Consider the following 56,200-nt stretch of genomic DNA (forward strand, 5'->3'; position numbering starts at 1 on the left):
AAGGGAGTACGCACACATCAAGGCAAAGGAAGTCACATGAAGATCGGACGCAAGGTAACGGCCGCCATGGCCGGCGTTCTCGCTGCACCGTTGATCGTCGTGGCACTCCCCAGCGGCACGGCGATGGCACACGGCTACATCAACTCGCCGCCGAGCCGTCAGGCGCAGTGCGCCGCGCGCACCGTCACCTGCGGCAACATCACGTACGAACCGCAGTCGGTCGAGGGTCCGAAGGGCCTGCAGAGCTGCCACGCCAACCTGTCGCAGTTCTCCGAGTTGAGCAACGACAACAAGGGCTGGCGGGTCACCAACACCGGCCGTTCGGTGACGTTCAACTGGACCTTCACCGCCCGGCACCGCACCCGTGACTACGACTACTTCGTCGACGGCCGCAAGGTCGCGACCTTCAGCGGCAACAACCAGCAGCCGCCGGCCACCGTGTCGCACACGGTCAACGTCGGCTCTGCCGGCCGCCACAAGGTCCTGGCCGTGTGGAACATCGGCGACACGGCGATGGCGTTCTACTCCTGCATCGACATCAACGCGAGCTGATCACCGGCCGCGTGAGGTCCCCTTCCTCTCACGCAGCAGCTCGTCGACGTCGAACGGCATGAGGTTCACCGGCGGACCGGACAACGGTTTCCGCAGCGCGTCGAGGATCTCCGCGTTCATCTTCTCGATGATCGCGCGCGCCTCGGCGTCGGTCGTGGCCGCCAGGGCGCGCGCCCTGGCGGTCTCGGCCTGCTTGCGCAACACCAGGGAAGGGGGCAACCCTGCCGTGCCCTCTTCCTCCCGCAGCTTCTTCTTGATCCACCAGTCTTCCTCGAGCGCCTTTCCCGCGTCGGGCAACGGTTTCCCGGCACTGGGCAGGTCGTCGAACTCACCGCGTTCCTGAGCCTCGCGGATCTGCCTGTCGATCCACGACTCGAAGCCCGTCCCGGGCGGTTTCCGCTGCGTCACGGGGAGAACCTCCTGACCGCGGCCTCGATCGCCTCCCGGAACGCGGGGCTGCCCTTGTGGCCACTGTCGTCCACGAGGGTCAGCTCGGCGTCCGGCCACGCCTGCGCCAGCGCGTACGCGGTGTCCGCGGGGCAGCTCATGTCGCGCCTGCCGTGGATCAGTGCGGCGGGGATGCCGGCGAGCTTGCCGACGCCGCCCAGCAGGTCGTCCACGAAGCCGCCGTTCGCGTAGAAGTGCGCGACGATCCGCACGAGCGCCACCACGTCGGCGGACGGCCGGCCCGCGAACACGTCCGGCTGGCCGAAGTTCTCCAGCGACAGCACCGTGTCCTCCCAGCGGCACCACTCGAGCGCCGCCTGCTCCCGCACCGCCTGGTCCGGGCTCTCCATCAGGGCGGCGTACGCCTTCACGACGGCGGACGCCTCCTCGGGGCTACCCCCTCCGGCGTGCGCGCTGAACCGGGCCCAAGCCTCCGGGAAGAACCGGGAAACACCGCCGTACAACCAGTCCAGCTCGCGGCGCGACGACGCCGTGACCGCGATGAGGATCATCTCGGACACCCGCTCCGGATGCCGTCGCGCGTAGGCGAGCGCGAGGGTCGTGCCCCAGGAACCGCCGTACAGCAACCACTTCTCGACGCCGAGGTGCTCGCGGAGCTTCTCCATGTCCGCGATCAGGTGGCCCGTCGTGTTGACGCCCATGTCCGCGGCCGGGTCGCTCGCGTGCGGGGTGCTCTGGCCACACCCGCGCTGGTGGAAGATCACGATGCGGAACTTCTCCGCGTCGAGCGACCTCCGCGCGCCCTTGGACGGCGCGCCGGGGCCACCGTGGAGGAACACGGCAGGCTTCCCGCCGGGGTTGCCGACGGTCTCCCAGTAGACCTCGTTGCCGTCGCCGACGTCGAGCATGCCGTGTTCGTAGGGCTCCATGGGAACGAGCGTACCGAGCTACACCGACAAGATCTTCCAGGTCAGTCCGGCGTCGTCGGTCCGGTGCACCTCGGCGAACTCCTGGCCCGGACCACCGCGCACCGTCGTGGCGTGGCGCGGGTCCGAGAACGCCAGGTCCTCGAACGGCGGCCCGCCGAGGGTGAGCGGCGTGTCCCACTTCACGCCGGCACCGCGGTGCACGAACGACCAGTCGCGGCCGGTCGCGGCCACGAGCGCCGCCTCGGATGAGATCGCGAAGCCCGTCGTGATGCCCTCGCGCGGCGGCACGCTGACGGTCTCGAACGGCCCGCCCTCGGACCTGCGCAGCTCCTTCGTCATGTTCCCGAAGCCGGGATCGAAGCCGCACAAGGCATAGCGGTCGTTGCCGACCGTGCCCAGCCTGGTCGCCGAGAGCTCGTCGCACGGCGCCGGTTCCTCCGTCCACCCGGCCGGGGACCGCGTCCAGTAGCGGCTCTCCACGCCGATCGTCGACAGCGAGACCTGGCCGGCGGCGATCTCCCCGCGCGACCGGCCCTCGACCTCGACGCCCGGCACCGGCTGCCACGGGCCGGTCCACAGCTCGCGGTGGAAGAGCCGCGACGACGTGCCGTCGTAGACCACCGCGAGGAACCCGGAGCCGTCGAACCCCAGCGCCCCCACGGTTCCCTTGATCCCGGACGGTTCCCAGCGCGTGCCGCCGTTGCTCGTGACGAACAGCTGCTCGCCGTCGGTCACCATCCCGGCGGCGTCGTTCGCGAACAGCACCCGCAACCGGTCGGTCTCCGGCACCGACAGAGCCGGGGTCCTCACCCGCGTCCACGAGGCGCCGCCGTCGAGCGTGCGGACGAGCTGCGGGCACCTCGCGGTCTGGCACAGGGTGTCGAGCCCCAGCACGAACCCCCGGTCAGCGGACGTCCACGACGTCGACGCGGGCACGACCCCGGTGGCCGCGTGCGCGACCGAAGCGGTCGATCCGGTCAGCAACAACGAAACCACAAGCACAGCACTGCGTTTCCCCCACATCGCCCACTCCCCTCAAGAGGCTGATTCCCACTCAACACCTCTTGCCCGTGAAGCGGCAACCACCCACAACGCCACCAAAACCCCGGCGCCGCCCGCGACTACCAGGATCAGCCGCGGGCCTGCCACGTCGATGAGCAGACCGCCGACGATGTAGGACACCGCCGCCGCGACACCGATCCCGCCGTAGAAGTTGCCGAACACCCTGCCCGTCCGATCACCGGGCACGAGCCGCTGGATCAGCGTGCTGTGCGCGACGTCCATCGCCGCGATCCCCAGTCCCCGCACGGCTTGCAGCGCGAACGCCGACGCGACTCCCCACGCCAGCCCGGTGAACAGGTTGCCCGCGCTGCTGATCAGGAACCCGACGACGAGCAACGTGACCATGCTGAGCCGCGCCGATCCCCTGGCCAGCAACGCGTAGCCGAGCAGCAGGCCGACGCCGACCGCGCCGAGCACGAGACCGGCCACGCTCTCCGACTCGCCGAACACGCCCATCGTCAGCTGCAGCACCGCGACGTCGTCGATGGCGGTGCACGCGACGACACCGCAGAAACCGAGGAAGACGATCCGCAGCGCCCGGTTCCGCCAGATCTCGCTCACCCCGGCCTGCACGTCGGCGAACACGGTCTCCCCCGGCTCCGAGGGCACGACGAGCTTCGGCAGGCGCAGCAACAACAACGCGGACAGACCGAACGACACCGCGTCCACGAGCAGCACCCCGCGGGTGTCGAGGAACTGCAGCAGCAAGGCGGCGAGGAAGGGCCCGATGACGTCGGCGCTGTTCGACCCCAGGCCCAGCGCGGTGTTCGCCTGCGCGAGGTCCTTCTCGGCGACCAGGCTCGGCACCGCCGCCCGTGACGCCGGGATGAAGACCTGCCCGATCACGGCCCGCACGCCGACCAGCGCGAGCAGGACCGGCAACGGCGGCAGCGTGAACGCGATGACCGCCAGCAGCACGCCCTGCGCCACCTCGCAGACGATCATCACGGTGCGCCGGTCGAACCTGTCGCTGATCACCCCCGTCAGCGGGCTCAGCAACGACGGCGCGAAGTCCCCCACGAGCAGCAGCGCCGCCACCGCGATGGCCTTCCCCAGCACGGACTGCACGTGCACCATCAACGTGACGAGGCTGAGCGCGTCCCCCACAACAGAAACGACCCGTGCGGTGCTGAGCACGCGCAACGGGCCGTTCTCCTTCAAAAGCGTCAGCACAGGGCTACTTTGCCAACACCTGGTCCAGCTGGTCAGCCAATTTGTTCATGATCCCCGCGTACGAGGAGTAGCTCAGCGGCGCGACCGCGTTCCACTCGACGAACCGGCCGGCCTGCACCGCGGGCAGACCCTGGAAGACCGGGTGGCCCTCCTTCATCTGCTCCGGGTTCAGCACGTGCTGGCGGGTGTCCCACATGATCACGTGCTCTTTGTACGTGCCGGAGTTCTCCCACGACAGCGACTGGAAGTAGCCGCCGCCCTCGGTGTCGGGCTTCTCCGGCGTGAGCAGCGGCAGGCCCAGCTCCTTGACGTACCAGTCGAGGTCGGGGTTGCGGGCGGGCACGGCGACGTAGAAGAGCTTCGGGTCCGCGCCGATCACCTGGATCTTCTGCTTCGCGTCCGTCATCTTCTTGCCGATGGCCTTGAGCCGGTCGGCGGCCTTGGTGAACGCCTCCTCGTCGGCCTTCACCTTCGCGGAGTCGACGTCGGCGCCGAGGGACTTCGCGAGCTCCTTGAAGCGCTTGACGCCGTCCGGCAGCTGGATCTTCGACTGGCCGATGCCGACCGTCGGGGCGATCTTGGCGACCTTCTCCTCGAACTCGGCGGTGAGGTGCCAGAGCCCGGAGACCTCGGGGTAGTAGCCGGCGACGACCAGGTCGGCGTTCAGCGCGGCGAACTTCTCGAAGTCGATCTCGCCGTAGCCCGGTCCGGTGACGTCGGTGACCTTGCTCGGGTCGATGCTGCCGGCCTCGGGGTCGGTCGTGCCGTCCGCGCGCTTGAGCGGGCCGAACGTGCCGACGACGTTGATGCCGTAGTCCTTGAGGGCGCCCGCGGCGGACACCTGCGCGACGACGCGCTCGGGGCGCTTCGGTGCGGTGACCTCCTTACCGCGATCGTCCTTGAAGGACCACTGGCCACTTCCCTGTTCCGTGGGAGCGTTTCCACCGCACCCGGCCACTAGGCCGAGCAGCAGAACCGCGGCGACTGTCCTGCGCACCTGTCCACCTCCTGATTTAGGCATGCCTAACCTATCAAGAGACGTCGCGGATCAGTAATTCGCGGTACCCGGGTCACCCTGCGGAACCAGCCGGCGACCGACCGTCCACATCCGACTGGAGGAGACCCCGGCCTCACCTGCCACGTGCACGGACCAGGAGTCCGGTCGCGCGGCGATGGGGATCCACCAGTGCATGTCGTCGCCCGTGCACGTCGACCCGGTCACGCGGCACCGCTGGTGCCGCGGCTGCGACTCCCCGCTGGGCGTCGTGGTCGACGGGCTCGCCGGCGCCGTCGCGATGCGCTGTCCCCGCTGCGGGTGCGGGGGCAGCGCCCGCCTGATCGCCGCGTGCCGTGCCTCGATCGAGGCACACCGGGCAGCCCGATCGGGTTACTCAGCCCGGTTTGCCTGTTTTAGATCACTATGTTGCTCTTCGTGTCTATTTCTTCACGCATCGCGACCACTCTGGCCACGGCGGCGGGAATCGCCCTCGTCACAGCCTCGCCCGTGCTCGCCGACGAACTGGTGGACGTCGAGGTCGACGGTCCCCTGGTCGTCGTCGAGGGACCGCTCACCGAGCTCGACTGAACCTCTGCACCCGTTCGGCCGTACGCCTCCTCAGAAGCCGATTCCGACTCCTGAGGAGGCCGCGTGCCCGGCCGACGTGCAGCTAGGACGACCGCTCTTGCCGCTGTGATCGCCGCGACGGTGGTGTCGATGCCTTCGGCGCATGCGCAGCCCGCCGACGACGCGCTGAAGGTCTACAACGACCTCACGCGGGAGGCCGAGAAGCTCAGCCAGGACCACCTCAAGGCGCAGGGCGACCTGAGCAGGGCGAACGGGATCGTGGTCGCCGCCACGGAGGCGGAGAAGAAGGCGCTGGCCGACTCGGAGCAGTTCCGCGGTCAGGTCGACGTGCTGACGGAGGCGTCGTTCGAGGGCGCCCGGTTCACCAACCTGTCGGCGATGCTCACGTCGTCGTCGCAACAGGACTTCCTGGAGCGGATGCAGGCGATGAACATCATCGCCGCCGACCAGAACGAGGCCGTGTCGCGGATGAACGCCACGCTCACGGCGGCCACGAAGGCCCGCACCGACGCGACCAACGCCGCGGCCGCCGCGGAGAAGCTCGCCACCGACGTCTCCACCCGCAAGGTCGCCATGGACCAGCAGGTGTCGACCGCGCGGACGAAGTACCAGTCGCTGTCCGCGCCGCAGAAGCAGACGCTGGCGGCCCCCGGCCCCACAGTCACCGTGAACGCACCGGCGGGCGCGGCCGGCACGGCCCTCAACTTCGCGATGAGCCAGCAGGGCAAGCCCTACGTGTTCGGGTCGAACGGACCGAACTCGTGGGACTGCTCGTCGCTGATGCAGGCCTCCTACCGGGCCGCCGGCGTGAGCATTCCGCGCGTCACCTACGACCAGGCGAAGGTCGGCCGCGGCGTGGGACGAGGGGAGGTCACGGCGGGCGACCTGATCATCTACTACTCCGGTCAGTCGCACGTGGCCATGGCCATCGACGGCACGCGCGCCGTGCACGCGTCGACCGAGGGCGTACCGGTGAAGGTCGCGAACATCGACTCGATCGGACCCATTTCGGTGATTCGCCGGGTCGTCGGGTGACGCATCTCTCCCACCCCGCGACAAACCCACGTGGACGACTGTGAGAGCGTGCTGGCCGGTGAACTGATGGGACCCGGTGGTAGACGAGGGCAAGGTCATTCCGTAACCTGTCCGAGACCTTCGGCCCAGCAGTTAACCCACTCGGGGCACACGCCAAGGTTGTCGCCTCACGCGGAGTAGTTCTCGCGGGGCGGCTGCCAGGAAAAAGGAGGAACCGCGACGTGGTGTCGCAACCCTCACGCCGCATCGTGCGTGGAGCTCTCGTAGCGACGGCAGCAGTTGTCGCGGCAGCACTCCCCACGGCGCTGGCCACCGCACAGCCCAACGCCTCGGACGCGCTCAAGAAGTACAACGAGCTGTCCGAGCAGGCTTCCAAGCTCAACCAGGACCACCTCAAGGCCCAGGACGACCTGAAGGCCAAGCAGGGTGAGCTGGACAAGGCCAAGGGTGACCTGGCCAACGCCCAGAAGGCGGAAGAGGCTCTCCGCGGTCAGGTCGACCTCCTCACCGAGGCCACCAACTCCGGCGCGAACTTCAGCCAGATCTCCGCGCTGCTCGTGAGCGACTCGCAGCAGGACTTCCTCAACCGCATGTCGGCGATCAACATCCTCGCGGCCGACAACGCGGACGCGCTCCAGAAGCTGACCGACGCCGTCAACGCGGCCGACGCGGCGACGAAGTCGGCCACCGAGGCGACCGAGGCGTCGAAGAAGCTCCTCGCCGAGATGGACCAGAAGAAGGCCGATCTCGACAAGCAGCTCGCCGAGGCGCAGACCCAGTACCGGTCGCTGAGCACCACGGTGAAGAACCAGCTGGCCGCGTCCGGCGACATGTCGAACATCTCGGTTCCGGCGGGCGCCGCGGGCCAGGCCCTGCAGTTCGCGCTCAACCAGCGCGGCAAGCCCTACGTCTACGGCTCGAACGGCCCGGACACGTGGGACTGCTCGTCGCTGATCCAGAAGGCGTACGCCTCGGCGGGCGTCTCCATCGGACGCACCAGCTACGCGCAGGCCGCCGCCGGTCGGTCGGTCAGCCGCAGCGAGGTGAAGGCCGGCGACATCCTGGTCTACTACTCCAGCCAGTCCCACGTGGCGATGGCGGTGGACGGCATCCGTGCCGTGCACGCGTCGACCGAGGGCGTGCCGGTGAAGATCGCCGACATCGACTCGATCGGTCCGATCTCCGTGATCCGCCGCATCGAGGGCTGATCTCCTTCTCGTGCTGAACGCCTCCTGCCTCCGGGCGGGGGGCGTTTTTCACTCCCTCGGGTGCACGTGCGCTCTTGGACGGGCGAGCGGGTGGCGCCTTGGCTAGTTTGCGCTTCGGGCGCCGCCGGTTCGGGCGGTCGTCATCGTCCGAAGTGGAGCTTTTTGTGGACACCTTGCAAGCCGGGCAGGAACTGACCCGCGGCCAGCAGCTCACCAGCGCCAACGGGTACATGCTGACCCTGCAGTCCGACGGCAACCTCGTCCTGTCGGAGAACACCGGCACGGTGTGGGCCAGCGGCACCGACGGCAAGGGCGCGGTGCGCGCCACGCTGCAGGACGACGGCAACTTCGTGCTGTACACGAGCGACGACAACGCCGTGTGGTCCACCGGCACGCAGGGCAACGAGGGCTCGCGCCTGGTCCTGCAGGACGACAGGAACCTGGTCGTCTTCGGCAGCGACGGCGGCGCCCGCTGGGCGTCCAACACCAACACGGACTCGCCGCAGGCCACCCCCGAGGCAGCCGCACCGGCCCCGGTCGTCGAGGAGGCCCCGGCCGCCCCCGCCGCACCGGCCGTGCAGACCTACACCGTCGAGGGCGGCGACTCGCTCTGGGCGATCGCCGAGCGCTTCTACGGCGACGGCAACCGCTACATGGAGATCGCGAACGCCAACGGCATCGCGAACCCGGACCTCATCCAGCCCGGCCAGGTGCTGACCATCCCCTGATCACGGGTCTTCACACGAAACGGGCCGGACTCCTCGTGAGCCCGGCCCGTTTCGCATGTCGGGTGGGGATCGCCATTGATTCCACCCGACCAAGAATCTCTCCGCCTCAGCCGGGCTGGTCCTGGCGCGCGATCGCGAAGGCGGGGTTGCCCTCGTCGTCCTGGCGCACGTCGAGGACCTTGTCCTCCAGGTACTGAGCGGCAGCCGGCTCCATGATGACCTTGGCGCCCGCCGGGGCAGCCACCACCTCGTCGCCGTCGACGGCCTCGCTGAGCGACAGCTCCAGCGCGGCCTGGCTGTTCTGCTCGGTGGCCAGGGCGAAACGCAGGCCGGTGTCGTCGGTGGTGCCCTCTGACTGAGAGGTCAGCTCGTTGATGACCTCGGCAGCCATCGGCGTCACTTCGAGCATGTCGGCCCCTTACATCGGAAACAAGAAACTCGTTCCGTGTTCCCGGGGTGGGCGGGTTTCAACCACCGTTCGCGGAAGACGCAGGTAGAAGGCCTGGACGCGCACCTCGAGGCTGCCGCGCCGGGACGGCTGCCCCGCCCCTGCGGCTGCCGCACCTCAAGGGCTGCCGCACCTCAGGGGCTGCGTGGCCCAGCGGCTGCCGCACCGCAACGACTGCCACGCCCCAGCGACTGCCGGACCGCAACGACTGCCACGCCCCAGCGACTGCCGCAACTCAAGGGCTGCGTGGGCTCAGCGGCTGCCGCGCCCCAGCGGCTTGACGCCCTCGGCTCCACACCTCAGCGGCCCCACTCCTCAGCGGCTGCCTCATCTCAACGGCGACGAGCAGCAACACCTACTGCGGCCCGCTGTCTCTCCCCGACGCCGCTTCTCCCGCGCCGCCTCCCCCGGCCACGCCGCCTCCCCCGGCCACGCCGCCCTCTGGCCACGCCGCCCTCCGGCCACGCCGCCCTCCGGCCACGCCGCCTCCCCCAGACGCCAGCCCCTAGGCCACGCGGTGCGCCGGCCTGGACACCTCGTTCCGAACATGCCCGCAAGCCGAGCAAACCCGGGGCACCGGGATCAGCTCCGCCACCAACTTCCACGAGTCGGCGAACGAAGGCACCTCCTGCCCGGGCACGAGCAGACTGTCCAGCACCTCCTGCCGCCGACGCCCCTTCTCCCGGCTGCGCTCCACCGGATCGCGCCGGTGGGCGAGGGCACGGGTCTCCGCCCGAGCCTGCCGCCCCTCCGAGGTCAGGCCGGCGCCGCGGCGCGGAGCGTTCAGCGCGGCGTTGCGGCGGTTCACGCGGTACCACTCGCCCAGCGTCACGCCGGGCAGCGGCGGCTTGGCCAGGGCGGCGCCGTCCGCGGTCCAGGTGCGCAGGCGGGCCCGCAAGAACTCGTGCGCCACCTGCGCGCGGGAACGGGGGCGGCCCTGGCGGGTGCCGTCCGGCTTCTTGTCGATGGCCACGAGCAGGGCGTCGACGCTCCAGCCCGCCCTGAACCACGGCTCGAGCAGGCGCCGCACCCAGCGGCGGTCGGCGTCGGCCCAGGACGCGCGCACGCACAGGGACTCGACGGCGACGTCCACGTCCGAGTTGGTGGACGGCACCACGCGGCCTGGCCAGCGGTTGGGTTCGATCTGCATCGGAAACTGACCTCCTCTAGCACGCACACGAACACCTGTTCGACATGCTGCCACGGGGGTCTGACAAAAAATGAACCTCCAGCCGCTGACCAGGCAGAACTCACCCGTTCAGCAGAGCGCAGCTCGTCACCCACAAGACGCGTGCAGAGCATCCACACGACCGTTAACCTGCGGAAATGACGCACCACGAGCCCCACGACGACGTCAGCGGCGATCGGATGAACTGGCTTCGCGCTGGCGTGCTGGGGGCGAACGACGGCATCGTGTCGACCGCCAGCCTCGTCGTGGGCGTCGCCGGTGCCACCACGGACCGCGCCCAGATCCTCGTGGCGGGCCTCGCGGGGCTCTTCGCGGGGGCGATGTCCATGGCGAGCGGCGAGTACGTGTCCGTCAGCAGCCAGCGCGACGCCGAACGAGCCCTTCTCGCCCAGGAGCGCCGCGAGCTGAAGGAGATGCCCGAGGAGGAGCTGGAAGAGCTCAAGGAGATCTACGAGAACAAAGGCCTCGACGAGCAGACGGCCGAGGAGGTCGCGAAGCAGCTCACCGAGCACGACGCGTTGGGCGCGCACGCCGAGGCCGAGCTGCACATCGACCCGGACGAGCTGACGAACCCGTGGGGCGCCGCCATCGCGAGCTTCATCTCGTTCACGGTCGGCGCGCTCCTCCCCCTCGCCGCGATCGCGTTCACGCCCACGAGCCTGCGCGTGCCGGTCACGGTCCTCGCCGCCGTCCTCACCCTCGCCCTGACCGGTTTCGTCAGCGCGAGGCTCAGCGGCGCGGGCAAGCGCCGGGCGGTCGTGCGCAACGTCGCGGGCGGGCTGGTCGCGATGGGCGTCACGTACGCGATCGGCTCGCTGGTGGGTCAAGGCATCGGATAGGGCCGGACTGGGTATTGCGACAACCATGAGTGAAGAACGCGGTGCCTACATCCAGGAAGACGGCGTCGAGGGCCTCGACGAGGACAACCTCCAGCACGATCCGCTGGAGACCGAGCCGGAAGAGGGCTGGGCGGAGTCCACCAAGTACGGGATGACGGAGTACGAGCAGGCTCACCCGCGACCGCTCGATGAACGGCTCAAAGAAGAGCGCAGCGATGTCGGCGAGACGGGTGCATGATCGTCATATGAGCCTCGGCATCCCGGAGAAGATCACGGCGTTGCTCTTCGACCTCGACGGCGTGCTCACCAGCACCGCCGTGTTGCACCGCCAGGCGTGGCGGCAGACGTTCGAAGCCATGGGCCAGCCGTTCAGCGAGCAGGACTACCTCGCGTACGTGGACGGCAAACCGCGCTACGACGGCGTCCGCAGCTTCCTCACCTCACGCGGCCTCACGCCGTCCGAGGACGAGGTCCGCCGCATCGGCGACCAGAAGAACGACCTGGTCAACACCATCATCGACGAGCAGGGCATCACGCCGTACCCGGCCTCGGTCGACTACCTGAAGGCCGCGAAGGCCGCCGGCATGCCGATCGGCGTCGTCACGTCGTCGGCCAACGCCATGCGCGTGCTGCGGGCGGGCAACCTGCTGGACTACGTCGACGCCCTGGTGGACGGCAACGTCATCATCGCGTCGAACCTGAAGGGCAAACCCGCGCCGGACTCGTTCGTCGAGGGCGCGAGAAGGCTCAAGACGGCACCGGATAACGCCGCTGTCTTCGAGGACGCGCTCGCGGGCGTGAAGGCGGGTCACGACGGCGGCTTCGGGTTCGTCGTCGGCGTCGACCGCGGCCACCAGCGGGACGCGCTCGCGTCCAACGGCGCCGACGTGGTCGTCGAAGAGCTCGACGAGCTGCTGTCATGAGCTACGCCGTCGAACCGTGGCAGCTGCGCTGGCAGGGCCTGTCCGTGGACCACCTGCACCAGACCGAGTCGACGTTCGCGCTGTCCAACGGCCACATCGGGCTGCGCGGCACGCTCGACGAGGGCGAGCCGCGCGGCCTGCCCGGCACGTACCTCAACGGCTTCTACGAGGAGCACGAGCTGCCGTACGGGGAGGGCGGCTACGGCTATCCCGAGGCGGGGCAGACCGTCGTCAACGTCACCGACGGCAAGATCATCCGGTTGCTGGTCGAGGACGAGCCGCTGGACATGCGGTATGGCGAGGCGATCGAGCACGAGCGCACGCTCGACTTCCGCACCGGGACGCTGCGCCGCCGCACGGTCTGGGAGTCACCGACGGGCCGGCGTGTGACCGTGCGCAGCGAACGGCTCGTGTCGTTCTCTCAGCGCGCGGTCGCCGCGATCCGCTACGAGGTCGAGCCGGAGGACGACCTGCAGCTGGTCGTGCAGTCGGACCTGCTCGCGAACGAGCCGACCAAGAGCCGCAGCAACGACCCCCGCGTCGCCGCCGCGCTGGACTCGCCGCTGGTCAACGACTTCACGATGGCCGAGAAGACGCGGGCCGTGCTGTGCCACCGCACCAAGGTGTCCGGGCTGCGCATGGCCGCCGCGATGGACCACGAGGTCTCGGTCACCCCCTCGGACAACGAGCTGCACGACGAGCCGCGCACGGAGATCCGCGCCGAGGACGACCTGGCCCGCTTCACCGCGGCCGTCGACGTGCCCGCGGGCGGCTGCCTGAGGCTCACCAAGTACCTCGCCTACGGCTGGTCGGGGCAGCGCTCGACCCCGGCGTTGCGCGCGCAGGTCGAGGCCGCGCTGGCGGGTGCCTGCCAGACCGGCTGGGACGGGCTCCTGGCGGAGCAGAAGGCGTTCCTGGAGGACTTCTGGGAGGTCGCCGACATCGAGATCGACGGTGACGACGAGCTGCAGCAGGCGATCCGGTTCGCGTTGTTCCACATCCTGCAGGCCGGGGCCAGGGGCGAGACGCGCGCGATCCCCGGCAAGGGTCTCACCGGGCCAGGCTACGACGGGCACGCGTTCTGGGACACCGAGATGTTCGTGCTCCCGGTGCTCACCTACACGCTGCCCGACGCCGCCCGCGACGCCCTGCGCTGGCGCCACTCCACTTTGGACAAGGCCCGCGAGCGCGCGAAGGTGCTGGGGCTCGAGGGAGCCGCGTTCCCGTGGCGTTCGATCAACGGCGCCGAGTGCAGCGCGTACTGGCCGGCGGGCACGGCCGCGTTCCACGTGTCCGGCGACGTCTCGTACGCGGTGCAGCAGTACCTCAACGCCACGGGCGACGAGGACTTCGACCGCGACGAGGCCACCGAGATCCTCGTGGAGACCGCACGGTTGTGGGTGTCGCTGGGCCACCACGACCCGCACGACGGGTTCCGCATCGACGGCGTGACGGGCCCGGACGAGTACTCGGCGATCGTCGACAACAACGTCTACACCAACCTGATCGCCCAGCAGAACCTGTGGGCCGCCGCCGACGCCGCCGAGCGGAACCCTTGTGACGTCACGGAGGAGGAGATCGCGAAGTGGCGCAGGGCCGCGGACGCGATGTCGATCCCGTACGACGAGATGCTGCAGGTGCATCCGCAGGCGGACAACTTCACCAAGCACGCGGAGTGGGACTTCGAGAACACCCCGGAGGAGAAGTACCCGCTGCTGCTGCACTTCCCGTACTTCGACCTCTACCGCAAGCAGGTCATCAAGCAGGCGGACCTGGTGCTCGCGATGCACGTGCGCGGAGACGCGTTCACCGACGAGGAGAAGGCGCGCAACTTCGCCTACTACGAGGCGCGGACGGTGCGCGACTCGTCGTTGTCGGCGGGCACGCAGGCGGTGCTGGCGGCCGAGGTCGGACACCTCGGGCTGGCCTACGACTACCTCGTCGAGGCGGCGTTCACCGATCTGCACGACCTGCACGACAACGTGACGAACGGCCTGCACATGGCGTCGCTGGCGGGCGCGTGGACGGCGTTGGTGGCGGGCTTCGGCGGGATGCGCGACCACGGTGGCGAGCTCACGTTCGCACCGCGGCTGCCGGAGCAGCTGACGCGGTTCTCGTTCCGCATGTCGTTCCAGGGCACGAGGATCGCCGTGGACGTGTGTGAGGGCGAGGCCACCTATCGGATCGTGGACGGCACAGAGCTGTCCACGCGGCACCACGGGGAGCCGATCACGATCACCGCGGACGCTCCGGTGACCGTGGCGATCCCGAAGGCTCCCGACCTCGAGCGACCGAAGTCGCCCTATGGCCGGGAGCCTCGCAGGCGTTAACCGAGTCGGGAGACCTGGTAGTGCGCGATCAGGTCTCCCTTCACGAGCACGCTCAGGTTGACGGTGATCGTCGGCCGGTCGGTGAACGAGAAATCGACGTTCAAATAGCCGAGGACGAGATCGTCGGCCAGCCGCCGCGTTTCCAGCACCTTGTACTCGGCTTTCATCCCGAGCGGCTGGGATTCGTAATAGGCGGCCACGGCCGCCCTTCCCACCCCGTACGGCTTGAGCCCCTGGAAAAGGGCGTCCTCGGTGAACACGGCCGCCACGCGCTCGGGTTCGTGCGCGTCGACAGCGGCCTTCCACCGGTCCACGACGTCTTCGAGGACCATGTCAGTGCCCCGCGCTCTGGCCGCCGTCGACGTGCAGGATCTCGCCCGTCACGAAGCCGGCCTGCTCGAGGAACGTGATCGCGTCGACCACCTCGGAGATCTCGCCGATGCGGCCGACGGGGTGCAGCCCGGCGAGCGCCTCGTGGGTCTCCGGGGCGTGCATCGGCGTCTTGATGATGCCGAGCGCGACCGTGTTGAAGCGGATGTTCCGCGCCGCGTACTCGACCGCCAGCGACTTCGTGACGGCGTTCAGACCGCCCTTGGTCAGCGACGCGAGGGCGGACGGCACCGCCGACTGCGCGTGGTCGACGAGGCTGGTGGACACGTTGACGACGTGGCCGCCCTCGGCCTCCATCGCCTTGACGGCGCCGCGCGTGATGTCGAAGAACCCGACGAGGTTGGTGCCGGTGACGTCGGCGAAGTCCTCGTCGGTGTACTCGGTGAACGGCTTGGCGACGAAGATGCCCGCGTTGTTCACGAGCGCGTCGACCCGGCCGAACCGCGCCAGCGTCTCCTCGACGACCCGAGCGCCCTCACCGGGCTTCGAGAGGTCGGCGCGAACCGCGAGCACCTCGGGGTCGTCCGAGGCGCCGATGGAACGCGACACCGCGACAACCGAATAGCCGAGCTTGCGATAAGCGGGAACGAGCGCCGCGCCGATTCCCTGGGACGCACCCGTGACGATTGCCACCTTGCTGGTCATTTTCCTGCTCGCTTTCGAAGGAGGAGTAGCTGTTCTGACAGCCACAACGGCGCACTCCCGCTGCGAATTTCGCGGAATTGCGACCCCTTTCCTCCCTCGTGGGAGGCTCAGCCTCCCAGTGCCCGGTAGGGGTCGTCCGCGGGCAGCCACGCGCGGTCCAGACCGAGGTCGCCCACGCTCCGCACGATGGCCTCGGCGGCGGCGACGACGTCCTCCCGTTCCTCGTCCTCGCGCCGTACGAGCGACCACGTCCACAGCACCTCGGGGTCGACGACGGGCCGTGCGACGAGGTCTGGCGGCAACGGCGTGGTCTGCCCCTTCGGCGAGTTCAGGACCGGCGTCGTGCACACCCGCACGTGGTCGAAGAACGCCGGCCCGGTGATCGCGCCGTTGTGGATGCGCCGGACGCGGCAGCCCGTGTCCCGCGCGAACTCCTCGGCGTAGTCGTTCCAGGACTGCCACGACGTCACGTCGTCGTCCACCAGCACCGCGATGTCCTTGGCCTTCACCGGACTCGTGTCCGTGCCCACGGCCACCGCGTAGAGCCGGTCGGCGCCGAGCAGGTGCGCCTTCAGCCCGAGCTGCGCGGCCTCAGTCCTGCGAATCCAGCACACGGCGAGGTCGAGGCTGCCGTCCGCCACGCGCGCGGCCTGCTGGTGCGACGGCACGACCCACGCGTCGACGTAAAGCTGCGCGACACCGGCCGTGCGCGCGGTGAGGTCTGGCGGCAACCAGTTGACGTACCCGATCCGCACCGGCCGTGACCCGGACAACTGCCGTGCGTGCCGTTGCAGTTCATCGGCCCGTTCGAGCAACGCCCGCACCTCAGGAACCAGCGCCGCGCCAGCGGACGTGAGCGCCACCGTGCGCCGGTCGCGCGCGAACAACGGCACCCCGAGGTCCCGTTCGAGCGCTTTGATCTGCTGCGACAACGACGGTCCCGCGATCAGCAGCCTCGCCGCCGCCCGCCCGAAGTGCAACTCCTCGGCGACCGCGAGGAAGTACCGGAGTTGACGCAGTTCCACGCCTCGCATCCTAGGAGGCTCAGGCTCTCACGCAGGAGAAAGCCGGTCGTGGCGCCCATCGCGCCCCCGGTCGCACGATGGGCCCATGAGAGAGTTCATCGTCGAGATCACCACCACGGTCCCGGACGGCACACCCCAGTCCGAAGTGGACTCGCGCCGAGCCGCCGAAGCCGTGCGAGCCAAAGAACTCACCACCTCCGGCAACCTGGTCCGCCTGTGGCGCCCCATCGGCGAGATGCGCAGCATCGGCCTGTGGCGCGCGGACGACGAGGCCGACCTCCACGCCCATGTGCTCAGCACGCTCCCCCTCAGCCCGTGGATGAAGTTCGACGTCACCGCCGTGCAGCCCCACCCGAACGACCCCGGCCGGCTGTGACCGTCCGGGCCGCGGCGGCGCTGGCGGCGGCCATGGGCATCGGACGGTTCGTCTACACGCCGATCCTGCCGCTGATGACCGCGCAGGCGGGCCTGTCGGCGACCTCGGCCGCTGGGCTGGCCACCGCCAACTACCTGGGCTACTTCATCGGCGCGCTCGCCACGGTCGTGCGAGCGCCGTCGCAGCTCACGAACCGTGTCGCGCTCGTGCTGCTCGTGGCGACGCTCGCCGGGATGCCGATGGCGCACGGGATGGTGGCGTGGTTCGTGCTGCGGCTGGTGGCCGGGGTGGCGAGCGCGCTGGTGTTCGTGGCGGCGGTGAACGCGCGGCCCGGGTGGGGCATGAGCGGCATCGGGGTGGGGATCGCGCTGTCCGGGCTGCTGGCGCTGGGGTGGGGGCAGTGGCAGGCCGCCTGGTGGGCCGCGGCGGGTGCGGCGGCGGTGCTGGCGGCGGGGGCGTGGGGGCTGGCGCCGGATCCTCCGGAAGGGTCAGACCTGTCGAACCCGCCAGACCAGCCAGTCCCGGCGGAACTGTCAGACCAGCCCGCCCCGGCAGACCCACCGGAACCGTCAGGACAGGCGAACCCACCGGAACTGTCGGGGCGGACGGACCCAACGGAAGTGTCAGACCTGCCTGAGAGGATTGGAGTGGGGGCCCGAAGCCCCCTGGGGGCCGGTGAGTCGGGATCGATCCAGGATCCGCACGGCTCGCGCTCCCCCGCTGAGCCAGGGGCGAACGAAGGTGCGCCGCGGCCACCCTCCCGGCGCGCGTTCGCCGTCCTCTTCACCGCCTACACCCTCGAAGGCGTCGGCTACATCATCGCCGCGACGTTCCTCGTGGCCGCCATCAGCGGCCCGCTGGGCGGCGGCGCGTGGATCCTCGTAGGCGTCTCCGCCGCCCTCTCCCCCGTCCTGGTCAAGCCGCGCCGCCACGCCCTCCCGGCGGCCCTGGCGATCCAGGCGATCGGCATCGCCCTCCCAGCCCTCGTCGACGGCTCCGCGTTGATCGCCACCGTCCTGTTCGGCGGCACGTTCATCGGCATCGCGGCGACCGCACTCCGCCAGGGCGCGGGCTTCCCCAACTCGGCCGCCATCCTCACGGCGGGCTACTCGGCAGGCCAGATCATCGGCCCGCTCGTGGCCACCCCGCTGCTGCACGACGGCTACGACCGCGCGCTGCTGCTGGCCGCGGGAATCGTCGCGCTGGCCGCGATCACAGCTCTAGCACCACCTTCACGTCGTCGGGCCGGTGCTCGAACGCGGAGGCGAAGTCGTCGAGCGGCACCCGCCGAGTGATCATCGCGGACAGCCACGCGTCGTCCGCCCGGTCCAGCACGGCGGCCGCCTCGCGGTAGTGGCGCGGGTTCGAGTTGACCGTCCCGAACACGATCCCGTTGCGCAGCACCAGATCGCGGTTGATCTGCCCGACGTCGGCCGGCAGCACCTCGGCGGACGGCACGCCCGTCAGGCACACCAGGTCGCGCCCGAGCAGCCGTGCCACCAGGGACGGTGCCCCGGTCGCCTCGATGACGACCGGGCAGTCGGGCAGCGTCCGGTGGTAGGTGGCGCCCAGGGACTCGACCAGGCCGGGTTTCGGGCCGGACGACGCCAGGTCGAACACGTGCACGTCGAGGCCGCGCTGCACGCCGATCAACGCCGCCAGCAGCCCGATCGGTCCGGCGCCGGTCACCAGCACGCTCTCGAACGGGTACAGCGCCATCCGATCGAGGCGTTCCCAGGCCTTCACGACCACCGAGGCGGGCTCGACCAACACTCCCGCCGAGGAGCCGACCTCCACGGCGTACTCGGCGGGCACGGTCCACAAGGTCGAGCCGTAGCCGTCGAGCCCGGTGATGCCTCGCTCGGTGTACTGCCCGTTGCGGCAGTTGTCGAACTCGCCCCGAGCGCACGCCACGCACGGCACCGGGTCGGGTCTGCGGACCACCCCGGCGACCAGCGCGCCCGGCGCGAACCCCGGGCCGCTCACGACGCGGCCGAGCGACTCGTGGCCGATCACGAGGGTGCCCCCGACGCCGAACTCGCCGCGCACGATCTCGCGGTCCGTCCCGCAGATGCCGATCGCCATTCCCTCGACCAGGAGATCACCTGGTCCGGGCACCGGGTCGGGCAGGTCCACCAACGCGAGCGACCCGGCTCGGGCGAGATCAACAGTCAGTGCGCGCATGAAGACCATTCTTGACACATCAACACGATCACGCCGACCATGGGAGCGCTCTCACGACACCCTGTCTCAGTGAGGAGATAGTCGATGCGCAAGCTCCTGCTGCTCGCGACATCGGCCCTGGTAGGGCTGACAACGATGTCCGCACCTGTGCAAGCGGCTCCCCCGAGCCAGCTCCCGCTCACCGTCACGAACAACTCGGGCCGCGGCGACGCGGTCCACCTCTACATCACCGGGATCATGAACGGCCGGCTCGGCTACCTGAACGGCAACGGCCAGTTCACGCCGTGGTCGGGCGGGGCGATCCCTCCCGTGCCCGCACCGGACTTCTCGATCCCCGGCCCCGGCAACGGCGGCAGCAAGACGGTCAACATCCCCCTCAACTTCGCGGGCGGCCGGATCTACATGGCCTTCCGGGACAAGCTGAAGTTCAGCCTGGTCCCGAACGGCCTGGTGCAGCCGGCGCCGTGGGCGGGCGGCGACCCGAACCGCGACATCCTGTTCGACTGGAGCGAGTTCAGCTACGACGGCGGCGGTCTGTGGCTCAACAGCTCCCAGGTGGACATGTTCGCGGTCCCGCACGCGGTCGAGGCGACGTCGCAGGGCGGTGCCACGAAGAAGGCGGGCCAGCTGGTCGCGAACGGGCGCAACCGGATCTTCGACCAGCACCAGCAGATGGGCGGTGACTGGGCGAGGCTCGCGTACAGCCGTTCCGACGGCACCCGGCTGCGGGTGCTCAACCCGAGCAAGGGCCTCGACGCGGGCCTGTTCTCCAGCTCCTACTTCCAGAGCTACGTCAGCAGCGTCTGGTCGACGTACCAGAGCACGCCGCTGACGGTGGTCCCGTTCCAGAACGAGCCGAACCGCAAGTTCACCGGCCGCGTCAGCGGTGGGGTCATGCGGTTCACGAACACCTCGGGCCAGCAGGTCGCGGAGTTCCAGCAGCCGTCCACCCGGGACGTGCTGAACTGCGACGGCAGGCTCGCGGCGCCGAACAACGAGCTCGGCGCGATCTCGCGGTCGCTCTGCGCGGCGCTCAACCGGTCGACGCTCGGCTTCCTGCACACCCAGCCGACGTACAACGCGAGCCAGTTCTACACCCGCGCGACCACGAACCACTTCTCGAAGATCGTGCACGCGAACATGACCGACGGACGGGCCTACGGGTTCGCCTTCGACGACGTCGGTGGGTTCGAGTCACTTGTCCACGAACCGAACCCGCGTTCGGCAAAGATCACGCTAACCGGATTTTAAACCGAAACAATCTTGCTTTTGATCGACTTTCACTCCACTGTGTGAGAGCCGTCGCCGCGGCTCTCACACAGTGGAGTCTTCGTGTGCGTACGGGTCCTGCTGGTCGAAGACGACGAGCGAATCCGGCAGGCGTTGAGCCTCGCCTTGTCCGACGAGGGTTTCTCGGTGAACGAGGCGGGTTCGGGCGAAGAGGCGTTACACCGTTTGGAGACAGAATCGTTCGACGTGGTGCTGGTCGACCTCACGCTGCCCGGCGTGGACGGCCTGGAGGTCGTGCGGACCCTCCGATCCCGCGGTGACCTGCCGATAATCGTGGTCACGGCACGCGCCGACGCCCGCGACATGATCGCCGGGCTGGAGGCGGGAGCGGACGACTACGTCACGAAACCGTTGATGGCGAGCGTTCTCGCGGCACGCGTCCGCGCGTTGTTGCGCAGGCGCGGACCGGGTCGTGAAGCCGTTCGGATCGGGGAACTGGAAATCCGTCCGCAGGAAGGGCTCGTGCACCGGGCGGGTGAACGCGTTCACCTCACCAGGACGGAATTCCGGCTGTTGCTGGAACTCGCTGGTGCGGGCGGACGAATCGTCACCAGGGAACAGCTGCTGCACAAGGTTTGGGGATATGACTACTTTGGTGACACTCGGCTGCTCGACGTGCACATAAGGAGACTCCGCCGGAAGATCGAGGCCAATCCGGACGATCCGGAGGTCGTTCTCACCGTGCGCGGCACGGGTTATCGGATCCGCTCGTGAGGCTCACGCTGCGGTGCCGGGTCACCCTGTCGTTCGGCTTCGGCCTGCTGGTGGTGACGAGCGTGCTGGCGTTCGCCACCTGGAACCTCGCCTCCGGCTACATGCTGAGGCAACGGGAGGCGAGCGCGACCCGGCAGGCCGAGGTCAACGTGCGGCTGGTCGAGAGGTCGCTGTCCTCCCCCGGCCTCGACGAGCTGCTGACCGGTCTCACCACCGGGCCCGACTCGTCGATCCTGGTGATGAGCCCCGCGGGCCTCGTGAAGGCGGGCCGCGAGGTCGAGCCGTCCCAGCTGCCGGCCGGGCTCGTGGCGCATCCGCCGGGCAACGAGAGGATCACCGTCGACGGACTGCCGATGCTCGCCGTCGCGCGGCCGGTGGCGGGTGACGCCGTGTACGTCGAGCTGTTCGGGTTGCAGCAGCTCGACCGGACGTTCGCGTTCCTGAGCGCGGTGCTGGCCGCGGGCACGATCGGCTCGGCGCTGCTCGGCGCGGCGCTGGGCTCGTGGGCGTCGAAACGGGCGCTGAAACCGCTGGCGGAGCTGAACTCCGCGGCAGGACGGATCGCCGGTGGTGATCTGCACGCCAGACTGCCCGACCAGGACGACCCGGACCTCGCGGCGCTGGCCGCGAAGTTCAACTCGACGGCGCACGCGCTGGAGCAGCGAGCTCTGCGCGACGCCCGGTTCGCCTCGGACGTCTCGCACGAGCTGCGGTCGCCCCTCACGACGATGGTGAACGCGGGCGCGGTGCTGCGCCGCCGTCGTGAGCACCTGCCGGGCACCGCCGGTACCGCGCTGGAGCTGCTGACCTCGGAGGTCGACAGGTTCGCGCGGATGGTCGTCGACCTGCTGGAGATCTCGCGCGCCGACCAGACCGACGACTACGAACCGGAGGAGCTCGACCTGAGCGCCTTGGTGCGCAACGTCATCACGAGCCGCTGGCCCGCGGTCCCGGTCGAGGCGGGCCCGGTCCGGGTGCTCGGCGACCGGCGGCGGCTGGACCGGGTCCTCGCCAACCTGGTGGAGAACGCCGAACGGCACGCGGGCGGCGCGATCCTCGTGGCGGTGACGCGGGCCGGGGCCACCGCGCGGATCGAGGTCGAGGACGACGGGCCGGGCGTGCCGGAGGAGTTGCGGGACCAGGTCTTCGAACGGTTCGCGCGCGGCAGGCCGGGCAGCCGCGGCGACGACACCGGCAGCGGGCTCGGACTCGCGCTGGTGCGCGAGCACGTGCACCGCCACCACGGCCGCGTCTGGGTCGAGGACCGCTTCCCGCGCGGTGCGCGGTTCGTGGTCGAGCTGCCGGCCCTCACGAAGCCCTGACTCCACCGCTCCCTACACGAGATCGCGGCGCACCTTCAGGAGCGTCGCCGCCCCGACGAAGACCACCACGTACCCGAGCAGGAACAGCGCCGCCGTGGTGCCGCTCAGGTCCGTCAGCACCCCTGGCGCACCCGATCCGCCCACGGCTCCGGCGAGGTTGCCCGCCGAGCCGCCCGGCAGGACCTTCGTCAGCGACTCGACCGGCCCGAGCAGGGATCCCACGCCCCGCAACAGGTTCTCCGTCACGATCGCCCACATCAGCCCGAGCCCGACGGCCAGCGCGGGCCCCTTCGTGACGACGCCGAGGAACACGCCGAACCCCGTCCACATGGCCGCGATCAGCAGCGAGGCGCCCAACGCCTTGAAGACCCCGAGCCCCGGAAGGCTCCAGTCCCAGCCCTCCAGCGATGCCACCGTGATGGACGCACCGAGGTTCACGACGAACGTCAGCGCCACCAGCAGCACCACGACGATACCCAGTGCTCCCAGGGTTCCGGCCATCGCGGACACCCGCCGCGGACCGGCGGTCAGCGTCGTCTTCCAGGTGCCCCAGCCGTACCCGCTGCCGACCGCCAGCGCCGCCAGCACCAGGACGATCGCGCCGCCGAACATCGGCAGGCCGCGCACGACGGCCGCGCCCACGTTCTCCGGCTGCATGGCGCTGATCAGCTGCTGCTGCGACATCGACCGCGTGTTGGTGCCGCCGTTCAGAGCCAGGTAGTTGAACACGTAGCCGAACGTCAGCGTCATCACCAGCCAGACACCGATCAGCACCCAGGTCGCCGGCCACTTCCACAGCCGCAGCAGCTCCGCCTTCACGCTGCCCATCACGCCGCTCCCGTCATCTCGAAGAAGACCTCTTCCAACGTCCGGCGCAGCGGCCGGACCTCCCGCACGTCCACGTCCGCGGCCACCAGGGTCCGCACCAGAGCGCCCGCGTCCGTCTCCCGCACGTGCAGCACGTCGCCGTGCAGCGTGCTGTCCTCGATCAGCACGTGCGCCTTCTCGATCGGGTCGGCGCGGATCAGCAGCACGGTGTCGCCGCGCAGCTGCTCGACCGTGCTCTCGGTGACGAGCCTGCCCTGCGAGATCACGCCCACCCGGTCGCAGATCTCCTCGACCTCGCCGAGCAGGTGGCTCGACAGCAGCACCGTCTGCCCCTGCGCGGCCAGCGCACGCACCAGGTCGCGCATGTCGGCCATGCCCGCCGGGTCGAGGCCGTTGGTCGGTTCGTCGAGGATCAGCAGCTCCGGCCGGCCGAGCAGCGCCGCGGCGACGCCGAGCCGTTGCTTCATGCCGAGCGAGTACCGGCGGAACTTCTCGCCGGCGGCGCCCACCAGGTCGACCTGCTCCAGCGCGGCCTCGACGCTCGTCCTCCCGACACCCCGGCGGGCGGCGTGCACGCGCAGGTTGTCGCGGCCGGACAGGTAAGGGTAGAAACCGGGTCCCTCGATGAGCGACCCGACCTTCAGCAACGCTTTGGGGGTGCCCGGGGCCTCGCCGAGGACACTGGCCGATCCGCTGCTCGGCCTCACGAGCCCCAGCAGCATGCGGATCGTGGTCGTCTTGCCCGCGCCGTTGGGGCCGAGGAACCCGTAGACCTCGCCCCGCCGCACGGACAGACTGACCTCGTCCACCACGGCGCGGTCGCCGTAGCGCTTCGTCAGCTTCTCCGTCGTCACGATCATGCCGACAACTCTGGTCCCGCGGATGAAGCAGGACGTCAGCCCCGGAGCGTCATCGAGATACGCACATCTGCGTACGTCCCCGGTCGTATGGTCGGAGCCATGCGGATCAAGTGGCAGGACATCGCGCTGACCGTGGCGCTGCTGTTCTTCGGGCTCGGCGGGACGCGCTTCGCCGCGCGCCTGCAGGGTGCGGAGACCCTGGACGTCCTCGCCTACCTGCTGATCGCCGTGGCGGCGTCCGGTCTGCTGTTCCGCTCGGTGCGTCCGCTGTGGACGGTCGTGGTCACGACCGTGCCGATCGTCGTCTACCTGGCGTTCGGCTACCCGTTCGGCCCGATCCTGATGAGCGGCGTCGCGGCGATGTACGCGGTGGCGGTCTACGCGCGCATCGAACTGGCCGCCGCGTGCGCGCTGGCCTACGCGCTGGCGATCCTGCCGTGGTGGAACGACACGGTGACGTCGTGGATCACCTGGTCCGCGGGCTGGATCCTGCTGCCCGTCGCGGCGGGTGTGCTGATGAAGCTTCGCCAGAAGTCCGTTGTGGACGTTCGCGAGCGCGTGGTGATCTCCGAACGGCTGCGGCTCGCCCAGGAGGTCCACGACGTCGTCGGCCACGGCCTGAGCGTGATCGCGATGCAGGCCGGCGTCGCCCTGTACGTGCTGGACAAGGACCCGGCGAAGGCCCGCGCGTCACTGGAGGCCATCCGCGACACGTCGAAGGAGGCCCTCGAAGGCCTGCGGTCCGAACTGGACACTCTGCGCGGCTCGGCTCCCCTCACGCCGACGATCACGCTCGCCGACCTGCCCGCCCTCACCGCGAGGATGCGCGAGGCAGGGCTGGAGGTGTCGCTCGAGGTCGCCGAGATCGAGCTCCCGGACACCTACCAGCCGGCCGTGTACCGGATCGTGCAGGAGTCGCTGACGAACGTGCTGCGGCACTCCTCCCCCGGCGTCACGGCGGCGGTCAAGGTCTACACCGTGCGGGAGGAGCTGGTCGTCCACGTGACCGACACCGGCACCCCGGCGGCGTTCGTCGAGGGCCACGGCATCACGGGCATGCGGTCACGGGCGGAAGCGCTCGGCGGCACGCTGGAGGTCGGTGGAGCACACGGCTTCTCGGTGATGGCCCGGATACCGTTGCCCGCATGATTCGCGTGGTGGTGGCCGACGACCAGCCGCTGGTCCGGATGGGACTGCGGACGTTGATCGAGACCGAGGACGGCGTGCAGCTCGCCGGAGAGGCCGCCGACGGACGCGAGGCGCTGGCACTCATCCAGTCCGTCAAGCCGGACGTGGTGTTCCTCGACATCCGCATGCCGCTGCTGGACGGCCTGGAGGTGCTGCGGCGGATCAGCGCCGACCCCGCGTGCGCCGAGGTGAAGATCGTCATGCTCACGACGTTCGACCTCGACGAGTACGTGTTCGAGGCGCTGCGCACGGGCGCGTCAGGCTTCCTGGTCAAGGACTCCGACCCGACCGACCTGCTGCGCGCCGTGCACGTGGTGGCCGACGGCGGTTCGCTGCTCTCGCCGTCCGTCACGCGCCGGGTGATCGACCGGTTCGCGTCCGGCGCGTCGGCGAGGCCCGTGCCGCACCTCGACAAGCTGACCGAACGCGAGCGGGAGATCATGCGGCACGTGGCGTCCGGCGCGTCCAACGACGAGATCGCCGCCGTGCTGGTGATCTCGCCCGCGACGGTGCGCACCCACGTGTCGCGGGCGATGGTCAAGCTGGGCGCACGCGACCGCGCCCAGCTCGTGGTGTTCGCCGTGCAGTCGGGTCTCACCTGACGTGCGCGTTCACCGGGCCAGGACGTGGACCGCTCCCCCGCGAGCCGTCCACGTCAGCCCAGGTCAGGCCTGAGCGTTCTCGAAAGCCTGCTTGAGCCCGGCCGCGATCTCCGGCGGGATCGAGTCGTAGGCGCGCGGCGGCTGCGGGTCGTACTCGATCCCGACCTGCACCGCCTGGGCGACCATCTCGCCGAACTCGGCCTCGACGAGCCGCAACGCCATGTCGATGCCCGCCGAGACGCCCGCGCCGCTGACGACCTTGCCGTCGAACACCACCCGGTCGGTGCTGACCTCGACGCCGCGGACCTCCAGGTCCTCGCGGGCGGCCCAGTGCGTCGTGGCCTTCGAGACCAGCCCGGCCTCCGCGAGCAGCGTCGACCCCGTGCACACCGACGTCGTCCACTTCGTCGTCGGGTGCACCTCGCGCAGCCATTCGACGACGCCGCCGGAGTCCTCGAGCAGCTCCTTCCAGTGCCCGGAACCCGGCACCACGACGATGTCGGTCGACTTCAGCGAGTCGAACGTGTCGGTGGGCACGACGGTCAGCCCGTTGTCGGACCTCACCGGGTCGAGCGTCGCGGCCACGAAGCGGGCGTTCACGACGGGGACGGCGGCGATCACCTCGTACGGGCCGACGAAGTCGAGCGCGGTCATGTTCGGGTAGAGCACGAACGTGGCATCCATCAGGCAACCCCAGTGGTCCGGAAACGGGCGCGGTAGCTGCCCGGCGACACGCCGAGCACGCGCAGGAAGGCCCGCCGCAGGGTCTCGGCCGAGCCGAACCCCGACTGGCGGGCGACGAGGTCGAGCGAGTCGCCGCTGCTGGCCAGCCTGTCCGCGGCGGCCTCGACCCGGGCTCGTTCGACGTACTGCGCGGGCGAGATGCCCACGCTGCGGGAGAAGACGCGGGCGAAGTGCCGCACGCTCATCATCGCCTTGCGCGCCATGACCGGCACCGTCCACTCCCGCGTCGGGTCGGCGTGGATGTCGTCGAGCAACGCGCGCAGCGAGCCGTCCGGCACCGGTTTCGCGCGGGTGTGCACGCTGAACTGCGACTGGCCGCCCGAGCGCTGCAGGAAGACGACCAGGTACTGCGCGATCCTGCGGGCGAGCGCCGGTCCGTGGTCCTGCTCCACCATGGCTAGCGCGAGGTCGATGCCCGCCGTCACCCCTGCCGACGTGGACACCTCGCCGTCGCACACGAAGATCGCGTCCGGCTCCACCTCGACGCCCCGGTTCTCCAGTTCACCGGTGAACGCCCAGTGCGTCGTCGCCTTCTTGCCCTTCAACAACCCCGCGCTCGCCAGCACGACCGAGCCGGTGCAGACCCCCGCGACCCGGCGCGACCGCAACGCCAGCCGCCGCAGGTTCGTCGTGAGCACCGCGTCGGACGCGGCCTCGTCGTACCCCCAGCCACCGACCACGAGCAGCGTGTCGATCGGGCGGTCCAGCGTGCGCAGGTCGGCCCCCGCCTCGACGCGCACCCCCGCCGTCGCGGTGAACGGCCCGCCGCCGAGCGTGGCGACGGTGACCTGGTAGCGCTGCTCCCCGTAGTTCGCCGCCTGGAACACCTCGATCGGTCCCGCCAGGTCCAGCAACGCCGTGCGGTCGTACCCGACCACGACTACTTCCCTCGGATTCCCCACACCTCCACTTTCCCCATCGCCGCCTGAGGCGGCAACGCCATATCCCCCTCGCATTCGGACACCCCCGTAAACTGGTCCGCGATGCGCAGACTGCTCTTTCTCGCGGCGATCGGCCTGCTCACGATCGTGCTGGTCGTGAGCGACCACGTGTTCCCGCCACCCTCCGCCCCGGACCGAGAGACCAGGACCGCGGTCGTGGCGCTCGGCGACAGCACGATGTCCGGCGAGGGCGCCGGCGCCTACGAGCCCGGCACCGACGGCGAGGAGGGCGGCAACTGGTGCCACCGCTCCCGCGACGCCGAGATCATGAAGACCGAGGTCGAGGCCGACCAGAAGATCAACCTGGCGTGCTCGGGCGCGAACTCGGACAAGCTGCGCAACGAGCAGCTGCCGCGCCTGCGAGACATCGCCGGCGCGAACCAGGTCGTCGCGATCGTGGTGGCCATCGGCGCGAACGACGACCCGCGTTTCTCCGAGATCCTCAACAAGTGCTTCGAGGCGTGGGGCAAGCGCAGCGACTGCACGTCGTCCGTCGCGCCGGAGTGGACCAAGCGCGTGCGGCGCATGGTGCCCAAGGTCGAGAACACGCTGAAAGCCATCCGCCAGACCATGCGCGACTCCGGCTACCTCGACTCCTCGTACCAGCTGGTCGTGCAGTCGTACGCGGCCCCGGTGTCGCCGAAGATGCCGCAGTCGCTGCAGAACCTGTCCGGCTGCCCGCTGCGCTCCGCCGACCTGGAGTGGGTCGTCGAGGAGGCCGTGCCGGAGCTGTCGAACGGCCTGCGCACGGCCGCGGCGAAGGTCAACGCCCGCTTCCTCGACCTGGCGCGCGCCGGAGTGGGCCGCGAGGCGTGCGTGGGCGGGGACGACCCGTCGTCGGAGTGGTTCACGCGGCTGTCGGTGGACTGGGACGGGCTGAAGGACCAGCGGCGGTCGTCACACGCGCTGCAGGAGTCGTTCCACCCCAACGCCCGTGGTCACGAGCAGATCGGGCGGTGTCTCGGGGAGTTCCTGGCGTCGGACAAGCGGGACGGGGCGTGCGTCGCCCGGCTGGACGGGTCGCTCGGACTCAACACCGAGAGCTAGTTCCGCGTTCCATCAGTGCGCCGGCGACTTCAGGAGGCAGCGGGAATGGTGGATCGGATGCGGATCGTCGAGCTGGACCGCTCGGCGGACGACCGCGGGCTCAGCTTCTCGCTCCCGCGCGAGCAGCTCGGGCTGATCGGTGCGATCCAGGACGTGCACATCGCCGAGGTCCGGCCGGGTGCGGTGCGCGGCAACCACTTCCACGCTCATCGGGATGAGCTGATCGCCGTCGTCCACGCCGGCAGGTGGTCGGTGCACTGGGACACCGGTGAGGGCACGGAGGTGCACAGCCGCTCGTTCGACGGCAGTGGCGCGGTGGCGGTCGTGCCTCCCCGCGGCTGGGCACACGCCGTGCGCAACGACGGAGACGAGACCATGTGGATCTACGTGGCGAGCGACGCCGCCTACGACCAGGGTGACCCGGACGCGACGCGCAGAGTGGTCGTGCGGCCGTGACCGACGTCTTCCGGACTTTCTGCCACATCAGCGAATACGGCGAGGCGGGGTATGCGAACCTGCACCGGATGATCGCGACGAGCTCGCCGCTCGTGCTCTGGGCGCCGTCGAGCAGGCTCATCAGCTCGAAGGACTGCCGGGTGAGCGAGAGGGAGTTCGTCTCACTGGTCGAGCGCGGCACGGTGCGGATCATCGGCCGGGAACCGTGGCTGACCGACCGCGAGGCGCGGAACAGTCACCACTGGGAAGGTGCGGCCTGGACACCCCTGATCGACGACGCGATCAGGGCGATCGCCCTGGAGGACGCGAACCTGGCGCGGAACTCCCGGCGCGTCATCATCGCGGAGGAGGAGCGGGGAATCACCTGGGCACCCGCGTACGTGGCCGAGAACCCCGGTCTGGCCGCTCTCCTGCACGAGACCCTCCTGGCACCGGACGCGGCACTGCACTTCCCGGTCGGCGTGATCGCCGAGGCGACGCGGCACGCCGAGGATCCTGTCGATCTCGCGGTGCACATCACCCGCCACGCGTACAACCACGACGCCGCGATCGCGCAGGCGGGGAGCCGGACGCCCTTTCTGCTGGAGCGCCGGGAAAGCCGGTTCAACGAGCTGCTGCGGTCCGTGCGTGACGCGTCGGACGTCGAGTTCCCGGCCGTGGCGCCCGCCGCCGCGCTGTCCCCCTCCGACCTGGCCGAGCTCACGTCCGAGGTCCTGACCGTGCTGACACACCTGGAGAACGGATCCGCCACCGGTGTCGAGAGGTTCGTGAAGAGCGGCGGGCACCAGCTGCTGGCCACGTGGATGCGGAACAGCTGCGAGTCGATCGGGCGCACGAGCGCCACGAGCGTCCGCGGCGAGGTGATCGCCCGGCTGCAGCAGGAGTTCGAGAGCAACAGGCTCGAGAACAGCTGGCCGCAGACCTTCGGGACCCCGGACTCGCTGATCGGGTCGATCGGCACCTCGGCGGGGATCACCGAGGCCGTCGCCTCCGAGCTGACGATCTACGGCGCGGTCGGGCTCGCCGCGGGAGCGTACGCGATCGGGAAGAGCCTGGCTCAGCGGCTGGGCCACGTCGCCGTTCCCTACACGGGCCCGCAGTGGGCGTTCCTCTACGCGTTCGGGCGGCGCGCTTCCGGGCGCAGGCACGCGAAGCTGCAGCTGACCCTCGACAACCTGGGGACCGGCGGCTAGGTCCAGAGCTTCAGTTCGTCGCGCGGCCAGCCGGGATCGCCCGTGCGCGCGAACTCGGCCCACGCCCGGGCGATGTCGCCGCGGAACATGTCCGGCACGTCCGCACCGTGGTGCGCGGGATGCCTGGCGTAGATCGACCGGAACGCGCTGCCGTGCTCGTCCGCGAGCCTCGTCGTGGGGCGCTGGAACAGGTCCACGTCCTCATCGGCCGTGTGGCACGTCATCAGCTCGACGTCGTACGGCCCTTCCAACGGGCTGCGCGGCAGCGTGTCGCCGTCGATGATCGGCTGGTACAGCACGACGTCCGGGTCTTTCGCGCGCTGCACCTCGACGGCTTCACGAGGTGTGAAGAACCGTCCCGCGAGGCTGTGCACGACGGCCCGGTGGAACAGGCCCGCGGCCGACGGCATCACCATCAGGCTCGCGACGGTCTGCGCCCCGGACGACTGGCCCGCGACGGTGACGTTGTACGGATCTCCGCCGTAGCGCGCGATGTTGCGGTGGATCCAGCGCAACGCCGAAACGACGTCGAGCAGACCGCGATTGTGCGGAAACCCTTCCACCGCACCATAACCGTCAAAAGCGAGCCGGTAGTCGCAGCTGACGAACACAACGCCGTGCGACGCGAGGACGTCCCCGGCGTACTCCGGCTGCGCCGAGGACCCGACGGTGTTGGCCCCGCCGTGCACCCAGAGGATCACCGGCGCGGCAGAGTCCACCGTGGACCACACGTTCAGCGTGTGCTTGTCGCCGAACGCACCGGCCGGCTCGCCGTCGCAGTCCACCGGTGGGCGGAGGCGCAGCGAGCCGACCGGCGGCTCCGCGTAACGGATGCCGAGGTTCAGGCCGTCACCTGGTGCGAGACCGGGAGGACGCGCAGGTTCGCCGCCGCCCGTTCCAGCTGGGAGAGCACGCTCGGACGCAGGCGCGCGATCTCGTCGTCCGACGCCGGGCCGGCCATCTCCTGCAGCAGCACCTGCTGCGGGTGGTCACCCTCGGCTTCGGCGACGGCCAGCACCCGGAAGGGCGTGCCGGGCGCGAAGAGGACGCGTTCCTCGGTGGCGACGGCGACGCGGTCGGCGACCTCGACCCGGCGGCCGGTGACCGACCAGATCAGGTACTCGGTGACGCCGTCGATGCGCTGCGACGGGTTCGCGACGGCGTCCAGCAGGCCGTGCTCGACCAGGACGTCGCCGCTGCGGTAGCGCCGCGGGCCGGTCTGGCCGCTCACGCCCCACACCGTGGCCACGCCGCTGTGCACGGGCAGGCGGTTCAGGCCCGAGACGATGCACGCGACGTACGGGCGCAGGCGGCCCAGACGACCCATGCGGAGCGTCTCGACGACCATGTCCTCGTCCTGCGACACGCACGCCAGCAACGCGGTGAGGTCGGTGACCATCGCCTCGAACGCGGCCGGGTCCTCCTCCGCGTCCGGACGCTGGGAGAGCAGGCGCACGACCGTCGCCGCGTGCACTCCGTAGCGCTCGCCGAGGGCACGGCGGACCGTGTCGCGTTCGGCGTCGGAGCTGCTGTGGTCCGCGTCGATGAACTCGCGCTCGCCGGTGTTCTCCGGCTGGGCCTCCCACATCGCCAGCGGCTGCAACGGCAGCGGGCCGTCGACGCGGAACCTCACCGGGGCGGAGTCCGGGTCGTCCGACGGGAACGCGGCCTCGTCCGGGTCGTCCAGCGCGTGCGACGCCACGGCCGACATGGCCGGACCGGCGCCCATGCTCGCGTACGCGGGCTGCTCGGGCTCGGCGGGCGTGACGGCGGTGAAGAAGTCGACGCCGCCGTCCGACGAGTCCCGCGTCGCCAGCGCGTGCGCCGGAGAGCTCGGCGCCGGACTGGGTGCCGGCGGAGGCGGGGGCGGCGGTGCGATCACCTTGGAGTCGCAGAACACCAGGCGCAGGAGCTTGCGCACCTCGGGCTCGAGGCGTTCCACGAGAGCAGCGCCGTGCACCGCGACCGCACCGGGCGTCGTGCGCCCTGGCGTGCCCACGGTCAGACGTGCCCACTCCGGGTCCAACGGCTGTGTGCGCACCTCGGCCGCGTTGTACGGCTCGTCCTGCTCACGCACCCACAGGCCGGAGGGCACCACTTCGAGCACCACGCCGTCGCCGAGCGCGAACACTCCGGGCGAGACCTCGGTCAGGCCCTGCACCGGCGTCCGGTAGCCCGAGACGACGGGGACGGACTCGTTCGGCACGCACAGCACCTCGGTGACGAACGGGCGCCACGTCTGCTGGCCGCGCGGGTCGACCGCGATCACCGCCGGGCCGCCGCCGCGCAGGTTGCCCACCGGGATGCCGGTGAACATCGCGATCGGCTCGCCGATCTGGTCGGCCACGAGGCTGCCGATGCTCGCGTCGATGCCGTACGGCACGAGCCGCACGCGCGACCGGGCCGCCTGGGGCAGCGCGGTGAGCAGGCGGCACACCTCGTCGATCGGGATCGACGACTGGCCGGGCCCGCCGACGACGACCGTCAGCACGTTGTCGCGGCACGGCAGCGCCACGATCGGCCGCGAGTCCTGGGCGGCCGGGTCGAACGGCGGCTGCTGCGCGCGCAGCCAGAGCCCGCTCGGGATCGGCTCGGAGATGCCGATCTCGCCCGTCGGCCACGGTGAGTTCGGGTCCATCGCCTCCCACTGCGGCACCGGGAAGCGGCGGCCGAACGGCATCGGGGACGCGTTCGGCTGGAACCTCACCCAGCTGCCGTAGCCCTGCGTGCCGACGACGAACGCGGCACCGGGCACCGTGGTCAGCACGCCGTCCGGCGCGACGACCTCGGCCTGCAGCTGCTCGGCGAGCCACTGCGCGGGAGCGGTCGGCCGCATCGTGCCGGCGTGCGAGACCGCGAGCCGGACGGGCCCGCGGCCGTGCAGCGCCGTCACGACGTGCGGCCAGAAGGTGCTTTGGTCCCCGCTCGGGAAGTCGACCACGACGACGGTCCGGCCGGTGTCGGCCGGAAGCGCGCGGGCGAGTCCCGTGGCACCCTGGCTCGGGCCCTCGGGAGCGGAGACGACGAGCGTCGACCCCACGAGGTTCGCCGCGAACGGCGTCCTCTGGGGTACGGGCTCCGGCTGCGGCGCTGCAGGCGGGGGCTGCTCGACGGGGTACAGATCCAGGTCCTGGTCGGTGCTCGTGATGGTCTGAACTCCGAAACTGCTCTGGCCAGAACTCTGCTGGGTCTGCTGGATCTGTGGTTGCTGCTCGCCCTGGGCGGCGGCACGTCGGCCCAACAAGCGCCTGATCACCTCCGTGCCATCCCGGTCACTCGCCCTTTCGGCTTAATCGGGCAACGGTCGTGCACGCTATCAAGACGCGCCGTGCTTCCGTCACCCAGTCGGGGTCTTTGAAGTCATCCGATCGAGACCCACACCGCCCGCGCCCGTCCGCACACTCCGTCAGGACCGATGATCGCGGACGCGGAGTAGGCCTTGCGCCCCTCCTTGCCGAGCTCCCACGCCAGCAGCACGTGGTCCACGCCCAGCGCTACCGGCCGCTCGACCTGCGCGACGAACGTGCCGAGCACGAACGCCGGGCCGCCGTCCGGGGCGACGGGCTGCGCGGACGGGCAGTCGAGCGCGGCCCAGACGATCTCCGGGAGCACGCTCACGCCGTCGTTCGGCAGGACCTCGGTCGGCCTCCAGACGCCGGCCCACTCGCTGCGGCCGTCGAGCGGGCCGAGCAGCGCGGCGATGCCGTCCTCACGGCCGGGACCGCACCCGAAGCACGTCGGGAACGGGTGCCGGTCGCGCCACGGCACCGTCGCGGACGCTTTGAGCGCCTCGTCCAGCGTCGGCGCGGCGGGCACCTCCAGGTCGAGCGCGGCGGCCTCGGCGGAGGCGATCACGACCTCGCCGTCGAGCAGCTGCCCGTCCCTGACCTGCATCTCCCGGTCCAGCGGGATCGGTTTGCGCAGCCGGACGCTGACCGCGCCGCCCTCGACGTGGGCGGCGAGCAGACCGGCCGAGTAACCGCCATTGCCCATGCCGGGAGGCCCGTTGAACCTGCTCGCGACGATCACGGTGCTCATTCCAGGCCCTCCGCGTACACCCACTGGCCGTTCTCCCTGATGAACTTGCTGCGCTCGTGCACGACGCCGCCGACGTAGTGCGCCCGGAACTCCACCACGCCCTCGGCCTGGAGCAGTCCGCCGTTCTCGGTCGACAGGATTTCGAGCTTCAGCCAGCGGTCGGTCGAGTCGATCCCGGCGCTCGAGGGGCGGTGCTTCGCGGCCCACGTGCGCAGCAGGTAGTCCTCATCGGACACGGCGAAAGCGCTGTAGCGAGAACGCATCAGCTGCTCCGCGGTGGCCGCCTTGCGGGCTCCGGAGTGCAGCGCACCACAACAGTCCACATAGGACTGACCGGTACCGCAGGGGCACAGTTTGTTGTTCACGTCGACATTGTGCCTGGTGAACCCGTTAGAACCGATGCCCCACCTCATACGTACCCCTTGTCAAGACTGACTCGCGGGAGGCAGAGGAGACGGCAGTGAGTGTCGACAGCAGGACAGAGCTCGTACCGCTGCGCACGTGGTTCGGACTGCGCTGGCGCGGCTACGACCGCGACGAGGTGGACGACTACGTCGCGGAGCTGGAAGCCGAGCTTCGCCTGGTCACGGCCGACCGGGACGCCTCGGAGGCCCGAGCCGAGGCCCTGGCCGCCAGACTGGTCACGGTCCAGGAGGAGAACGCCGCCCTGCAGGACGGCCTGCACCGCATCTGCCTGACCCCGATCGACCCGAAGGGCCTGCCCGAACGGCTCGCCCGCATGGTCGCCCTGGCCGAGGAAGAACGGCGTGACGTCGTGCGGGACGCCCAGCTCAAGGCGTTGATGATCGTGGGCGAGGCCGAGCAACGGGCTCGCCGGCTCGACGAGGAGGCGGCCGAGAAGCGCGAGGGGATCCGCGAGGACTTCCGGCTCGCGATGTCGGCCCGCCGGGCCGAGGCGATGCGGGCCCTGGCCGAGCTGCGCAACGTCGCCCGTGACGAGGCGGAACGCATCGTCACGGAGGCCAAGATCCAGAGCCTGCACATCGAATGACGACCCGGAGCGGGCCTGGGCAGGGATCCTCCGGGGTCCCGCCCGGCTCTCTCACCCCATCGGCCACACCCGGCCCGCCCACACCTCGGCCTGCTCCCTCGTCTCGTACTCGGGCAGGTAGGGACCGGCCGCGACCACGACGCCGAGCGAGTGCACCAGCTCGGCGTGCGCCTGCGAGACCACGCCGTGCGCACCGACCTTGACACCCAGCTCCTCGGCCCGGTCCACCAGGTACCGGACCTGACGCCGCGCCCACTCCGGCGGGTCGGCGACACCGACCGCCGCCACGATCGGCCCCACCAGCATCACGGCGGGCACCGGCAGGCCGAACGCGGAGACCAGTTCGAGGTCCGGCAGTCCCGCCACGTCCATCACGAACACGATGCCGAGGCGGGCGAGCACACCGATCGACTCCTGCAGGTCGCCGCGCGCGTCCAGCAGTGACGCGCTGTCCGCGCACAGCATCAGCCGCCGCGCCTCCAGGCCGTGCCGCTCGAGCTCGGTGCGGACGATGCTGACGAGGTCCGCGTCGATCGCCATGCGGCGCGGCAGGTTCAGGCACACCATCGGGGCTCCGTCGCCGAACCGGGCGCGCCAGTCCGCGGCGGTCTCCACCGCCTCCGCGAGCAGGTGCCTGCCCAGCGGCATCGTCATCCCGGTCAGCTCCGCGAGCGCGTACACCTCGTCCGCGCGCAGCCTGCCCAGCGTCGGGTGCCGCCAGCACAGGCTCGCCTTCAGCGACGTGACGACCGGGGCGTCGGGCAGGACGACCTGCGGCTGCAGGACGATGCCGACCTCGCCGCTCTCGATCGCGCCCGCGAGCGACGCCGCCAGGAAGTACCGGTCCCGCGCCGCCTGGTCCGTCTCCTGGTCGTACAGCACCCACTGCGACTTGCCGAGGTCCTTGGCCCGGTGCAGCGCGACCTCGGCGGAGCGGGCCAGCGCGTGGTGCTCCGCCGACGAGTCCCCGATCACCACACCGACGCTCGCGCTCACGCCGACACCGACGCGGGTGTCGTGGTAGACCGGTTGCGCCAGCCGGTCGATCGTCTCCTCCACCAGCGCCACCACCGACTGCCGCGTGAGCACCCCGCGCAGCGCCACGCCGAACTCGTCGCGGAACAGCCGCGCGATGAACGCGTCCTCCTGGTCGAAGACCTCGCGCAACGTGCCGGCGGTCGCGCGCAGGACGCGGTTCGCGAGGTCCGGCCCGAGGCCGTCGTTGATCACGCCGAACCCGTCGACGTCCAGCAGCAGCACGGCGATCTGCTCGCCGGCGCCCGCGGTGGCGACCATGCTCTCGAGCTTCGACCGGAAGTAGGCGTCGTTGGGCAGCCCGGTCAGCGCGTCGTGCAGCGTCTGGTGGCGGAACGTCTCGCGCAGCTGCCGCAGCTCCTGCCCGTCCTCCAGCAGGAACAGCAGCCCCTCGTCCGGCGCCGGCAACACGGTCGCCGACACCTGCACGAACCTGCTGGGCGCCTCGGCGGAGACGATCTCCGCCTCACCCCGCACGACGAGGTCGTGGTCACGGCGCAGCTTCGAGATCGCGTCGGCCAGGAACCGGCCGCTCGCGCCCGTCGCCGCCACGTCACCGATGCCGAGACCCTCCGGCTCCGCGAACCCGGTCCCCTCGGCGAGCTCCGCGAACACCGGGTTCGTCCGCCGTACGACACCGTCGAGATCGGTGATCACCGCCGCGGCCGGGCAGGCGCGGAAGAACACGTCGAAACGCTGGGCGTCGGGCGTCACTGCGACACCTCACACCCAGGCGTTCCGGCGGCACAAGGGCATCGGAACTCTCGCTGCGCCATTGGGGTGACACCAGTGCCGAGATCCACCTCTCCCACCGCCCGTTCGCCTCAACGACCTCGCGAATGGCCTGGTCAGGAGGAATCTCCCGACAGGCTCCCACTGAACGTTCGGACCAGAAACACTACCGGTTCGGTCGTGTCAGCGCCGTTTGCGCCCGAGGACCATCAAAGTCTTGGTGCCGATCACCCGGCCGCCCTCGCGCATCCGGTCGATGACGTCGCGGACCTGGGCGACCGTGGTGAGGCGCACCCTGGCCAGCGCGTCGGGGTCGCCCGCGACGGTGACGATCTCCTGCACCTCGGGGATGCGCATCATCGCGTCGGTGACCTCCTCGACGCTGATGTCGCCGGCGAAGCGCAGCTCGACGAACGCCTCGAGGCCCGCGCCGAGCTTGCTGTGGTCGACGAGCGCGGTGTAGCCGGTGATCACGCCGAGCCGTTCGAGGCGTTCGACGCGCCGCTTGACCGGCGCCGGGGACAGGCTGACGCGCTCGGCGATGTCCACCAGCGAGCGGCGGCCGTCCTCGATCAGCAACGCGAGGATCTGGCGGTCGAGGTCGTCGAGCGTCCCGGAGTCGGCCACGCCGGAACTCTAGTCGCCGGCGCACTTTTCCGCTGCTTCCGAGCTTGCATGCGACGGAAAAGTGCAGGGGAAGCTCGAAAGCGCGCGTTTTACTTGCACGGCGGAAGCGCCGTTGGTTCCACTGCCTCCCATGACGACGCTGAGCAGCAGTGACACCGCGATCGACCTCGACGTGCTCCGGGCCGTGGAGCAGCGGGTGCTGTGGCTGTCGACGGCGATCGTGGACCACGCCAACCGGGTCCGGCCCAACACCACCGGCCTGAAGGTGGGCGGCCACCAGGCGTCCAGCGCGTCGATCACCGCCATCATGACGGCGCTCTACTTCGAGCACCTCGGGCCGCAGGACCGCGTGTCGGTCAAGCCGCACGCCTCCCCCGTGCTGCACGCCGTCGAGTTCCTGCTCGGGCAGCTCGACGAGGAGCACCTGACGACGCTGCGGTCGTTCGGCGGGCTGCAGAGCTACCCGTCGCGCACCAAGGACCCGGTGCCCGCCGACTACTCCACCGGCTCGGTCGGCATCGGGGCCACGGCACCGATCTGGGGAGCGCTGTCGCGGCGGTACGTCGGCGGCCACTTCGGCGAGCAGCCGCTGGGACGCCAGTACTCGCTCGTGGGCGACGCCGAGCTGGACGAGGGCGCGTGCTGGGAGGCCGTCCTCGACCCGATGGTCCAGGGACTCGGCGAGATCGTCTGGATCGTCGACTTCAACCGCCAGTCGCTCGACCGCGTCGTCCCGGTGCTCGGCGCGGACCGGTTGCGCGCGTTGTTCACCGCGGCGGGCTGGCAGGTGATCACCGTGAAGTACGGCGCCACCCTGGAGGAGCTCTTCACCCGGCCCGGAGGCGAGGCCCTGCGCGACCGCATCGACGCGATGACGAACGCCGAGTACCAGCGGCTGTTGCGCCACAGCCCGGACAAGCTGCGCTCGTTGCTGCCGGGCACGGGTCCGGACGCCGGGCGGATCGCCGCGTTGCTGAGCTCACTGGACGACGCGGCGCTCGCCGGTGCGGTGCGCGACCTGGGCGGGCACGACCACGCCGCCCTGCGGGCCGCGTTCCGCGAGATCGACGACACCCGGCCGACCGTGATCATCGCGTACACAGTGAAGGGCCACGGCCTGCCCACCGCGGGCCACCCGCAGAACCACTCGGCGTTGCTGACCGGGGCCCAGTTCGAGGAGCTGGCCGCACGCTGCGGGACGTCCGCTTCCCAGCCGTGGCACCGTTTCGCGCCGGGCAGCGCAGAGCAGCTGGTGTGCGAGCGCGCGGCGGAAAGGCTGCGCCGCGACCCCGTCCCGTCCACCGAACCTCCCACCGTGCCAACGGATCTGGGCCGCACGCCGAACGGCACCGCGACCACGCAGTCAGCTCTCGGCCGCACCTTGCTCGACCTGAACCGCGTCGCTCCCGAGGCGGGCGCACGAGTCGTCACCGTCTCACCGGACGTCAGCTCCAGCACCAACCTCGGCGGCTGGGTCAACAAGGTCGGCATCTGGTCGACCGCCGAGGGCGTCGACTGGTTCGCCGACGACGCCGAGACGATCCTGCACTGGCGCGAGCGCCCGACCGGCCGCCACGTCGAGCTCGGCATCGCCGAGACGAACCTCGTCGGCCTGCTGGGCGAGCTGGGCGCGACCTGGAGCCGTTGGGGCGAGCCACTTCTGCCGATCGGCGTGCTCTACGACCCGTTCGTGACGCGAGCACTGGAGCCGTGGTCGTTCGGCCTCTACGCGGGCGGCCAGTCGATCCTGGTGGGCACACCGTCCGGAGTCACGCTGGCGCCCGAGGGCGGCGCCCACCAGTCGATCACCACACCGTCCATCGGCGTCGAGCAACCAGGCTGCACGACCTGGGAACCGGCGTTCGCGCTGGACACCGAGTGGTGCCTGCTGGCCGCGCTGGGACAACTGGGCCGCCCGGGCGGCACGTCCGCCTACCTGCGCCTGTCGACCCGCCCCGTCGACCAGACCCTGGCGGCGGTGCCCACGGATCCCGCGGCCCGCGAACGACGCCGCCGCCAGGTCGTCGCGGGCGGCTACCCGCTGCGGCGCACGGCAGGGACGCCGGACGTCACGCTCGTCGCCATGGGAGCCCTTGTGCCCGAAGCGGTGCAGGCCGCCGAACGACTCAGCGCCCTGGGCGTGGCCGCCGACGTCGTCTGTCTGACGAGCCCGGACCTGCTGTTCCGCGCGGTCCAGGCCCGAGGCGGCCGAGGAGACGCCCCGACGTGGATCCTCGACGCCCTGTTCCCGGCGGACCGGGCGGCGCCACTGGTCACCGTGCTGGACGGCCACCCGCACACCCTCGCGTTCCTGGCGGGCCTCACCCGCCACGGCGCGGCACACCTGGGCGTCAGCGGCTTCGGCCAGTCCGGAGACCTCGACAGCGTCTACCGCGCACACGGCATCGACACCGACAGCATCGTCAGCGCCGCACTCGACGTCACCGGAAAGGCGTGACCATCACTGCATGTTCGTGAGGTGCCGGTGCCCCGGCGACACGACACACGTGTACAGCTGCAGGTTGTACCCGCGGCCGATGCTGAGCATGGTCGGCTCGTTCGCGGCCGGGTAGGGCGGATGCTCGTCCCCGTCGTCCTCGAGGGGCAGCCAGCTCCTCACGCCGTCCCACTCGCTGCTGGCGATGGTGAGCAACGGCTCGACCTCACCGCCGCAGTCGGGGCAGGACATGACGTCCGGATCGGAGAAGCTCCACGGCCCGTACCCACCCACCTTGCACCCGGGAGCGACGGACAGGTCGTACTGGTACCGCGCACCCTCCCGCACCTCCCACTGCCGAACCTGCTCGCGCAGGTCCTCGGGCAGGCAGTGCGGAGCCGGGTACTCCGTGACCTCCTCCGGGTGCACCACACAGGGCTGCGGCAGGTAGTTGTCGTCGACCAGCGCCGGCGCCGGAGGGGCGGCCAGCACGTCCGTCACCTCGGCGGCGACCCGCCACCGCAGCACGGTGCTCGGCACGTAGCCGTCGTCCTCGTGGTCGAACGGACACCACAGCACCTGCAGCAGATCGGCCCCACCAGGACTCGGCAGCCCCGGCACGTCCCGCGCGTACAGCTGAGCCACGGGCACCAACGGCAACGGGCCAGCGACGGCCATCTGCGTGCCGCCGTCCACGCGGTCGACGACGACCTTCTCTTCCGGCGTCAACAGGTTCACGCCCTGCTCACGCGGCCGAGCCCAGGCCTCCGTGAGGATTCGCCGCCGTGCCATCGCATCAGGGATGCTGGCACCATCCACAAAGGAACCTTCGTGGACGGCACACGTCGGCCACGCCTCCCCCGCCGGCCACAGCAACGGGCCGCCGAACGAGCTGTCCGAGGCTGTCGGTTCACCGGGGCGGGGGTGCAGGCGGACGGAGGTGCGGGCCAGCGGTGCCATGAAGGGCAGGTGTGCCGCGAGGTCGACCGGGCGCGGCGGAGTCGTGCGGACCATGGCGGAATGCTAGCCACGATCACGGCCGGCAAGGTGAGCGCGGCAACCACTGCTCAGTCGACGAGCCTGGCCAGCTTCGCCGGGGCGAGCCTGCGGTAGCTCTCGGTCAGCAACTCCCCCACCTCCACCCAGTCCGCGTCGGGCCGCACCTTCATTCCGACGACGTCCTTGCCCCACGCCGCACGGAAGAACGGCTCCCCGGCCCCGACCAGGGCGTCGAACTCCTCGGGCTGCGCGCGAAAAGTCATCACCACCGTCGGCTCGACGAGCTCCGCCGCACGGCTGTACGCGCCCTCCTGGCCGGGATGCGCCGTGAAGACGTGCAGAAAGGTGCGGTTGCGGATGCGCCACCGCGTCCCCACCCAGGCCGATTCCTCGCGGCTCTCCGGAAGCCGGGCGCAGATCACGCGCAGCTCGTCGAGCACCTCGGCCGGCACGTCCGCCCGATCGGTCATGTCGCACCCCCTGCGGACGACAGCTCGCCGGTGAGAGCGGCCAAACCGCTCTCACCGGCGCACAACGACTAGTCGCGTTCGATCAGGTGCCCGATCACGTCCGGACCGGGGTGCGCGTGACCGGAGCCGTCGCGCCGCGGGTCGATGGCCGGCAGCTCCACCGGCGTGCCCTTGTCGTCCGCGCCGGCGGGCCTGCTGCCGATCCACGCGAGCACCAGGTGGTCCTCGCCCTTGAGGAAGCGCTGCGAGCGCACGCCGCCTGTCGCGCGGCCCTTGGCCGGGTACTCGCTGAACGGGGTGACCTTGACGCTCTGGCCGGACGAGGTGACGACCATCGGCTCGCCGTGTTCGTCGTCGTCGGTGCGGATGGCGCCGAAGAAGACCACGTGTGCGTCGCCGCTCAGGTTGATGCCCGCCATGCCGCCGCCCTTGAGGCCTTGTGGCCGCACGAGTTTGGCGTCGTAGCGCAGGAGGGACGAGTCGGAGCTGACGAACGCGATGGTCTCGCTGCCGTCGGTGAGCCAGGTGCAGCCGACGATCTCGTCGCCGTCCTTGAGGGTGATGACCTCGAACTCGTCCGAGCGGACCGGCCACTCCGGCACGCACACCTTGACGGTGCCGAGCTTCGTGCCGAGGGCCATGCCGGGTGAGTCCTTCGGGTCGAGCGGGGCGATGCCCACGACCTTCTCGCCCTTCTCCAGCGGCACCAGCTCGGAAGCCGCCATGCCGCCGCGCAACGAGACCGTGCCGCTCTGTTCTGGCAGCACGGGCAGTGGGAGCACGTCCGTCTTGAACGCGCGGCCCAGGTTCGTGATGAGGATGACCTGGCCTCGGGCCGTGGAGTGCACCATCGCCAGGACGGCGTCGTGCTTCACACGGCCCGCCCGGCGCTTGCCCTCCGAGGCCTCCTCCGACTCGGCCGCGGTGCGCGCCACCAGGCCGGCGGCGCTCAGGATGACCTGGCACGGGTCGTCCGCGACCTCCAGCGGGCCGGCGGGCTTGGACGCCGCCAGCACCTCCTTCAGGTCGCCGTCGATGAGGCTCGTGCGGCGCTCGCCGCCCAGTTCCTTCGCCACCGTGGCGAGCTCGGACGAGACGAGCTTCTTCAGCACGCCCTCGTCGTCCAGGATCGCGGTGAGCTCGGCGATCTCCTGGCGGAGCTTGTCCTGCTCGTTCTCGAGCTCGAGCTTGTCGTACCGGGTGAGGCGGCGCAGCGGGGTGTCGAGGATGTAGGTAGCCTGGATCTCCGACAGCTTGAACTGCTTCATCAGGCCGTCCTTGGCGGCCGCCGCGTTCTCGCTGCCCCGGATCAGCTTGATGACCTTGTCGATGTCCAGCAGGGCCAGCAGGAGGCCCTCGACGAGGTGCAGACGTTCCTCGCGCTTGCGGCGGCGGAACTTCGTGCGCCGCGTGACGACCTCGTAGCGGTGCTGGAGGAAGACCTCCAGCAGCTGCTTGAGGCCGAGCGTCTGGGGCTGGCCGTCGACCAGCACCAGGTTGTTGATGCCGAACGACTGCTCCATCGGCGTCAGCCGGTAGAGGTCGGCGAGCAGTGCCTGCGGGTTGACGCCGACCTTGCACTCGATGACGAGACGGATGCCGTTCTCGCGGTCGGTGAGGTCCTTGACGTCCGCGATGCCGGTGAGGCGCTTGGACTTGTTGACCTCGTCGGTGATCTTCTCGACGATCCGCTCCGAGCCGACGCCGTACGGGAGCTCGGTGACCGTGATGGCCTGGCGGCCCCGCGAGCCCTCCAGCGGGCCGATCTCGACCTTGGCGCGCATGCGGACGACGCCGCGGCCGGTCTCGTAGGCCTTCCGCACCTCGTCGAGGCCGAGCAGGATGCCGCCCGTGGGCAGGTCGGGGCCCGGCACGAACTCCATCAGCTTGTCGAGGTCGGCGTTGGGGTGGTTGATGAGCCACCGCGCCGCGCCCACGACCTCGCGGAGGTTGTGCGGGATCATGTTCGTGGCCATGCCGACCGCGATGCCGGACGTGCCGTTGACCAGCAGGTTCGGGAACGCCGCCGGGAGCACGGCCGGTTCCTGCAGCGAGCCGTCGTAGTTCGGGCGGAAGTCGACCGTGTCCTCGTTCAGCTCACCGACGAGCTGCATGGCGACCGGGGACATGCGGCACTCGGTGTACCGGGAGGCGGCGGGGCCGTCGTCCGGGCTGCCGAAGTTGCCGTGGCCGTCGATGAGCGGCTCGTTGAGGCTGAAGTCCTGCGCCAGACGGACAAGCGCGTCGTAGATGGCCGTGTCGCCGTGCGGGTGGTACTTGCCCATGCAGTCCCCTACGACGCGTGACGACTTCACGTACGCGTGCGTCGGGCGGTAGCCGTTCTCGTGCATCGAGTACAGGATGCGGCGGTGCACCGGCTTGAGGCCGTCGCGCGCGTCCGGCAGTGCCCGCGAGTGGATGACCGAGTACGCGTACTCCAGGTACGAGTCCTCGATCTCCGTCTTCAGCGAGTTGTCGAGCACCTTGGCGCCGGCCTTGTCGAACGCGGCTGGGTCGACCTTGGTCGTGGTTCCCTTGCGGCGTGCCATGACTTCGTGACTCCGTCTGTCTCTGGAAAGAAGGCTTAGAGGTCGATGGCCGACTGGTCGACCCTGGCGGCGGACTCGACGAGCCAGTTGCGGCGCGGCTCGACCTTCTCGCCCATCAGCAGTTCGAGGGCTTCCTCGGCGGCTTCGACGTCGTCCATCGTGATGCGGCGGACCGAGCGGGTGGACGGGTTCATCGTGGTCTCCCACAACTCGTCCGCGTCCATCTCGCCGAGGCCCTTGAACCGGGGCACCGGGGTGACGACCTGCTTGCCGGCCCTCTCCAGCGACGCGACCTTCTGTTCCATCTGGCGCTGGGTGAAGGTGAAGTGCGTCTCCGGGTTGCGGCCTCGCGTGGTGACCTTGTGCAATGGGGGCATGGCCGCGTAGAGGCGGCCGTCCTCGATCACCGGGCGCATGTACTTGGCGAACAACGTGATCAGCAGCGTGCGGATGTGGCTGCCGTCGACGTCCGCGTCGGCCATCAGGATCACCCGGCCGTAGCGCATCTGCGGGAGGTCGAAGGTGCGGCCGGTGCCGGCTCCCAGGACCTGGACGATGGACGCGATCTCGGCGTTGCGCAGGGTGTCGGCCAGGGAGGCCTTCTGGACGTTGAGGATCTTGCCGCGCAACGGGAGCAGCGCCTGGTACTCGGAGACGCGCGCCATACGAGCCGAGCCGAGTGCGCTGTCGCCCTCCACGAGGAACAGCTCGGACCGGGCCACGCCGGTGGTGCGGCAGTCGACGAGCTTCGCGGGCATCGCCGCGCCTTCGAGGGCCGTCTTGCGGCGGGCCGCGTCCTTCTGCTGCTTCTGGGTCAGGCGGACGCGGGAGGCGTCGACGACCTTCTGCAGGACGGTCTTGGCCTCCACCTTGGTCTTGCGGTCCTCGGTCCACGCGCGGACCTGGGCGTCGACGATGCCCTGCAGCACCTTGGTGATGCCGGCGGTGGAGAGCTCGTCCTTGGTCTGCGAGGTGAACTGCGGCTCGGGGATGCGGACGTGGATGACGGCCGTCATGCCCTCGAGGACGTCGTCGAGGGTCGGCATCTCCTCCTTGGGCTTCAGGAGCCCCCGGGTCTTGGAGATGGCGTCCTGGACCGACTTCACCACGGCCCGGTCGAAGCCGCGGCGGTGGGTGCCGCCGTGCATGTTGCGGATGGTGTTGGTGAAGCACTCGACGGTGCGCTCGTAGCCGGTGCCCCAGCGCAGCGCGACCTCGATCTCGGCCTGACGCTCCACTTTGGACCGCATCACGCCGTTCTCGTCGGCGGCGTTCTCGAAGTAGGTGCCGTTGCCGGTGATGACGAGCGTGCCGGACACCGCCCGGTCGCCGGCCGGGGCCAGGAAGTCGACCATGTCGGTGAGGCCGTTGGGGTAGTGGAAGACCTCTTCGGAGATCGAGTCTTCCAGCGCCGTCCGCAGGACGTAGGTGACGCCGGGGACGAGGAACGCCGTGTTGCGCATCTTCTGGCGGACGACGTCCACGTCGAGCGCGGCACCGTTCTCGAAGTACCGCGCGTCGTACCAGTAGCGGGTCGAGGTGCCGGTCGACTCGTTGCGCTTCATCTTGCCGACGACCTGCAGGCCCGCCTGGCGGGTGAACTTCGCCTTGGGGCCGGGGCCGTCGAAGACGCCGGGGACGCCGTGGGCGAACGACATCTCGTGGACCTTGCCGCCGCGGCGCACCGTCACGTCGTAGCGGTGCGACAGCGCGTTGACGGCGGAGGCGCCGACGCCGTGCAGGCCGCCGGAGGTCTTGTAGCCGGAGCCGCCGAACTTGCCACCGGCGTGCAGCTTCGTGAGCACCAGTTCCACACCGGACAGACCGGACTTCGCGTGCACGTCGGTCGGGATGCCCCGGCCGTCGTCGTCGACCTGGACGCTGCCGTCGGCGTGCAGCGTGACCACGATCTTCTGCGCGTGGCCCGCGACGCCCTCGTCGGTCGAGTTGTCGACGATCTCGCTGAAGAGGTGGTTGATGCCCCGGCTGTCGGTCGACCCGATGTACATGCCTGGCCGTTTGCGTACGGCCTCCAGACCTTCCAGATGGGTGAGGTCGTCGGCCCCGTACAGGGTCTCTGCGGTCACGGGTATTGCTCCCTGATTGTGTGCGGACTGCCAGCAGGGTATCCGCACCCCCTGACAAATTTTCGCAGGACGCCCGTCACGGTGGTGGAAAGTGCCCTGGGTGGTGCGTCACGAAGCCCGGCGCCACGGTCTCCTCGCGGGGTGGAGTCGTGGTCCAGTCCTGGGGTACCCGCATCTCAGGACCGTACTGACCAGCCAAAGCGTTCACGTCGTGGGCCTTCCGGCGACCAAACGAGATCCTGTCTTCGAGAACACGCAGAGCGACCAGTTCCTCGGCCGCCGTGTGCGTGCGGTGTCCGGCCCGCTCGACGAAGAGATGTCGTACGTCACGGCCGCGGTAGGCGCCGGAGTGCTCGACGGCGGTGGGGTCGCCGAGCGCGTGCAGCGTCACGACGGGTGACCGGGGCCGACCGGTGGGGTCACCGAACGAACGCGGCCGGCGGACGGCCGGCTCGTCCGCGGCCACCCGCCCGGCGGCGGCCAGCGAGGCGAGGTCGTCCTGCAGGGCCATCCCGGCCTCGCGGTAGGCGGCCGGCACCAGTTCCTTCTGGGACGAGCGCTCGAGCAACCGCCGGTAGTCCACACCCGTGTTCCAGCTCGGGTCGCCACCGGACCGCGCCTCGACGTCCGCGCGCCCGCTGCCCCACGCCGGTGAGCGCGCGAGCGTTCGGTCGTGAACGGCTGCCTGCGTCACCGCCTCCACCACCTCGGCCGGACGGGGTTCGTGCACCCGTGACCAGGCGGGGATACCCGCTACGGCGTTCGCCGACGCCAGCCGCGCCCGGCCGGTACCGGACGTCAGGGCGGAGTAGACGGCGGCGACGGCCCGTGCCTCGTTCACCTCGACGTCGGAGATCCGCACGACCTCCAGCGCGGGCTCCAGCAGCGTCCGGACCACGTACCCCGGGTCGAGCGCCCCTCCGAGCGCCCCGCACAGGGCCAGCACCCCGTCGAACCGGCCGCGAGAGCGCATCCACGAGCGAGCAGTCCTAACGTGCCGCGGGCCTCGACGCCATCTCGATCGGTGGCGTGCACCCGGCCGGACAGGTGCCGTGGCTGTAGAGCGAAAGCGTTCCGTTCCAACGAAACGGCACCTCGACTCGATAGTCGGCACCGTCGATCTGTCCGGTGTGGACATTCAGCGACTCGTGCGCCACCGGCATCGGCAACGACACCGCCAGCAGCAGCTTCCCCAGCATCACGACCCCCTCCGACGTTCACGTGACCACCACCTTCGACCGAACCGGACAAACCGGCATCCGCCGGGACGAGGATCCGGAGTGCGCGAGGTTGCGTACGAGACCGTTCCGAGACCTTCCCGAAACGGACCCGTGAACCGCGATGAACATCGGCACGTATGCCCCGATGTCGGAATCGGACCAAGGGACGGAGTGATCGCGTGCGGCACGGTGTGGACTCGGGTCTCTTCCAGCAGACCGCGCACAGCCCGTCCTACTTCGAGCTGTCGCGGACAGGTGCGGGTGAGCTCGTCGACTTCTGCATCCCGTGCAACCCGTACTTTCCGACGCCGCAGATGTTCGAGGAACTGTCGAAGAACCTCGAGGCGGTGCTGAAGTTCTACCCCAGCGACTCCAGCAAGATCGCGGCCCAGCTGAGCACCGTCCTGGGGCTCAACCCGGCCACGATCGCGATGTCGAACGGGTCGACCGAGCTCATCACGTGGATGGACCACATGTGGATCCACGAGAGCGTCGCGATCCCGATCCCGACGTTCGGCCGCTGGACCGACCAGCCGATGGAGAGCAACAAGCGCGTCGACATGTTCCTGCTCCAGGAGAGCAACAACTTCGAGCTGGACATCGACGAGTACATCAAGTTCATCCGCGCTCGCGGCAGCAAGGTGGCCGTGATCTGCAACCCGAACAACCCCGACGGCGGGTACCTGCCGCGCAGGGAGATCATCCGTTTCATGGACGAGCTGTCCGACCTGGACCTCGTCGTGATCGACGAGTCGTTCATCGACTTCGTCGAGGTGGAGCGGAACCCGTCGGTCGCGGCCGAGGCGTCCATCCGGCCCAACGTGGTCGTGCTGAAGAGCCTCGGCAAGAACTTCGGCCTGCACGGCATCCGGTTCGGCTACCTGGTCGCGAACCCCGGTCTGGCCGGGAAGATGCGCCAGATCCTGCCGAAGTGGAACCTCAACTCCCTGGCGGAGACCGTCGTGTTCATGCTGGCCGAGCACGAGGGCGAGTACGCCGAAAGCCTGCGTCTGCTGTCACGGGACCGGTACCGGATGGGCATGGAGCTCTCGCGCATCCCGGACCTGACCGTCTACTCCTCGCAGGCCAACTTCCTGCTGGTCAAGCTCGGCGGCGGCATCGACGGCCGCGAGCTCAGGGACCACCTGCTGTCGCGCCACCAGGTCTTCATCCGCGAGTGCGGCAACAAGCTCGGCATGACCAGCAAGTTCGCCCGGCTGGTGGTGCGCCCCGAACACGACGTCGAACGGCTCGTCGAGGGCATCCGCGACTTCACCCAGGCGAGGTGGACGAGCGAGCACCCGAGTCACTCCAGCCACTCCAGCGAACCGTCGCTGCTGATGCACAGCGCCTGAACGACAGCGCCCGACCCGACAGCGACCACCCCGCTCTTTTCTCCGAAAGGTTGCCCAAAGATGTCATCACCGCACGCCCTCAGCGGTCGGCGCGGCCAGGTGGCTGCGGCCGCGCTGGTGGCCGCCACACTGCTGAACGCAGCCATGTTCGGCGGAACCAACGCCACGGCGTCGTCCCACCGCGAGGCCCCGCTCATCGCGGGTGACCCGGCCGTGGACAACACGGACCTGTACGCGTTCGTGAGTCCCGACCACAAGGACACCGTGACGCTGGTCGGCAACTGGTCCGGGTTCCAGGAACCCAACGGCGGCCCCAACTTCTTCCCGTGGGCCGAGGACGCGCAGTACGACTTCAACGTCGACAACGACGGCGACGCGAAGCCCGACGTCACGCTGCGGTTCACGTTCGACACCGACGACCGGCGCAAGAACACCACGTTCCTGTACGCCAACGGCGTCGTGGACTCGCTCGACGACGAGAACCTGCTCTTCCGGCAGCGCTACAACCTCGAGGCGATCTACCAGAACGGCCAGAAGGTCAAGCTGGTCAACAACGCCCCCGTGGCGCCGTCCCCGAACGGCCCGGCGTCGATGCCGGACTTCAAGAAGCTGCGCGACCAGGCGGTCACACAGATCGCCGGCGGCGGCAAGGTCTACGTGGGCCCGTCCGAGGACGCGTTCTTCGCCGACCTGCGGGTGTTCGACCTGCTCTACGGCGGCAACCTGAGCGAGGTCGGCCAGGACACGCTGCGCGGCTACAACGTCAACACCATCGCGATCCAGCTCCCCAAGAACGCGCTGGCGCTGCGCAACGACAACCACCGCAACCCGAACATCGGCATCTGGAGCACCACGCAGAAGCGCAGCCTGAAGCTCTCGCCGGGCAAGGCGGAGCCGCAGGGTGACTTCGTGCAGGTCTCGCGGCTGGGCAACCCGCTGGTGAACGAGGTCGTGGCCCCCGCGGGCCTCAAGGACGCGTTCAACGGCCTGCGCCCCGAGCAGGACGCGAACGTCAAGGAGCTCGTGGACCGGGTCGTGAACCCGGAGCTGCCGAAGCTCGTCGAGGCGATCTACAAGATCCCGGCGCCGCAGGGACAGCGCGACGACCTGGCCGAGATCTTCCTGACCGGCATCACGAAGAAGCTCGGCGCGCAGATCAACGCCGACCTGAACTCGCAGGTCGACAACAAGGACGCGGACGCGCGGCGGTTCCGGCCGTCCGAGATGCTGCGCCTGAACATGATGATCGACCCGAACCCCAACCCGAACCGCCTGGGCCTGCTCGCGGGTGACACGCAGGGCTTCCCGAACGGCCGTCGCCTGACCGACGACGTGGTGGACATCGCCGTGCAGGCGATGGAGGGCGCGGCGGCCTCCGGCAAGCTCGTCGACGCGCTCGCCACGGGCGACAAGGTCGACGCGAACGACCAGCCTTTCGAAGCGAACTTCCCGTACGTGGGCCTGCCGCGCAACGGCACCGCCGTCAACGCCTCGGGCACCACGGCCGAGGTCGCGGTCAACCCGGTCGGCAAGATCGGGAACATCGACCCGATGGCCATGACCACCGCGGTCGGTTCCGCGGCCGTGTTCGGCGCCGGCTTCCTGCTGTGGCGCAAGCGTCAGCAGCACATCCGCAAGTACGGGTCGCACTCGAAGTGAGGTACCAACAGCGGCAGGCGGTCGCGGTGGGTCTCCTGGTCACCGCGGCGCTTGCCCACCTAGCCGCCTCCGGTCCTGCCGACAGCAGGGCCGGGGGCGCGCCCCCTGTCCCGGCCGTGGCGCAGCAGAACCAGATGCACAAGGTCGTGCACCAGCTGCAGCAGCGGCTGCACGAACTCCCCCAGGACAACGACTCCTGGGCACGGCTCGGATCGTCCTACGTGGAGCTGGCACGGGTCACGGCCGACCCGGCGTACTACGCGAAGGCCGAAGGCGCTCTGAAGAACGCGGGTGACACGGGCCTCGCCGCCATCGGCATGGGCACGCTGGCCAACGCCCGCCACGACTTCCCCACGGCCCGCGACTGGGCCCAGAAGGCGATCACCGCACTGCCCGCCTCCGCGGAGGCGTACGGCGTGCTGGCGGACGCGTTGACGCAGCTCGGCGACGACGCGGGCGCACAGGAGGCCGTGCAGAAGATGCTCGACCTCAAGCCGAACACCGCGTCGTTCGCCCGCGCTTCCTTCCACTTCGAGCTCCACGGTGACGTCGAGGGTGCCCGCGACGCGATGCAGCGGGCGCTCAAGTCCTCCACGACGCCCGAGGAGATCGCGTTCTGCCGTTACCGGCTGGGTGAGCTCGCGTTCGACCACAACCAGCTGGACGTTGCCGCCGAGCACTACGCACAGGGACTGGCGGCGAGAGGAGACGACATGACTCTCACTCAAGGCATGGCCAAGGTCGCGGCGGCACGGGGCGACGTCCCGGTGGCGCTCGACTCGTACCGCAGGCTCGTGGCGCGCGCTCCCCTGCCCCAGTACCTGCAGGAGTACGCGGAGCTGCTGGAGGCGAACGGCAGGACCGCCGAGGCCGCGCAGCAGTACGCGGTGCTCTCCGAACAGCAACGACTGATGGAGTCACAGGGTGCTTCCGACGATCTGGCCGCGGCCCTCGTCGCCGCAGACCGAGGTGATGGCATGCAGGCGCTGCGCCGTGCGGAAGCCGAGTGGGGCCGCCGTCAGAGCGTCTTCGTGGCCGACGCGATGGCCTGGGCGTTGCACGTGAACGGGCGGGACGCGGAGGCGCTCGGCTACTCCGACCGCGCGATCGCCCTGGGCTGGCAGAACGCCACGTTCTCCTACCACCGCGGCATGATCCTGGCCGCGCTCGGCCGGGTCGCCGAGGCGCAGGAGGCGTTGGTGCAGGCACTGCGGCTGAACGCGAACTTCTCCCCGTTGCAGTCGCTCAAGGCAGGCCGCAAGCTCGCGGAGCTTCGAGGCGGCCGGTGAGCCTGTCCAGCTGGGTGGTGCGGCCCGTTCTGGTGGTCGCCCTGTTGCTCGCCGGGATCTTCTTCATCACCGGCGAGGCGTCCGCCCACCCGCTGGGCAACTTCAGCGTCAACCACTACCACGGGCTGCACCTGCACCCGGACCGGATCGACCTGCGGTCCGTGGTCGACGTCGCGGAGATCCCGACGCTGCAGGAGAACCTGAGGACGCGGGACGCGAAGCAGTGGTGCGACGAGGTGTCCCGCACCGATCGTTCCACTGTGGACGGACGTCGGATCAGCTGGACCCTCTCCAGCTCCACCAAGGAACACCCGGTCGGCCAGGCCGACCTCGTCACGACCCGGCTGGTCTGCGAGTTCACCGCCAGGGTGGACCTCGACCGCCCGGCCAGACTCGAGTTCTCCGACGAGTCGAACGCCGACCGGGTCGGCTGGCGTGAGATCACCGCCGCCGGCACCGGAATCAGGCTCACGGACTCGAAGGTCCCCACCGAGAGCATCAGCGACGAGCTGCGGACGTACCCGGAGGACCTGCTCAGCAACCCGATGGACGTGCGGTCGGTCGCGTTCAGCGCCGAACCGGGCACCGGGTCCGAGCCGAAGATCGCCACCGGCTCCCCGGTCCAGTCGTTCAGCGTCACGGCGGCCAGGCTCAACGACATCCTGGGCAGCGACGACCTCACGCCGTGGCTCGGGTTCTTGGCGTTGTTGCTGTCGTTGGTGCTCGGCGCGTCGCACGCGGCGTTGCCCGGTCACGGCAAGACGCTCATCGCCGCCTATCTGGCCGGACGTCAGGGCACACCGAAGGACGCGTTCATCGTCGGTGCGTCGGTCACAGCCACGCACACCGGTGGCGTGCTGGTCCTCGGCCTGGTCATCAGCGCGTCGAGCGCGCTGGCCGGCGAGCAGGTGCTGCGGTGGCTGGGGCTGGTCAGCGGCGTGCTGATCGCGGCGATCGGCGTGATGCTGCTGCGGTCGGCCCTGTCGGCGAACCGCGCACCCGCGCTCGCCGGAGCCCTGACGGGACACGGCCACGGTCACGGGCACGGACATGGACATGGACATGGGCACGGTCATGGCTACAGCCGCGCGAGCCTCATCGGCATGGGCGCGGCCAACGGCCTGGTCCCCTCGCCGTCCGCGCTCGTGGTCCTGCTCGGCGCGATGGCGCTGGGCCGCACGTGGTTCGGCGTCCTGCTCGTCCTCGGGTACGGCATCGGCATGGCCGGCACGCTCACCGCGGTCGGACTCCTGCTCGTGAAGGCGCGCGACCGCGTCGAGAAAGTCCTGGACGGCCGCGCCACGCGCCTGCTGTCGCATTACGCACCGGTCGGCACAGCCGCCACGGTCATCGTCGTCGGCGCGTGGCTGACATTGCAGGCCGTCTAATTACACCAATGCAACTCGAAGGGCCCGGATTCTGGAGAATCCGGGCCCTTCGTCTGTTTCCGCCCTTACAGGTTCGCCACCACGAACGTCTTGCCCTCGGCGTTCTCCACCGAGATCGACTTGACCTTGTCCGGAGACACGCTGACCATGCCCCGCACCTTGGAACCCTCGACCCGCTGCTTGTCGGTCGTGGTCCAGGCGAAGGCCTCGGTCTTCGTGCCGTCCGTGCCGACCACGACCAGCTTGCACTTCTGCGCGGTGGGCAGTCCGTCGATGTTCGCCGTCACCAGGTAGCGGTCCTGCGACGACGGGGCTATCTCCGCCACCAGCTTGATCGAACCCGCCGTCCCCTCGCCCGTGCGAGTGGAGGCGATGCTGGTGTCCGGCGCCTGGTTCTGCATGAACACGGCGGCACCCCCGAACGCGACCACAGCGGCGACAGCCGCTGCGGCGAGATACCCCGGCCAGCGCCGGGGCTTGGCGTGCAGCGGTTCGGGAAGGTCCTCCACCGCCTGTGGACTGGCTCTGGGGCGTGGAGCGGCCTCCCGCTGCTGCGGAATGACCGACTCCTGCCTGATCTGCCGCAGCGTGCGCTGCAGCACCAGGTCCGAAGGCTTGGGCAGGTCGTCCTCGAGCTCGTGCAGAAATGCCTCACGAGGCACGTCGTCAAGTGCTGTTCGGATCCGATGGAAGTCGGCGACCTGCGCACGGCAGGACGGACAGCCCCGAAGGTGCTGCTCCACGCCAAGACTCTCGTGCGCGTCCAGAACGCCGAGCGCGTAGCAGCCAAGGGTGACCGCGTCGTGCGCGCCAGCTGTCATACGACCTCCTCGTCGTCCCGATTCGACCCCCGCGGCGAAACGGTGTCACGAAGGAAAACGGGCAGATAGGAGTGGTCGGTTCAGCTTGCGAACGAGTTCATTCTGATTGCGCATAACAATGGCATTACGTAACCGTCCCACTACGCGTGAAGCCCTGCCTGAGCTGCCCTTTTCACTCGATCGGACGACTCAAGGTGTCTTGAATGACTACAGGCACGTCTGTGGACGAACCAGCGGTCGATCCTCGGACTCAATGAACACCGCGAGGCCGTCCAGGACGCGCGCGAGGCCGAACTCGAACTCGTCCAGGAGGCGCTCGAAGCCGCCCGAGTTCCAGATGTGGGTCATCATCGGCAGCCGGTCCGGCGTGAAGTGCTCCCAGAGCGCCTCGCGGCCGCTCCACCAGTCCTCCTCGGAGACCCCCGTCTCCCGTTCGGCCTGGACGCGGTCCGCCATCGTGCGACCGACGCCGTCGACGAAGTGGGCCACCGTCGTCACCACGGCGACGATCTCCTCGGACGCGAGCCCGAGCTCCGAGACGGCCGCGTAGGCCGCGTCCTGGCGGGTCATGGCCTGCGGGCCGGGCATCCGGCGCGACGACGTCAGCTGCAGCATCCACGGATGCGCGCGGTACATCGCCCACACCTGGCGGGCGAAGAACTCGAGCCCGGCCCGCCACTCGCCCTTCGGCGCGTGCTCGGTCTCGCCCCACGCCGCGTCGACCATCAGGTCCAGCAGCTCGGACTTGCCCGGGACGTGCCGGTAGAGCGACATCGCGGTGTTGCCCAGCGTCTCGGCGACCCGGCGCATGGTCAGCGCGTCGACGCCCTCGGCGTCGGCCACCTTGATGGCCGCCTCGACGACCCGCGACTGGCTCAGCGCGGCCTTCGGTCCCCTGGTCGGTTCGGCCGGCGGCTCCCACAGCAGCCGGACGCTCCGATCACGATCGCTCTTCACCGAGCCCCCTTCACACACACCTTGCTGTGAATCCTAGAACCGTGTACAACGTACACCCTGCGTACAACGTAAGCAGTTGAGTCACGGGGGTGAAGTCGTGGGACACGCGGTGCTCGCGGAAGGCCTGCGCAAGAGATTCGGCAAGAACTGGGCGCTCGACGGGTTCGACCTGGCCGTGCCCGCCGGGACGGTCTGCGGGCTGCTCGGCCCGAACGGCGCCGGCAAGACGACGGCGGTGCGCATCCTGGCCACGTTGCTGCGCCTGGACGGCGGCCGGGCGGAGGTGGCGGGCCACGACGTGGTGCGCGAGGCACCGGCCGTGCGGCGGCAGGTGGCGTTGAACGGCCAGCAGTCGACGGTCGACGACGTGCTGACCGGCAGGGAGAACCTGGTCATGTGGGGGCGGCTCTACCACCTGTCCAAGCGCCAGGCCGGGGAACGGGCGGACGAGCTGCTGGGGCAGTTCGGGCTCACCGACGCGGCGGACAAGCGGGCCAAGCACTACTCGGGCGGCATGCGGCGGCGCCTGGACCTCGCGTCGAGCTTCATCATGCGGCCGTCCGTGCTGTTCCTGGACGAGCCGACGACCGGCCTCGACCCGCGCAACCGCGGCGAGGTCTGGCGGGAGGTGAAGCGGGTCGTCGCGGAGGGGACGACGGTGCTGCTCACGACGCAGTACCTGGACGAGGCCGACCAGCTCGCCGACCAGATCGTCGTGATGGACACCGGCCGCGTCGCCGCGCAGGGAACGCCGGAAGGGCTCAAGTCCACGCTCGGCGGTGACCGGATCGAGGTCGTGGTCCGCAACGCCGACGAGCTGCCGGTCGTGGCGGACGTGCTGGGGCCGGACGCCGAGGTCGACCCGGACGGGTTCCGGGTGAGCGCGGCGGTGGCCGACCGGGTCGCGGCGCTGACGCGGGTGACGTCGGCGCTGGCGGCGAAGGGCGTGGAGGCCGAGGACATCGCGTTGCGGCGGCCGACGCTCGACGAGGTCTTCCTGGCCATCACGGGACACAAGGCGGAGGCACGGGCATGAGGTACGCGGCCATCGACTCCTGGGTCGTCGCGAAGAGGGACCTGATCCACTGGGTGCGCGAACCCGTCCGGGTGTTCGCGAACCTCGCCTACCCGATCATCTCGGTGCTGATCTTCGGGCTGGTGTTCGGCAGCGCGATGAACGTCTTCGGCGGCGGGGACTACATCGAGTTCCTGTTGCCGGGCATGTTCGGGCAGACCATCGCGTTCGGTGTCGGCACCACGTTGATGATGGTGTCCATGGACGCCGACCGCGGTGTCACGGACCGGTTCCGC

At 70.0% G+C, this 56,200-nt stretch carries 56 protein-coding genes (1 of these 56 only partly in view); 27 read left to right on the forward strand and 29 right to left on the reverse strand.

Annotation, left to right across the window (positions count from 1 at the left end; all coding sequences use genetic code 11):
- Window positions 1-36: 36 nt before the first annotated feature.
- Window positions 37-552, forward strand: a complete 516-nt coding sequence (locus ACWF7A_RS25015) for a lytic polysaccharide monooxygenase auxiliary activity family 9 protein (protein WP_452252908.1) — start codon at window positions 37-39, stop codon at window positions 550-552.
- Here ACWF7A_RS25015 and ACWF7A_RS25020 read toward each other — a convergent pair whose 3' ends face one another.
- From ACWF7A_RS25020 to ACWF7A_RS25040, 5 genes are read right to left on the reverse strand one after another with little or no spacing between them, the layout of a single operon-like run.
- Entirely contained in the window at window positions 553-960 is a 408-nt protein-coding gene (locus tag ACWF7A_RS25020; protein WP_452252909.1) for a DnaJ family domain-containing protein, read from the reverse strand.
- Window positions 957-1,889, reverse strand: a complete 933-nt coding sequence (gene pip, locus ACWF7A_RS25025; RefSeq protein ID WP_452252910.1) for a prolyl aminopeptidase — start codon at window positions 1,887-1,889, stop codon at window positions 957-959. The genes ACWF7A_RS25020 and pip overlap by 4 nt, the downstream gene beginning before the upstream one ends.
- A gap of 18 nt (window positions 1,890-1,907) precedes the next feature.
- A complete protein-coding gene (locus ACWF7A_RS25030; protein WP_452252911.1) occupies window positions 1,908-2,873 on the reverse strand; it encodes a hypothetical protein in 966 nt (321 codons plus the stop codon).
- Between the two features lie 51 nt (window positions 2,874-2,924).
- Complete coding sequence (locus ACWF7A_RS25035) at window positions 2,925-4,124, reverse strand: MFS transporter (protein ID WP_452252912.1); 1,200 nt, start codon at window positions 4,122-4,124, stop codon at window positions 2,925-2,927.
- 4 nt (window positions 4,125-4,128) lie between these two features.
- A complete protein-coding gene (locus tag ACWF7A_RS25040) occupies window positions 4,129-5,121 on the reverse strand; it encodes an ABC transporter substrate-binding protein (RefSeq protein WP_452252913.1) in 993 nt (330 codons plus the stop codon).
- A 435-nt stretch (window positions 5,122-5,556) separates the two neighbouring features.
- On the opposite strand from ACWF7A_RS25040, the gene ACWF7A_RS25045 reads away from it, so the two are divergent.
- The 4 genes from ACWF7A_RS25045 (at window position 5,557) to ACWF7A_RS25060 (ending at window position 8,680) form a co-directional block, all read left to right on the forward strand.
- Entirely contained in the window at window positions 5,557-5,709 is a 153-nt protein-coding gene (locus ACWF7A_RS25045; RefSeq protein WP_452252914.1) for a hypothetical protein, read from the forward strand.
- A gap of 129 nt (window positions 5,710-5,838) precedes the next feature.
- Window positions 5,839-6,744: a C40 family peptidase gene (locus tag ACWF7A_RS25050; RefSeq protein WP_452252915.1), complete on the forward strand. Its 906-nt coding sequence runs from the start codon at window positions 5,839-5,841 to the stop codon at window positions 6,742-6,744.
- Window positions 6,745-6,965: 221 nt separating this feature from the next.
- Complete coding sequence (locus ACWF7A_RS25055; RefSeq protein ID WP_452252916.1) at window positions 6,966-7,952, forward strand: C40 family peptidase; 987 nt, start codon at window positions 6,966-6,968, stop codon at window positions 7,950-7,952.
- A 164-nt stretch (window positions 7,953-8,116) separates the two neighbouring features.
- Window positions 8,117-8,680: a LysM peptidoglycan-binding domain-containing protein gene (locus tag ACWF7A_RS25060; RefSeq protein ID WP_452252917.1), complete on the forward strand. Its 564-nt coding sequence runs from the start codon at window positions 8,117-8,119 to the stop codon at window positions 8,678-8,680.
- 106 nt (window positions 8,681-8,786) lie between these two features.
- Here ACWF7A_RS25060 and ACWF7A_RS25065 read toward each other — a convergent pair whose 3' ends face one another.
- A complete protein-coding gene (locus ACWF7A_RS25065) occupies window positions 8,787-9,089 on the reverse strand; it encodes an iron-sulfur cluster biosynthesis protein (protein ID WP_452252918.1) in 303 nt (100 codons plus the stop codon).
- 544 nt (window positions 9,090-9,633) lie between these two features.
- On the reverse strand, window positions 9,634-10,278 hold the full coding sequence (locus tag ACWF7A_RS25070; RefSeq protein ID WP_452252919.1) for a hypothetical protein: 645 nt from the start codon (window positions 10,276-10,278) through the stop codon (window positions 9,634-9,636).
- 176 nt (window positions 10,279-10,454) lie between these two features.
- Here ACWF7A_RS25070 and ACWF7A_RS25075 point away from each other — a divergent pair, with 176 nt between their 5' ends.
- Genes ACWF7A_RS25075 through ACWF7A_RS25090 form a run of 4 tightly spaced genes read left to right on the forward strand, consistent with a single transcriptional unit; the run spans window position 10,455 to window position 14,409 of the window.
- Complete coding sequence (locus tag ACWF7A_RS25075) at window positions 10,455-11,156, forward strand: VIT1/CCC1 transporter family protein (protein WP_452252920.1); 702 nt, start codon at window positions 10,455-10,457, stop codon at window positions 11,154-11,156.
- Between the two features lie 25 nt (window positions 11,157-11,181).
- Complete coding sequence (locus ACWF7A_RS25080; RefSeq protein WP_452252921.1) at window positions 11,182-11,394, forward strand: hypothetical protein; 213 nt, start codon at window positions 11,182-11,184, stop codon at window positions 11,392-11,394.
- A gap of 7 nt (window positions 11,395-11,401) precedes the next feature.
- Window positions 11,402-12,079 (forward strand): HAD family hydrolase, encoded by a 678-nt coding sequence (locus tag ACWF7A_RS25085; RefSeq protein ID WP_452252922.1) that lies wholly within the window; start codon window positions 11,402-11,404, stop codon window positions 12,077-12,079.
- A complete protein-coding gene (locus ACWF7A_RS25090) occupies window positions 12,076-14,409 on the forward strand; it encodes a glycoside hydrolase family 65 protein (protein ID WP_452252923.1) in 2,334 nt (777 codons plus the stop codon). Before ACWF7A_RS25085 ends, ACWF7A_RS25090 begins: the two co-directional genes overlap by 4 nt.
- Here ACWF7A_RS25090 and ACWF7A_RS25095 read toward each other — a convergent pair.
- The 3 genes from ACWF7A_RS25095 to ACWF7A_RS25105 form a co-directional block, all read right to left on the reverse strand.
- On the reverse strand, window positions 14,406-14,723 hold the full coding sequence (locus ACWF7A_RS25095) for an SgcJ/EcaC family oxidoreductase (RefSeq protein WP_452252924.1): 318 nt from the start codon (window positions 14,721-14,723) through the stop codon (window positions 14,406-14,408). The two genes, ACWF7A_RS25090 and ACWF7A_RS25095, sit on opposite strands and share 4 nt — an antisense overlap.
- Window positions 14,724-14,742: 19 nt before the next feature.
- A complete protein-coding gene (locus tag ACWF7A_RS25100; RefSeq protein ID WP_452252925.1) occupies window positions 14,743-15,444 on the reverse strand; it encodes an SDR family NAD(P)-dependent oxidoreductase in 702 nt (233 codons plus the stop codon).
- A 107-nt stretch (window positions 15,445-15,551) separates the two neighbouring features.
- Entirely contained in the window at window positions 15,552-16,478 is a 927-nt protein-coding gene (locus tag ACWF7A_RS25105; protein ID WP_452252926.1) for a LysR family transcriptional regulator, read from the reverse strand.
- Window positions 16,479-16,554: 76 nt separating this feature from the next.
- Between ACWF7A_RS25105 and ACWF7A_RS25110 the strand changes: the two genes are divergently transcribed.
- The gene (locus tag ACWF7A_RS25110; RefSeq protein WP_452252927.1) at window positions 16,555-16,845 is read left to right on the forward strand and encodes a muconolactone Delta-isomerase family protein; all 291 of its coding nucleotides are present in this window, start codon (window positions 16,555-16,557) and stop codon (window positions 16,843-16,845) included.
- A complete protein-coding gene (locus ACWF7A_RS25115) occupies window positions 16,842-18,140 on the forward strand; it encodes a YbfB/YjiJ family MFS transporter (RefSeq protein WP_452252928.1) in 1,299 nt (432 codons plus the stop codon). Before ACWF7A_RS25110 ends, ACWF7A_RS25115 begins: the two co-directional genes overlap by 4 nt.
- On the opposite strand, the gene ACWF7A_RS25120 is transcribed toward ACWF7A_RS25115, so the two are convergent.
- Window positions 18,058-19,029 carry an alcohol dehydrogenase catalytic domain-containing protein gene (locus tag ACWF7A_RS25120; RefSeq protein WP_452252929.1) on the reverse strand — a complete coding sequence of 324 codons (972 nt, stop codon included), beginning with the start codon at window positions 19,027-19,029 and terminating at the stop codon, window positions 18,058-18,060. The genes ACWF7A_RS25115 and ACWF7A_RS25120 overlap by 83 nt on opposite strands.
- Before the next feature lie 84 nt (window positions 19,030-19,113).
- Here ACWF7A_RS25120 and ACWF7A_RS25125 point away from each other — a divergent pair, with 84 nt between their 5' ends.
- The 3 genes from ACWF7A_RS25125 (at window position 19,114) to ACWF7A_RS25135 (ending at window position 22,355) form a co-directional block, all read left to right on the forward strand.
- Entirely contained in the window at window positions 19,114-20,280 is a 1,167-nt protein-coding gene (locus ACWF7A_RS25125) for a beta-1,3-glucanase family protein (RefSeq protein WP_452252930.1), read from the forward strand.
- Between the two features lie 81 nt (window positions 20,281-20,361).
- Entirely contained in the window at window positions 20,362-21,033 is a 672-nt protein-coding gene (locus ACWF7A_RS25130) for a response regulator transcription factor (protein ID WP_452252931.1), read from the forward strand.
- Window positions 21,030-22,355 (forward strand): HAMP domain-containing sensor histidine kinase, encoded by a 1,326-nt coding sequence (locus ACWF7A_RS25135; RefSeq protein ID WP_452252932.1) that lies wholly within the window; start codon window positions 21,030-21,032, stop codon window positions 22,353-22,355. The genes ACWF7A_RS25130 and ACWF7A_RS25135 overlap by 4 nt, the downstream gene beginning before the upstream one ends.
- A gap of 12 nt (window positions 22,356-22,367) precedes the next feature.
- Here ACWF7A_RS25135 and ACWF7A_RS25140 read toward each other — a convergent pair whose 3' ends face one another.
- The gene (locus ACWF7A_RS25140; RefSeq protein ID WP_452252933.1) at window positions 22,368-23,183 is read right to left on the reverse strand and encodes a hypothetical protein; all 816 of its coding nucleotides are present in this window, start codon (window positions 23,181-23,183) and stop codon (window positions 22,368-22,370) included.
- The gene (locus ACWF7A_RS25145; RefSeq protein WP_452252934.1) at window positions 23,183-24,043 is read right to left on the reverse strand and encodes an ABC transporter ATP-binding protein; all 861 of its coding nucleotides are present in this window, start codon (window positions 24,041-24,043) and stop codon (window positions 23,183-23,185) included. The genes ACWF7A_RS25140 and ACWF7A_RS25145 overlap by 1 nt, the downstream gene beginning before the upstream one ends.
- 99 nt (window positions 24,044-24,142) lie before the next feature.
- Here ACWF7A_RS25145 and ACWF7A_RS25150 point away from each other — a divergent pair, with 99 nt between their 5' ends.
- Both ACWF7A_RS25150 and ACWF7A_RS25155 read left to right on the forward strand, forming a co-directional pair.
- Window positions 24,143-25,192, forward strand: coding sequence for a sensor histidine kinase (locus ACWF7A_RS25150; RefSeq protein WP_452252935.1), 1,050 nt, complete (start codon window positions 24,143-24,145; stop codon window positions 25,190-25,192).
- Window positions 25,189-25,833, forward strand: a complete 645-nt coding sequence (locus tag ACWF7A_RS25155) for a response regulator (RefSeq protein WP_452252936.1) — start codon at window positions 25,189-25,191, stop codon at window positions 25,831-25,833. The genes ACWF7A_RS25150 and ACWF7A_RS25155 overlap by 4 nt, the downstream gene beginning before the upstream one ends.
- A 63-nt stretch (window positions 25,834-25,896) precedes the next feature.
- Here the strand turns inward: ACWF7A_RS25155 and ACWF7A_RS25160 are convergent, their stop codons facing one another.
- Together ACWF7A_RS25160 and ACWF7A_RS25165 are read right to left on the reverse strand one after the other, a co-directional pair.
- Window positions 25,897-26,517: a DJ-1/PfpI family protein gene (locus ACWF7A_RS25160; protein WP_452252937.1), complete on the reverse strand. Its 621-nt coding sequence runs from the start codon at window positions 26,515-26,517 to the stop codon at window positions 25,897-25,899.
- Window positions 26,517-27,479 carry a GlxA family transcriptional regulator gene (locus ACWF7A_RS25165; RefSeq protein ID WP_452252938.1) on the reverse strand — a complete coding sequence of 321 codons (963 nt, stop codon included), beginning with the start codon at window positions 27,477-27,479 and terminating at the stop codon, window positions 26,517-26,519. Before ACWF7A_RS25165 ends, ACWF7A_RS25160 begins: the two co-directional genes overlap by 1 nt.
- Window positions 27,480-27,560: 81 nt before the next feature.
- Here ACWF7A_RS25165 and ACWF7A_RS25170 point away from each other — a divergent pair, with 81 nt between their 5' ends.
- Genes ACWF7A_RS25170 through ACWF7A_RS25180 form a run of 3 tightly spaced genes read left to right on the forward strand, consistent with a single transcriptional unit; the run spans window position 27,561 to window position 30,214 of the window.
- Complete coding sequence (locus ACWF7A_RS25170) at window positions 27,561-28,565, forward strand: GDSL-type esterase/lipase family protein (RefSeq protein WP_452252939.1); 1,005 nt, start codon at window positions 27,561-27,563, stop codon at window positions 28,563-28,565.
- Between the two features lie 57 nt (window positions 28,566-28,622).
- Window positions 28,623-29,021, forward strand: a complete 399-nt coding sequence (locus ACWF7A_RS25175) for a polysaccharide biosynthesis C-terminal domain-containing protein (protein ID WP_452252940.1) — start codon at window positions 28,623-28,625, stop codon at window positions 29,019-29,021.
- The gene (locus ACWF7A_RS25180; RefSeq protein WP_452252941.1) at window positions 29,018-30,214 is read left to right on the forward strand and encodes a hypothetical protein; all 1,197 of its coding nucleotides are present in this window, start codon (window positions 29,018-29,020) and stop codon (window positions 30,212-30,214) included. Before ACWF7A_RS25175 ends, ACWF7A_RS25180 begins: the two co-directional genes overlap by 4 nt.
- On the opposite strand, the gene ACWF7A_RS25185 is transcribed toward ACWF7A_RS25180, so the two are convergent.
- The 4 genes from ACWF7A_RS25185 to ACWF7A_RS25200 all read right to left on the reverse strand — a co-directional run bounded on the left by ACWF7A_RS25185 (window position 30,211) and on the right by ACWF7A_RS25200 (window position 34,617).
- Window positions 30,211-30,999, reverse strand: a complete 789-nt coding sequence (locus tag ACWF7A_RS25185; RefSeq protein ID WP_452252942.1) for a carboxylesterase family protein — start codon at window positions 30,997-30,999, stop codon at window positions 30,211-30,213. The two genes, ACWF7A_RS25180 and ACWF7A_RS25185, sit on opposite strands and share 4 nt — an antisense overlap.
- A 56-nt stretch (window positions 31,000-31,055) precedes the next feature.
- Window positions 31,056-33,458, reverse strand: coding sequence for a hypothetical protein (locus ACWF7A_RS25190; protein WP_452252943.1), 2,403 nt, complete (start codon window positions 33,456-33,458; stop codon window positions 31,056-31,058).
- A gap of 116 nt (window positions 33,459-33,574) precedes the next feature.
- On the reverse strand, window positions 33,575-34,252 hold the full coding sequence (locus ACWF7A_RS25195) for a hypothetical protein (protein ID WP_452252944.1): 678 nt from the start codon (window positions 34,250-34,252) through the stop codon (window positions 33,575-33,577).
- Window positions 34,249-34,617 carry a YchJ family protein gene (locus ACWF7A_RS25200; RefSeq protein ID WP_452252945.1) on the reverse strand — a complete coding sequence of 123 codons (369 nt, stop codon included), beginning with the start codon at window positions 34,615-34,617 and terminating at the stop codon, window positions 34,249-34,251. The genes ACWF7A_RS25195 and ACWF7A_RS25200 overlap by 4 nt, the downstream gene beginning before the upstream one ends.
- A 95-nt stretch (window positions 34,618-34,712) precedes the next feature.
- On the opposite strand from ACWF7A_RS25200, the gene ACWF7A_RS25205 reads away from it, so the two are divergent.
- On the forward strand, window positions 34,713-35,264 hold the full coding sequence (locus ACWF7A_RS25205; protein WP_452252946.1) for a DivIVA domain-containing protein: 552 nt from the start codon (window positions 34,713-34,715) through the stop codon (window positions 35,262-35,264).
- Window positions 35,265-35,315: 51 nt separating this feature from the next.
- Here ACWF7A_RS25205 and ACWF7A_RS25210 read toward each other — a convergent pair whose 3' ends face one another.
- A complete protein-coding gene (locus ACWF7A_RS25210) occupies window positions 35,316-37,013 on the reverse strand; it encodes a diguanylate cyclase domain-containing protein (protein WP_452252947.1) in 1,698 nt (565 codons plus the stop codon).
- Between the two features lie 201 nt (window positions 37,014-37,214).
- Window positions 37,215-37,658 carry an Lrp/AsnC family transcriptional regulator gene (locus ACWF7A_RS25215; RefSeq protein ID WP_452252948.1) on the reverse strand — a complete coding sequence of 148 codons (444 nt, stop codon included), beginning with the start codon at window positions 37,656-37,658 and terminating at the stop codon, window positions 37,215-37,217.
- 130 nt (window positions 37,659-37,788) lie between these two features.
- Between ACWF7A_RS25215 and ACWF7A_RS25220 the strand changes: the two genes are divergently transcribed.
- Complete coding sequence (locus ACWF7A_RS25220; protein ID WP_452252949.1) at window positions 37,789-40,116, forward strand: transketolase-like TK C-terminal-containing protein; 2,328 nt, start codon at window positions 37,789-37,791, stop codon at window positions 40,114-40,116.
- 3 nt (window positions 40,117-40,119) lie between these two features.
- Here the strand turns inward: ACWF7A_RS25220 and ACWF7A_RS25225 are convergent, their stop codons facing one another.
- The 6 genes from ACWF7A_RS25225 to ACWF7A_RS25250 all read right to left on the reverse strand — a co-directional run bounded on the left by ACWF7A_RS25225 (window position 40,120) and on the right by ACWF7A_RS25250 (window position 47,399).
- Complete coding sequence (locus ACWF7A_RS25225; protein WP_452252950.1) at window positions 40,120-41,109, reverse strand: hypothetical protein; 990 nt, start codon at window positions 41,107-41,109, stop codon at window positions 40,120-40,122.
- Between the two features lie 53 nt (window positions 41,110-41,162).
- Complete coding sequence (locus ACWF7A_RS25230; protein WP_452252951.1) at window positions 41,163-41,564, reverse strand: MmcQ/YjbR family DNA-binding protein; 402 nt, start codon at window positions 41,562-41,564, stop codon at window positions 41,163-41,165.
- 68 nt (window positions 41,565-41,632) lie between these two features.
- Window positions 41,633-44,113, reverse strand: a complete 2,481-nt coding sequence (locus ACWF7A_RS25235; protein ID WP_452252952.1) for a DNA gyrase/topoisomerase IV subunit A — start codon at window positions 44,111-44,113, stop codon at window positions 41,633-41,635.
- A gap of 35 nt (window positions 44,114-44,148) precedes the next feature.
- Complete coding sequence (locus ACWF7A_RS25240; protein WP_452252953.1) at window positions 44,149-46,200, reverse strand: DNA gyrase/topoisomerase IV subunit B; 2,052 nt, start codon at window positions 46,198-46,200, stop codon at window positions 44,149-44,151.
- A 76-nt stretch (window positions 46,201-46,276) separates the two neighbouring features.
- Window positions 46,277-47,173, reverse strand: a complete 897-nt coding sequence (locus ACWF7A_RS25245; protein WP_452252954.1) for a hypothetical protein — start codon at window positions 47,171-47,173, stop codon at window positions 46,277-46,279.
- A gap of 16 nt (window positions 47,174-47,189) precedes the next feature.
- Window positions 47,190-47,399 carry a hypothetical protein gene (locus ACWF7A_RS25250; RefSeq protein WP_452252955.1) on the reverse strand — a complete coding sequence of 70 codons (210 nt, stop codon included), beginning with the start codon at window positions 47,397-47,399 and terminating at the stop codon, window positions 47,190-47,192.
- A 200-nt stretch (window positions 47,400-47,599) separates the two neighbouring features.
- On the opposite strand from ACWF7A_RS25250, the gene ACWF7A_RS25255 reads away from it, so the two are divergent.
- Genes ACWF7A_RS25255 through ACWF7A_RS25270 form a run of 4 tightly spaced genes read left to right on the forward strand, consistent with a single transcriptional unit; the run spans window position 47,600 to window position 53,111 of the window.
- Window positions 47,600-48,775: a pyridoxal phosphate-dependent aminotransferase gene (locus tag ACWF7A_RS25255; RefSeq protein WP_452252956.1), complete on the forward strand. Its 1,176-nt coding sequence runs from the start codon at window positions 47,600-47,602 to the stop codon at window positions 48,773-48,775.
- Between the two features lie 60 nt (window positions 48,776-48,835).
- The gene (locus ACWF7A_RS25260; protein ID WP_452252957.1) at window positions 48,836-50,434 is read left to right on the forward strand and encodes a DUF4331 domain-containing protein; all 1,599 of its coding nucleotides are present in this window, start codon (window positions 48,836-48,838) and stop codon (window positions 50,432-50,434) included.
- Entirely contained in the window at window positions 50,431-51,723 is a 1,293-nt protein-coding gene (locus ACWF7A_RS25265) for a tetratricopeptide repeat protein (RefSeq protein ID WP_452252958.1), read from the forward strand. Before ACWF7A_RS25260 ends, ACWF7A_RS25265 begins: the two co-directional genes overlap by 4 nt.
- Window positions 51,720-53,111: a nickel/cobalt transporter gene (locus ACWF7A_RS25270; RefSeq protein WP_452252959.1), complete on the forward strand. Its 1,392-nt coding sequence runs from the start codon at window positions 51,720-51,722 to the stop codon at window positions 53,109-53,111. Before ACWF7A_RS25265 ends, ACWF7A_RS25270 begins: the two co-directional genes overlap by 4 nt.
- A gap of 65 nt (window positions 53,112-53,176) precedes the next feature.
- On the opposite strand, the gene ACWF7A_RS25275 is transcribed toward ACWF7A_RS25270, so the two are convergent.
- Window positions 53,177-53,932 carry an anti-sigma factor family protein gene (locus ACWF7A_RS25275; protein WP_452252960.1) on the reverse strand — a complete coding sequence of 252 codons (756 nt, stop codon included), beginning with the start codon at window positions 53,930-53,932 and terminating at the stop codon, window positions 53,177-53,179.
- Between the two features lie 207 nt (window positions 53,933-54,139).
- A complete protein-coding gene (locus ACWF7A_RS25280) occupies window positions 54,140-54,889 on the reverse strand; it encodes a TetR/AcrR family transcriptional regulator (RefSeq protein WP_452252961.1) in 750 nt (249 codons plus the stop codon).
- A 97-nt stretch (window positions 54,890-54,986) separates the two neighbouring features.
- On the opposite strand from ACWF7A_RS25280, the gene ACWF7A_RS25285 reads away from it, so the two are divergent.
- Both ACWF7A_RS25285 and ACWF7A_RS25290 read left to right on the forward strand, forming a co-directional pair.
- On the forward strand, window positions 54,987-55,925 hold the full coding sequence (locus ACWF7A_RS25285; protein ID WP_452252962.1) for an ATP-binding cassette domain-containing protein: 939 nt from the start codon (window positions 54,987-54,989) through the stop codon (window positions 55,923-55,925).
- Window positions 55,922-56,200, forward strand: partial view of an ABC transporter permease gene (locus ACWF7A_RS25290; protein ID WP_452252963.1) — the 5' portion only. It continues 501 nt past the right edge of the window; the window shows 279 of its 780 coding nt (coding positions 1-279); its start codon is at window positions 55,922-55,924; its stop codon lies off the right edge, out of view. Before ACWF7A_RS25285 ends, ACWF7A_RS25290 begins: the two co-directional genes overlap by 4 nt.

The sequence above is a fragment of the Lentzea sp. NPDC055074 genome, assembly GCF_053608005.1.

Bases quoted from the DNA above. Each gene is read 5' to 3' on its own strand.
- ACWF7A_RS25015 (WP_452252908.1), top strand. From the start codon at position 37: ATGAAGATCGGACGCAAGGTAACGGCCGCCATGGCCGGCGTTCTCGCT.
- pip (WP_452252910.1), bottom strand. From the start codon at position 1,889: ATGGAGCCCTACGAACACGGCATGCTCGACGTCGGCGACGGCAACGAG.
- ACWF7A_RS25050 (WP_452252915.1), top strand. From the start codon at position 5,839: ATGCCTTCGGCGCATGCGCAGCCCGCCGACGACGCGCTGAAGGTCTAC.
- ACWF7A_RS25065 (WP_452252918.1), bottom strand. From the start codon at position 9,089: ATGCTCGAAGTGACGCCGATGGCTGCCGAGGTCATCAACGAGCTGACC.
- ACWF7A_RS25070 (WP_452252919.1), bottom strand. From the start codon at position 10,278: ATGCAGATCGAACCCAACCGCTGGCCAGGCCGCGTGGTGCCGTCCACC.
- ACWF7A_RS25075 (WP_452252920.1), top strand. From the start codon at position 10,455: ATGACGCACCACGAGCCCCACGACGACGTCAGCGGCGATCGGATGAAC.
- ACWF7A_RS25080 (WP_452252921.1), top strand. From the start codon at position 11,182: ATGAGTGAAGAACGCGGTGCCTACATCCAGGAAGACGGCGTCGAGGGC.
- ACWF7A_RS25085 (WP_452252922.1), top strand. From the start codon at position 11,402: ATGAGCCTCGGCATCCCGGAGAAGATCACGGCGTTGCTCTTCGACCTC.
- ACWF7A_RS25090 (WP_452252923.1), top strand. From the start codon at position 12,076: ATGAGCTACGCCGTCGAACCGTGGCAGCTGCGCTGGCAGGGCCTGTCC.
- ACWF7A_RS25100 (WP_452252925.1), bottom strand. From the start codon at position 15,444: ATGACCAGCAAGGTGGCAATCGTCACGGGTGCGTCCCAGGGAATCGGC.
- ACWF7A_RS25105 (WP_452252926.1), bottom strand. From the start codon at position 16,478: ATGCGAGGCGTGGAACTGCGTCAACTCCGGTACTTCCTCGCGGTCGCC.
- ACWF7A_RS25110 (WP_452252927.1), top strand. From the start codon at position 16,555: ATGAGAGAGTTCATCGTCGAGATCACCACCACGGTCCCGGACGGCACA.
- ACWF7A_RS25120 (WP_452252929.1), bottom strand. From the start codon at position 19,029: ATGCGCGCACTGACTGTTGATCTCGCCCGAGCCGGGTCGCTCGCGTTG.
- ACWF7A_RS25125 (WP_452252930.1), top strand. From the start codon at position 19,114: ATGCGCAAGCTCCTGCTGCTCGCGACATCGGCCCTGGTAGGGCTGACA.
- ACWF7A_RS25140 (WP_452252933.1), bottom strand. From the start codon at position 23,183: ATGGGCAGCGTGAAGGCGGAGCTGCTGCGGCTGTGGAAGTGGCCGGCG.
- ACWF7A_RS25145 (WP_452252934.1), bottom strand. From the start codon at position 24,043: ATGATCGTGACGACGGAGAAGCTGACGAAGCGCTACGGCGACCGCGCC.
- ACWF7A_RS25150 (WP_452252935.1), top strand. From the start codon at position 24,143: ATGCGGATCAAGTGGCAGGACATCGCGCTGACCGTGGCGCTGCTGTTC.
- ACWF7A_RS25155 (WP_452252936.1), top strand. From the start codon at position 25,189: ATGATTCGCGTGGTGGTGGCCGACGACCAGCCGCTGGTCCGGATGGGA.
- ACWF7A_RS25160 (WP_452252937.1), bottom strand. From the start codon at position 26,517: ATGGATGCCACGTTCGTGCTCTACCCGAACATGACCGCGCTCGACTTC.
- ACWF7A_RS25170 (WP_452252939.1), top strand. From the start codon at position 27,561: ATGCGCAGACTGCTCTTTCTCGCGGCGATCGGCCTGCTCACGATCGTG.
- ACWF7A_RS25175 (WP_452252940.1), top strand. From the start codon at position 28,623: ATGCGGATCGTCGAGCTGGACCGCTCGGCGGACGACCGCGGGCTCAGC.
- ACWF7A_RS25195 (WP_452252944.1), bottom strand. From the start codon at position 34,252: ATGAGCACCGTGATCGTCGCGAGCAGGTTCAACGGGCCTCCCGGCATG.
- ACWF7A_RS25220 (WP_452252949.1), top strand. From the start codon at position 37,789: ATGACGACGCTGAGCAGCAGTGACACCGCGATCGACCTCGACGTGCTC.
- ACWF7A_RS25225 (WP_452252950.1), bottom strand. From the start codon at position 41,109: ATGGTCCGCACGACTCCGCCGCGCCCGGTCGACCTCGCGGCACACCTG.
- ACWF7A_RS25230 (WP_452252951.1), bottom strand. From the start codon at position 41,564: ATGACCGATCGGGCGGACGTGCCGGCCGAGGTGCTCGACGAGCTGCGC.
- ACWF7A_RS25235 (WP_452252952.1), bottom strand. From the start codon at position 44,113: ATGGCACGCCGCAAGGGAACCACGACCAAGGTCGACCCAGCCGCGTTC.
- ACWF7A_RS25245 (WP_452252954.1), bottom strand. From the start codon at position 47,173: ATGCGCTCTCGCGGCCGGTTCGACGGGGTGCTGGCCCTGTGCGGGGCG.
- ACWF7A_RS25250 (WP_452252955.1), bottom strand. From the start codon at position 47,399: ATGCTGGGGAAGCTGCTGCTGGCGGTGTCGTTGCCGATGCCGGTGGCG.
- ACWF7A_RS25260 (WP_452252957.1), top strand. From the start codon at position 48,836: ATGTCATCACCGCACGCCCTCAGCGGTCGGCGCGGCCAGGTGGCTGCG.
- ACWF7A_RS25275 (WP_452252960.1), bottom strand. From the start codon at position 53,932: ATGACAGCTGGCGCGCACGACGCGGTCACCCTTGGCTGCTACGCGCTC.